At 62.7% G+C, this 56,181-nt stretch carries 51 protein-coding genes and 1 pseudogene (1 of these 52 only partly in view); 20 read left to right on the top strand and 32 right to left on the bottom strand.

Annotated features, from left to right (window positions below):
* Positions 1 to 241, top strand: partial view of a VOC family protein gene (locus ABI660_RS05835; protein ID WP_348065890.1) — the 3' portion only. The gene continues 125 nt to the left of window position 1, outside the view; the window shows 241 of its 366 coding nt (coding positions 126-366); its start codon lies beyond the left edge, outside the window; its stop codon occupies positions 239 to 241.
* A gap of 577 nt (positions 242 to 818) precedes the next feature.
* Positions 819 to 3,548 (top strand): PAS domain S-box protein, encoded by a 2,730-nt coding sequence (locus tag ABI660_RS05830; RefSeq protein WP_348065889.1) that lies wholly within the window; start codon positions 819 to 821, stop codon positions 3,546 to 3,548.
* Between the two features lie 60 nt (positions 3,549 to 3,608).
* Here the strand turns inward: ABI660_RS05830 and ligD are convergent, their stop codons facing one another.
* The gene (gene ligD / locus ABI660_RS05825) at positions 3,609 to 6,161 is read right to left on the bottom strand and encodes a DNA ligase D (protein ID WP_348065887.1); all 2,553 of its coding nucleotides are present in this window, start codon (positions 6,159 to 6,161) and stop codon (positions 3,609 to 3,611) included.
* A 17-nt stretch (positions 6,162 to 6,178) separates the two neighbouring features.
* Positions 6,179 to 6,361, bottom strand: a complete 183-nt coding sequence (locus tag ABI660_RS05820; RefSeq protein ID WP_348065886.1) for a DUF3606 domain-containing protein — start codon at positions 6,359 to 6,361, stop codon at positions 6,179 to 6,181.
* 486 nt (positions 6,362 to 6,847) lie between these two features.
* On the opposite strand from ABI660_RS05820, the gene ABI660_RS05815 reads away from it, so the two are divergent.
* Both ABI660_RS05815 and ABI660_RS05810 read left to right on the top strand, forming a co-directional pair.
* Positions 6,848 to 8,011, top strand: coding sequence for an ATP-binding protein (locus tag ABI660_RS05815; RefSeq protein WP_348065884.1), 1,164 nt, complete (start codon positions 6,848 to 6,850; stop codon positions 8,009 to 8,011).
* A 92-nt stretch (positions 8,012 to 8,103) separates the two neighbouring features.
* On the top strand, positions 8,104 to 9,297 hold the full coding sequence (locus ABI660_RS05810; protein ID WP_348065883.1) for an FAD-binding oxidoreductase: 1,194 nt from the start codon (positions 8,104 to 8,106) through the stop codon (positions 9,295 to 9,297).
* Positions 9,298 to 9,331: 34 nt separating this feature from the next.
* Here the strand turns inward: ABI660_RS05810 and ABI660_RS05805 are convergent, their stop codons facing one another.
* The 5 genes from ABI660_RS05805 to ABI660_RS05785 all read right to left on the bottom strand — a co-directional run bounded on the left by ABI660_RS05805 (position 9,332) and on the right by ABI660_RS05785 (position 19,790).
* On the bottom strand, positions 9,332 to 9,757 hold the full coding sequence (locus ABI660_RS05805; protein WP_348065881.1) for a DUF4440 domain-containing protein: 426 nt from the start codon (positions 9,755 to 9,757) through the stop codon (positions 9,332 to 9,334).
* Between the two features lie 250 nt (positions 9,758 to 10,007).
* Entirely contained in the window at positions 10,008 to 10,181 is a 174-nt protein-coding gene (locus tag ABI660_RS05800) for a hypothetical protein (protein WP_348065880.1), read from the bottom strand.
* A gap of 80 nt (positions 10,182 to 10,261) precedes the next feature.
* The gene (locus tag ABI660_RS05795; protein WP_348065878.1) at positions 10,262 to 10,978 is read right to left on the bottom strand and encodes a hypothetical protein; all 717 of its coding nucleotides are present in this window, start codon (positions 10,976 to 10,978) and stop codon (positions 10,262 to 10,264) included.
* A gap of 600 nt (positions 10,979 to 11,578) precedes the next feature.
* The gene (locus tag ABI660_RS05790) at positions 11,579 to 18,034 is read right to left on the bottom strand and encodes a filamentous hemagglutinin N-terminal domain-containing protein (protein WP_348065877.1); all 6,456 of its coding nucleotides are present in this window, start codon (positions 18,032 to 18,034) and stop codon (positions 11,579 to 11,581) included.
* Positions 18,035 to 18,089: 55 nt separating this feature from the next.
* Entirely contained in the window at positions 18,090 to 19,790 is a 1,701-nt protein-coding gene (locus ABI660_RS05785; RefSeq protein WP_348065875.1) for a ShlB/FhaC/HecB family hemolysin secretion/activation protein, read from the bottom strand.
* A 246-nt stretch (positions 19,791 to 20,036) separates the two neighbouring features.
* On the opposite strand from ABI660_RS05785, the gene ABI660_RS05780 reads away from it, so the two are divergent.
* Positions 20,037 to 20,777: a tRNA-uridine aminocarboxypropyltransferase gene (locus ABI660_RS05780; protein ID WP_348065874.1), complete on the top strand. Its 741-nt coding sequence runs from the start codon at positions 20,037 to 20,039 to the stop codon at positions 20,775 to 20,777.
* Between the two features lie 313 nt (positions 20,778 to 21,090).
* Positions 21,091 to 22,008: a hypothetical protein gene (locus ABI660_RS05775; RefSeq protein ID WP_348065872.1), complete on the top strand. Its 918-nt coding sequence runs from the start codon at positions 21,091 to 21,093 to the stop codon at positions 22,006 to 22,008.
* Positions 22,009 to 22,147: 139 nt separating this feature from the next.
* Here the strand turns inward: ABI660_RS05775 and ABI660_RS05770 are convergent, their stop codons facing one another.
* The 5 genes from ABI660_RS05770 to ABI660_RS05750 all read right to left on the bottom strand — a co-directional run bounded on the left by ABI660_RS05770 (position 22,148) and on the right by ABI660_RS05750 (position 26,597).
* A complete protein-coding gene (locus ABI660_RS05770; RefSeq protein ID WP_348065870.1) occupies positions 22,148 to 22,846 on the bottom strand; it encodes a phenylalanine--tRNA ligase beta subunit-related protein in 699 nt (232 codons plus the stop codon).
* Between the two features lie 68 nt (positions 22,847 to 22,914).
* Positions 22,915 to 23,841, bottom strand: coding sequence for an AraC family transcriptional regulator (locus tag ABI660_RS05765; protein ID WP_348065868.1), 927 nt, complete (start codon positions 23,839 to 23,841; stop codon positions 22,915 to 22,917).
* A 52-nt stretch (positions 23,842 to 23,893) separates the two neighbouring features.
* Positions 23,894 to 24,892, bottom strand: a complete 999-nt coding sequence (locus tag ABI660_RS05760) for an aldo/keto reductase (protein ID WP_348065866.1) — start codon at positions 24,890 to 24,892, stop codon at positions 23,894 to 23,896.
* A gap of 52 nt (positions 24,893 to 24,944) precedes the next feature.
* A complete protein-coding gene (locus ABI660_RS05755; RefSeq protein ID WP_348065864.1) occupies positions 24,945 to 25,352 on the bottom strand; it encodes a MerR family transcriptional regulator in 408 nt (135 codons plus the stop codon).
* Between the two features lie 114 nt (positions 25,353 to 25,466).
* Positions 25,467 to 26,597, bottom strand: coding sequence for a Fic family protein (locus ABI660_RS05750; protein WP_348065862.1), 1,131 nt, complete (start codon positions 26,595 to 26,597; stop codon positions 25,467 to 25,469).
* 160 nt (positions 26,598 to 26,757) lie between these two features.
* Between ABI660_RS05750 and ABI660_RS05745 the strand changes: the two genes are divergently transcribed.
* The gene (locus ABI660_RS05745) at positions 26,758 to 27,009 is read left to right on the top strand and encodes a hypothetical protein (protein WP_348065860.1); all 252 of its coding nucleotides are present in this window, start codon (positions 26,758 to 26,760) and stop codon (positions 27,007 to 27,009) included.
* 21 nt (positions 27,010 to 27,030) lie between these two features.
* Here ABI660_RS05745 and ABI660_RS05740 read toward each other — a convergent pair whose 3' ends face one another.
* Positions 27,031 to 27,465, bottom strand: a complete 435-nt coding sequence (locus tag ABI660_RS05740; RefSeq protein ID WP_348065858.1) for a hypothetical protein — start codon at positions 27,463 to 27,465, stop codon at positions 27,031 to 27,033.
* A gap of 163 nt (positions 27,466 to 27,628) precedes the next feature.
* Here ABI660_RS05740 and ABI660_RS05735 point away from each other — a divergent pair, with 163 nt between their 5' ends.
* Positions 27,629 to 28,198: a DUF1439 domain-containing protein gene (locus ABI660_RS05735; protein ID WP_348065856.1), complete on the top strand. Its 570-nt coding sequence runs from the start codon at positions 27,629 to 27,631 to the stop codon at positions 28,196 to 28,198.
* 20 nt (positions 28,199 to 28,218) lie between these two features.
* Here ABI660_RS05735 and ABI660_RS05730 read toward each other — a convergent pair whose 3' ends face one another.
* The 10 genes and pseudogenes from ABI660_RS05730 to ABI660_RS05685 all read right to left on the bottom strand — a co-directional run bounded on the left by ABI660_RS05730 (position 28,219) and on the right by ABI660_RS05685 (position 36,072).
* Positions 28,219 to 29,103 (bottom strand): NmrA family NAD(P)-binding protein, encoded by an 885-nt coding sequence (locus tag ABI660_RS05730; protein ID WP_348065854.1) that lies wholly within the window; start codon positions 29,101 to 29,103, stop codon positions 28,219 to 28,221.
* Between the two features lie 206 nt (positions 29,104 to 29,309).
* The gene (locus tag ABI660_RS05725) at positions 29,310 to 29,759 is read right to left on the bottom strand and encodes a hypothetical protein (RefSeq protein ID WP_348065852.1); all 450 of its coding nucleotides are present in this window, start codon (positions 29,757 to 29,759) and stop codon (positions 29,310 to 29,312) included.
* A gap of 252 nt (positions 29,760 to 30,011) precedes the next feature.
* Positions 30,012 to 30,995: a hypothetical protein gene (locus tag ABI660_RS05720; RefSeq protein ID WP_348065851.1), complete on the bottom strand. Its 984-nt coding sequence runs from the start codon at positions 30,993 to 30,995 to the stop codon at positions 30,012 to 30,014.
* Between the two features lie 129 nt (positions 30,996 to 31,124).
* Positions 31,125 to 31,829, bottom strand: coding sequence for a phenylalanine--tRNA ligase beta subunit-related protein (locus ABI660_RS05715; RefSeq protein WP_348065849.1), 705 nt, complete (start codon positions 31,827 to 31,829; stop codon positions 31,125 to 31,127).
* A 313-nt stretch (positions 31,830 to 32,142) separates the two neighbouring features.
* Positions 32,143 to 32,466: a hypothetical protein gene (locus ABI660_RS05710; protein WP_348065847.1), complete on the bottom strand. Its 324-nt coding sequence runs from the start codon at positions 32,464 to 32,466 to the stop codon at positions 32,143 to 32,145.
* Positions 32,467 to 32,911: 445 nt separating this feature from the next.
* A complete protein-coding gene (locus ABI660_RS05705) occupies positions 32,912 to 33,427 on the bottom strand; it encodes a GNAT family N-acetyltransferase (RefSeq protein ID WP_348065845.1) in 516 nt (171 codons plus the stop codon).
* A 188-nt stretch (positions 33,428 to 33,615) separates the two neighbouring features.
* Positions 33,616 to 34,035 carry a hypothetical protein gene (locus ABI660_RS05700; protein ID WP_348065843.1) on the bottom strand — a complete coding sequence of 140 codons (420 nt, stop codon included), beginning with the start codon at positions 34,033 to 34,035 and terminating at the stop codon, positions 33,616 to 33,618.
* An 8-nt stretch (positions 34,036 to 34,043) separates the two neighbouring features.
* Positions 34,044 to 34,403: a hypothetical protein gene (locus tag ABI660_RS05695; protein WP_348065841.1), complete on the bottom strand. Its 360-nt coding sequence runs from the start codon at positions 34,401 to 34,403 to the stop codon at positions 34,044 to 34,046.
* 84 nt (positions 34,404 to 34,487) lie between these two features.
* Positions 34,488 to 35,184, bottom strand: a pseudogene (locus ABI660_RS05690) (amino acid racemase).
* Positions 35,185 to 35,205: 21 nt separating this feature from the next.
* Entirely contained in the window at positions 35,206 to 36,072 is an 867-nt protein-coding gene (locus ABI660_RS05685; RefSeq protein ID WP_348065839.1) for a MipA/OmpV family protein, read from the bottom strand.
* Positions 36,073 to 36,213: 141 nt separating this feature from the next.
* Between ABI660_RS05685 and ABI660_RS05680 the strand changes: the two genes are divergently transcribed.
* Positions 36,214 to 36,537: a low molecular weight protein tyrosine phosphatase family protein gene (locus ABI660_RS05680; RefSeq protein WP_348065837.1), complete on the top strand. Its 324-nt coding sequence runs from the start codon at positions 36,214 to 36,216 to the stop codon at positions 36,535 to 36,537.
* A 91-nt stretch (positions 36,538 to 36,628) separates the two neighbouring features.
* On the opposite strand, the gene ABI660_RS05675 is transcribed toward ABI660_RS05680, so the two are convergent.
* Positions 36,629 to 39,112 (bottom strand): membrane-bound PQQ-dependent dehydrogenase, glucose/quinate/shikimate family, encoded by a 2,484-nt coding sequence (locus tag ABI660_RS05675; RefSeq protein ID WP_348065835.1) that lies wholly within the window; start codon positions 39,110 to 39,112, stop codon positions 36,629 to 36,631.
* A gap of 298 nt (positions 39,113 to 39,410) precedes the next feature.
* A complete protein-coding gene (locus ABI660_RS05670; protein ID WP_348065833.1) occupies positions 39,411 to 40,058 on the bottom strand; it encodes a TetR/AcrR family transcriptional regulator in 648 nt (215 codons plus the stop codon).
* Between the two features lie 119 nt (positions 40,059 to 40,177).
* Here ABI660_RS05670 and ABI660_RS05665 point away from each other — a divergent pair, with 119 nt between their 5' ends.
* From ABI660_RS05665 to ABI660_RS05645, 5 genes are all read left to right on the top strand, one after another.
* The gene (locus tag ABI660_RS05665; RefSeq protein ID WP_348065831.1) at positions 40,178 to 40,651 is read left to right on the top strand and encodes a VOC family protein; all 474 of its coding nucleotides are present in this window, start codon (positions 40,178 to 40,180) and stop codon (positions 40,649 to 40,651) included.
* A 3-nt stretch (positions 40,652 to 40,654) separates the two neighbouring features.
* The gene (locus ABI660_RS05660; RefSeq protein WP_348065829.1) at positions 40,655 to 41,002 is read left to right on the top strand and encodes a GFA family protein; all 348 of its coding nucleotides are present in this window, start codon (positions 40,655 to 40,657) and stop codon (positions 41,000 to 41,002) included.
* A gap of 57 nt (positions 41,003 to 41,059) precedes the next feature.
* Positions 41,060 to 41,479, top strand: a complete 420-nt coding sequence (locus tag ABI660_RS05655; protein WP_348065827.1) for a VOC family protein — start codon at positions 41,060 to 41,062, stop codon at positions 41,477 to 41,479.
* A 69-nt stretch (positions 41,480 to 41,548) separates the two neighbouring features.
* Entirely contained in the window at positions 41,549 to 42,055 is a 507-nt protein-coding gene (locus tag ABI660_RS05650) for a DUF1579 domain-containing protein (protein ID WP_348065825.1), read from the top strand.
* A 16-nt stretch (positions 42,056 to 42,071) separates the two neighbouring features.
* Positions 42,072 to 42,779: a DUF899 family protein gene (locus ABI660_RS05645; protein WP_348065823.1), complete on the top strand. Its 708-nt coding sequence runs from the start codon at positions 42,072 to 42,074 to the stop codon at positions 42,777 to 42,779.
* Positions 42,780 to 42,876: 97 nt separating this feature from the next.
* Here the strand turns inward: ABI660_RS05645 and ABI660_RS05640 are convergent, their stop codons facing one another.
* A complete protein-coding gene (locus ABI660_RS05640) occupies positions 42,877 to 43,176 on the bottom strand; it encodes a collagen-like protein (RefSeq protein WP_348065821.1) in 300 nt (99 codons plus the stop codon).
* Between the two features lie 295 nt (positions 43,177 to 43,471).
* Between ABI660_RS05640 and ABI660_RS05635 the strand changes: the two genes are divergently transcribed.
* From ABI660_RS05635 to ABI660_RS05620, 4 genes are all read left to right on the top strand, one after another.
* Complete coding sequence (locus ABI660_RS05635; RefSeq protein ID WP_348065819.1) at positions 43,472 to 44,422, top strand: ABC transporter ATP-binding protein; 951 nt, start codon at positions 43,472 to 43,474, stop codon at positions 44,420 to 44,422.
* Positions 44,419 to 45,180 carry an ABC transporter permease gene (locus ABI660_RS05630; RefSeq protein WP_348065817.1) on the top strand — a complete coding sequence of 254 codons (762 nt, stop codon included), beginning with the start codon at positions 44,419 to 44,421 and terminating at the stop codon, positions 45,178 to 45,180. The genes ABI660_RS05635 and ABI660_RS05630 overlap by 4 nt, the downstream gene beginning before the upstream one ends.
* A 208-nt stretch (positions 45,181 to 45,388) precedes the next feature.
* Positions 45,389 to 46,447: a pirin family protein gene (locus ABI660_RS05625; protein ID WP_348065815.1), complete on the top strand. Its 1,059-nt coding sequence runs from the start codon at positions 45,389 to 45,391 to the stop codon at positions 46,445 to 46,447.
* A 146-nt stretch (positions 46,448 to 46,593) separates the two neighbouring features.
* Entirely contained in the window at positions 46,594 to 46,998 is a 405-nt protein-coding gene (locus tag ABI660_RS05620) for a hypothetical protein (RefSeq protein WP_348065813.1), read from the top strand.
* On the opposite strand, the gene yjjJ is transcribed toward ABI660_RS05620, so the two are convergent.
* From yjjJ to tkt, 3 genes are all read right to left on the bottom strand, one after another.
* On the bottom strand, positions 46,995 to 48,311 hold the full coding sequence (gene yjjJ / locus ABI660_RS05615; RefSeq protein WP_348065811.1) for a type II toxin-antitoxin system HipA family toxin YjjJ: 1,317 nt from the start codon (positions 48,309 to 48,311) through the stop codon (positions 46,995 to 46,997). The two genes, ABI660_RS05620 and yjjJ, sit on opposite strands and share 4 nt — an antisense overlap.
* Positions 48,312 to 48,453: 142 nt before the next feature.
* On the bottom strand, positions 48,454 to 49,452 hold the full coding sequence (gap, locus tag ABI660_RS05610) for a type I glyceraldehyde-3-phosphate dehydrogenase (RefSeq protein ID WP_348065809.1): 999 nt from the start codon (positions 49,450 to 49,452) through the stop codon (positions 48,454 to 48,456).
* 61 nt (positions 49,453 to 49,513) lie between these two features.
* A complete protein-coding gene (gene tkt / locus ABI660_RS05605; protein ID WP_348065807.1) occupies positions 49,514 to 51,565 on the bottom strand; it encodes a transketolase in 2,052 nt (683 codons plus the stop codon).
* A 213-nt stretch (positions 51,566 to 51,778) separates the two neighbouring features.
* Here tkt and murU point away from each other — a divergent pair, with 213 nt between their 5' ends.
* Both murU and ABI660_RS05595 read left to right on the top strand, forming a co-directional pair.
* Positions 51,779 to 52,471, top strand: coding sequence for an N-acetylmuramate alpha-1-phosphate uridylyltransferase MurU (gene murU, locus ABI660_RS05600; RefSeq protein WP_348065805.1), 693 nt, complete (start codon positions 51,779 to 51,781; stop codon positions 52,469 to 52,471).
* Between the two features lie 16 nt (positions 52,472 to 52,487).
* On the top strand, positions 52,488 to 53,873 hold the full coding sequence (locus ABI660_RS05595; protein WP_348065803.1) for an aminopeptidase P N-terminal domain-containing protein: 1,386 nt from the start codon (positions 52,488 to 52,490) through the stop codon (positions 53,871 to 53,873).
* A gap of 36 nt (positions 53,874 to 53,909) precedes the next feature.
* Here ABI660_RS05595 and ABI660_RS05590 read toward each other — a convergent pair whose 3' ends face one another.
* The 3 genes from ABI660_RS05590 to ABI660_RS05580 form a co-directional block, all read right to left on the bottom strand.
* Entirely contained in the window at positions 53,910 to 54,521 is a 612-nt protein-coding gene (locus tag ABI660_RS05590) for an AAA family ATPase (protein WP_348065801.1), read from the bottom strand.
* Entirely contained in the window at positions 54,518 to 54,841 is a 324-nt protein-coding gene (locus tag ABI660_RS05585; RefSeq protein ID WP_348065799.1) for a hypothetical protein, read from the bottom strand. The genes ABI660_RS05590 and ABI660_RS05585 overlap by 4 nt, the downstream gene beginning before the upstream one ends.
* Before the next feature lie 111 nt (positions 54,842 to 54,952).
* On the bottom strand, positions 54,953 to 56,181 hold a 1,229-nt coding region (locus ABI660_RS05580; protein ID WP_348065797.1), incomplete at its 5' end, for a YDG domain-containing protein.

Raw genomic sequence — 56,181 nt, 5'->3', positions numbered from 1 at the left:
CGGCATCACCACGCCGATCAATGGCGAGTCTGCCTGCCATGGCAATGGCAGCACCATCGGGTTCAAGATGGAATCACCCGAACAAGTGGAAGCCTTTCATGCGGCGGGCATTGCCAACGGCGGCACCACCTGTGAAGAGCCGCCGGGCTTTCGTGATGGTTCCGTGGGCAAGCTCTACCTGGCCTACCTGCGCGACCCGGATGGCAACAAGCTTTGCGGGCTGCACCGGCCGGCGGCCTGAGCGGGCAGCGTCGCCGCACCTGCACGGCAGGCTACAGATACTCCTGATTTGATAGCTGTTGACCCGCGTCGAATAAGGGCTAGAGGCTGATTTTATCTAAACATGGCGCTACTCAGCTCCTTGCGCGGCGCTTGCCCTCACCCCTGCCCTCTCCCAAAGGGAGAGGGAGCAAAGACGAGAGCCTCTTCCTTCTTCCTTCTTCTTTCCTCTTTCTTTTCCCCTCTCCCCGTGGGAGAGGGTCAGGGTGAGGGCCTCCCGTATTTACGTGTGATGGCCAAAGGGAGTGTTGGGTAGTTACAAAAAATGGCGCTGCGCGACCCTGCGCGGGCCTGCCACGCAACGGGCGCGCGGCAGCGGGGCCGCCCGGAGCCAACAGCCTGCCGGGCTGCGTTACTTTCAAAGCGCAGCATGGCTAGGGATAACCCGCGCAAATGCCGGTGCCGGCCCGCGGTATCGGAAAGGGAAATAAACCATACTGCCTACGTTGCCGGGACAAACGGCCCGCGTCTGATGACGTTGGCCCCCGCCCGTGCACCCACCAACAGGCATGAGGCAGATGGAGCCAAAAACACCGACAGTGCAAGACCTTCAGGACCGCGTGCTTACGCTGGCGCAGTTGGCCGAAGAACTGCAGCAGCAACTGCGGCAGCAGGAGGCCCGGCTACAGGCCTACGAGCGCGCCGCCGGCGATGCGGTCAGCGAGCAGCACTTCACCAGCGCGTTCGAGAACGCGGCCATCGGCATGGCCGTGCTGAGCCTGGACTCGCGGCGGCTCAGGGTCAACCGCGCGTTTTGCGAATTGTTTGGTTATTCGAAGGAAGAGTTGCTGGCGCCAGGCTCCCCCGACCGCACCCACCCCGACGACTACGCCGACGACGTGGTCCAGCGCAAACGCGCGCTGGCCGGCGAGATCGATACCTACCGACGCGAAAAGCGCTACCTGCACAAGTCGGGCCGCTTGATCTGGGGCGACCTGACCTTCTCACTGGTCCGCGACGCCGCGGGTCAACCGTTGCATTTTGTGTCGCAGCTCCAGGACATCACCCAGCGCAAGGAAGCGGAGCAGACCCTGCAGCAAAGTGAGGAGCGCTTTCGCTCGCTGACCGAGCTGTCCTCCGACTGGTTTTTTGAGCAGGACGAACACTTCCGCTTCGTCATGGTTTCAGGGGAAGTGCCCAACGCGCCCCCGGGCACTGCCAAAAAACTGATCGGCAAGACGCCATGGGAGCTGCGCCACCCAGACATTGACAAGCAGGTCTGGGCCGAACACCGGGCGAGGCTCGAGCGCCACGAGACCTTTCGCGATTTTGAAATGCCGCGGCGGGCTGCTGACGGGCAAACCTTCTATGTGAGCATCAGCGGCGTGCCGGTTTTTGACGCCACCGGCCGCTTCACCGGCTACCGGGGCATCGGCCGAGACACGACCGCCATGCGGCGCATCGCCGAGGCGCTGCGCGGCAGCGAGTTGCGCCTGCGCGAGATCACGGACACCGTGCCAGCGCTGATTGCGTTTGTTGACAAAGAGCGGCGCTTTCGCTTTCACAACCAGGCGTATGAAGAAGCCTTTGGCATAACCCGCGAGCAAATCGAGGGCAAAACCATGCTCGAGGTGATGGGCGAAGAATTTTATGAACGGGTGCGCGCACAGGTCGACGAAGTCCTGCTGGGCTACCCCGTGGTGTATGAGCGCACGCAGATCACCGCCCGCGGCGACCATCGGGAATACGTGGTCAATTATTTTCCGTGTTACGGTGACGGCGAGGAGGAGGGCGAGGTCATCGGCTTTTATTCGCTAGGCACCGACGTCACCGAACTCAAGCGCATTGACCGCATGAAGAGCGAGTTTGTCTCCACCGTCAGCCACGAGCTGCGTACACCGCTGACGTCCATCCGCGGTTCGCTGGGCCTGATCTCCGGCGGTGTTGCCGGCCAGCTGCCCGACGCGGTGAAGAACCTGGTGGGCATTGCCAAGAACAACTGCGAGCGGCTGATCCGCCTGATCAACGACATCCTGGACATCGAGAAGATCGAGTCGGGCAAGATGCGCCTGGAGTTGCAGCCGGTGGAACTGGCCACGCTGATGGCGCAAGCCATCGCCGCCAATGAGGGTTATGGCCTGGCAAACAAGGTGCGCCTGGCGCTGCACTGCGAGGACAAGGACATACAGGTGAATGTTGAGCCGGACCGCCTGATCCAGGTGGTGACCAACCTGCTGTCGAACGCGCTGAAGTTTTCTCCGCCGGGCGACACCGTGGACGTTCATGTCAAGCGCTCGGGCATAGGCGTGCGGGTGGAGGTGCGCGACCATGGCCCGGGTATCCCGGAAGAGTTTCGCGGCCGGATCTTCCAGAAGTTCTCGCAGGCGGACTCGTCGGACACGCGGCAAAAAGGCGGCACCGGCCTGGGCCTGAACATTTCGCGCGCCATCGTTGAGCGGATGGGCGGAAACATTGGTTTTGAAACGCAGCTGGGCGAAGGCACCACCTTTTACTTCGAGCTGCCGGAGTGGCAAGCTGCCCGCCAGGCCGGCCCGCAGCTTGCGCCCCTGCCACGGGCACGCATTCTCATTTGCGAGGGCGACGCCGACGTTGCCAAGCTGATCAGCATCATGCTCGACAAGGCCGGCTTTGACTCTGACATGGCGCACAGCGACAAGCAGGCCTGGGCGCTGCTGGCCGCGGGCCAATACGACGCGGTGACGCTGGGCCTGCGCTTGCGGGGCCGGCTGGGCAGCGCTTTTCTGAACGCACTGCGCACTGACGAAAAGACGCGTTCCTTGCCTGTGGTGGTGATCTCCGCGCTGGTGGGCGAGGGGCAGCTACAGCTTGATCAAAAGCCATCGGCGGTGACCGAGTGGCTGTCCAAGCCGATTGACGAGAGCCGGCTTGTTTCGACCATGCAGCGCGCGGTCTCCACGCTGAAGGGGCGCAAGCCCCGCATCCTCCACGTGGAAGATGACGTGGACATTCAGCACATCGCCGCGGCGATTGCCGCGGACTTTGCAAGCTTCGAGTTTGCAGCCACGCTTTCGCAAGCGCGCGCCCGCCTACAGGAAAAACCTTTTGACCTGGTGTTGCTGGACCTGTCACTGGGCAAGGAGTCGGGCTGGGATCTGGTGGAGGTCATTGATGCGCTGGACCCCCGGCCGTCGCTGATCGTTTTCTCGGCCAGCGAGGTGCTGCCCGGGGCGCGCAACCGGCCCGACGCAGTGCTGGTCAAGGGCACCACGTCCAACGCCGATCTGCTCAACACCATTCAGCGCGTGCTCAAGATGCCGCCGACCGAGCCACCTGAAGCAGCCGGGTGAAAAGCCGGGCTGCTTACCGATGTTTTCATCCCAGCGTTCGGGCGGGCAGGGCAGGCAAAATCATTTAAGCACGTACCGGTAGCCCAATTTTTTCATCGCTGCGGTCAGGGTCTGGGCTGATTTGGCATAGGTCTTCCACGGCTCGTTGCCCTGGTCCAGCCGGGTCTGCACCGTTCGCAGGGTCCAGTGGCTGGCACTCTTGAGGCCGGCCAGCTCGCTCCATGCCAGGGGCACCGAAATGCCCATGCCCGGCCGCGCGCGCGCCGACCAGGCGCACACGGTGGTGGAGCCGATGCCGTTGCGCAGGTAGTCGATGAAAATTTTGCCGACGCGGTTTTTCGGCCCGCTCTTGGCCACAAACAGCTGCGGAATAGTCTGCGCCAGGTGTTGCACGATGGCTTCAGAAAAGCCGCGTACCACCTCCCAGTCGTGCACGCGCCGCAGCGGTACCACCACATGCAGGCCCTTGCCGCCGCTGGTTTTCAGGAAAGACGCCAGGCCCAGCTGCTCCAGGAAGCTGTGCATGAGTTCTGTGCCCTGCACAATCGCGGGCCAGCCCACGCCTTCGCCCGGGTCCAGGTCAAAAATCATGCGGTCTGCGCGCTGCAGCGAATCGGTGCCGGTGTTGAAGGTGTGCAGCTCCACCACATTCCACTGCGCCCCCGACAGCAGGCCCTGCTTGTTGGCCACCTCCAGCAAGGGCGGGTGGCCGGGATAGAGCGCAGGGTCCAGCTGCTCGATGCCGGGCAGCTTGTCGGTCTCGGCGTGTTTCTGGAAAAACAGCTGGCCGGTGATGCCGGCGGGCGCGCGCACCAGCGCCACAGGCCGCTTCCTCAGGTGCGGGATCATCACCTCGCCCACCAGGTCGTAGTAGCGCACCAACTCCATCTTGGTGATGCCGGTGCTGGGGTCAATCACGCGCTCGGGGTTGCTCACGCGCACCTTGCTGGAGAGCGCATGCGCCTGCGACTCAGTCACCTTGCCGGGCTTGGACACCTGTTTGACGCTGACGGGTTTTTCCCGAACGATCACCTTCGGGTCTTTGTCAGTGCGCAGGCCGTGAAACACCGAGTGGCGAATGCGCCCGCTGCGCGTCCATTCGCCAAACGTCACCTCTGCCACCAGCTTGGGCCGAACCCAGTGCGGCTTGCCCACAATACCGGTGGCCTCGGCAAAAGGGTTTTTAGTGGCAGACAGGGTGCTTAGCGTGGCCTTGAGCTCGCGCAGCCTGGCCTGGCTGAAACCCGTGCCCACGTTGCCGGCGTATTGCAGCTTGCCCTTGGCGTCATGCACACCCAGCAGCAGCGAGCCGATGCCGGTGCGGCCGCCTTGCGGGTCGGTGTAGCCGCCAATGACGAACTCCTGGCGCTGGCTGCACTTGAGCTTGATCCAGTCACCGGAGCGGCGCGACTGGTAGGACGCATCGCGCCGCTTGCCGATCACGCCCTCCAGGCCCAGCCTGCAGGCCGAGGTGACCACGCTTTCGGCGGACGCATCGAACACAGCGCTGAAGCGCACCTTGTCTGAAGTCTTGTCGGCCAGCACCATTTCCAGTAACGCGCGCCGCGCCTCCAGCGGCACCGCACGCAAATCGTGCCCGTCAAAAAACGGCACATCGAACAGGTAATAGACAACGTTGCCGGGTCGGGCGACATCAAAGGCCAATTGCAGCGCGCCGAAGTCCGGCACGCCGTCCGCGTTCAGCACCACAATCTCGCCGTCGTACCAGCCGTCGGGCAGCTTGGCCTGGGCCAGGGCCTTGTGCAGTGGCTGCAGCTTGTCTGTCCAGTCGTTGCCGTTGCGGGTGAAGAGCTGAATGTCTTTGCCGTGGATGCGGGCCAGCAAACGGTAGCCGTCAAACTTGATTTCATAAACCCAGTTCTCCGGGTCGGCCGGCGGGCCATCGACCAGGGTGGCCAGCTGCGGCGCCAGCTTGGCGGGCAGCGCTGCCCTGACGGCGCCTTCGGGCAGGCCGGATTTGGCGGCTTTGGAAACCTTGCCGTCCTTGGCGGAAGCGGGTTTGGGCGCGGCGGCTTTTTCGGCTTCCGGGCCGGGCAGCTTCTTCACGCTGTCGGGCAGTTCGTCCACCACGCTGAACTCGGCCGCGGGGCGTGCCAGCGCGTCTTTTTCCTTGATCAGCAGCCAGGGCGCCTGCTTTTCACCGCGGCCCTTCATGCGCACCAGCACCCATTTGCCCTGCAGCTTGTGGCCATGCAGCTGGAACTTGAGGTTGCCGCTGCGCAGGCCCTTGCGCGGGTCGCCTTCGGGCTGCCACTTGCCCTTGTCCCAGATGATGACCTTGCCCGCGCCGTACTGTTTGGGCGGAATCGTGCCTTCAAAGCTGGAATAGGAAATCGGGTGGTCTTCCACCTCCACGGCCATGCGCTTGTCGGCCGGGTCGTAGCTCGGGCCCTTGGGCACGGCCCAGCTTTTCATGGTGCCGTCCAGCTCCAGCCGGAAGTCGTAATGCAGGCGGCTGGCCCAGTGTTTTTGCACCACAAACGACAGCGCACCTTCGCTGGCCCGCCCGCCTTCACTGGGCTCGGAGGTGAGCGCGAAGTTGCGTTTGGCCTTGTAGAGCTGAAGCGCGTCTTTGGAAGCGCGGGAAGCCATGTGGACGGAGCAGGCGCTTAGTGGGCAGACCGCAGGCGTGCCCGCACCTCGGTGGCGCTGGGGCCGGCCGCCGCCACAGCGGCTTTCAGTTCCTCCGCCGAGCAAGCAAACTTTTCTGTCCAGTAGCGCACTTCGTAAGGCTCGTGAATGTTGATGCGCGAGCTGTCGGCAGGCCCGCGCTGGGTTTTGTCGTCAGACATGATGGCTTCTCCTGTTGCGTGGCGTGGCGCGGCTGCGCCTTGGTTTTCAAGATAGCCGGGTGGTCTGGACAAGCGCGTCAGACAGCGCCCTGCGCCTTTGTCGGCGGCACAGCTTCCAGGCCCGCCACGCTGGCGCGCCGGGCCGGACGGGCATCGCAGCAAGACAAGGCTTGCTACTTTATTGATAGCTGTTTGTGCCTATCATAGAAGGGCTGGGGGCCGATTTTGTTTGATCTTTCGGCTATGGCACCCTGCGCCCGCAGCTGTGTAAGCACGCGTTTCCAGCTTTGCGTGCAGCCGCCTGCGCCGGTATGCTTTTATGGAAAGGACATCAACCATGGTCAACAAACCGGTTCAACCCCTGCCCTCTACTAAAGGAGGGCAGGGGCGTAGGCTCGTCGGAAGGCCCCTGGCCGAGCGGGCCCTCATGCCTTACACAAGGGAACCCGCGTGCTGTAAAGTGGGCCTTCGATCAAGGAAGCGCACATGACCGACCACGGCGACAAGCTGAAGACTGCGGACGTAGACGAGCCTTCAGAGCGTGTGCTGCTGCACCGAGCGATTGCCGCCAGCCGGAACGGGATCACCATAGGACGGATTGAAACAGGGAAGATTCCCCTGATCTACGCCAACGCCGCGTTTTACCGCCTGACCGGTTACACCCCCGACGACATCATTGGCAATGACTGCCGCCTGCTGCAGGGCGGCATGACCGACCAGCCGGGCCTGCCGCCGCTTCGGGCCGCGCTGGCGAAGGGCGTCGAAGCCACCGTACTGCTGCGCAACTTCCGCAAGGATGGCACCGAGTTCTGGAACGAGTTGACCATGTCTCCGGTGCTGAACGATAGCGGGACGCCGACGCACTATGTGGGCATTCAGCAAGACGTGACCAAACGCGAGAACGACGCGCGAGCCATTGATGCCTTGAATCAGAGCCTGACCCAACGCGGCGAAGATCTTGAGTTGGCGAATGAGAGTCTGCGTTCTTTCTCTTTTTCGGCATCGCATGACCTGCGCGCGCCGCTGGCTTCCATCAAAGGGTTTTGCGCGACCTTGAGAAAATCAATCGATGTGCCGGACGGCAGCCAGCCTGCGCACTACATGGCGCGCATTGAAGCCAACGCCGAACGAATGGAGCAACTTATTGAGGCGCTGTTGGAACTGGCCCGTTCCACTGCGGGCGAACTCACCGTGCGTGCCTGTGACCTTTCCCGCATGGCGCAAGAGGTCGTGGATTCGTCACGCGCCACTGCGCCCGGGCAGGACGCACAGGTGCACATTGAGCCCGGCCTTTGTGCCGAAGGCGACCCGGCGCTTTTGCATTCGGTGTTGCAAAACCTGATTGGCAACGCGCTGAAGTATTCCTCCAAAACACCGGGCGCCACGGTCTGGTTCGGCCGCGAGGAAGACGCCGGCGGCAAGCCGCGCTTTTTTGTGCGCGACAACGGCGCTGGTTTTGATATGGCCAACGCCGCCACATTGTTTGGCACCTTCCAGCGCTTTCATTCAGAACAGGAGTTTCCCGGCACAGGTGTTGGCTTGGCCACTGTGCGCCGCATCGTCACCCGCCACGGCGGCGTGATTTCTGCTGAATCAGCGCCGGGCAAGGGCGCGGTTTTTTACTTCACGCTTGGCGTGCCCCGCAGCTGAACGCTCACGGGAGACGAACCCGTCAACTACCAGCGCCAACCGGACACCAAAAGTAGCGCGCGCCCACAGTGGCAAGCGTTAGATTGATTCCCATGCATGGAACACGCACAAAATTAAGCCGAGCCAGGCAGAAGATCGTCATCGTGGGCGGCGGGGTGATAGGCAGCGCGATAGCGTACTTTCTGGCGTCACACGCGCGCTTTCGCGGCGACATCACGGTGGTGGAGCGCGATCCAACGTATGCGCAGGCCTCTTCAGCGCTATCGGCCAGTTCCATACGCCAGCAGTTTTCGCAGCCGGTGAATATTGCGATGTCGCAGTTCGGCATCGGCTTCCTGCGCAACATCAGACAGCACCTGGCGGTGGATGGTGATGTGCCCGACATTGCCCTCACGGAAAAAGGCTACCTCTACCTGGCCACCGAGGCCGGCGCAGCCACCCTGCGGGAGAACCATGCCACCCAGCGCGCGCACGGCGTGCAGGTGGCGCTGCTGGAGCCTGCCGCCTTGCAACAGCGCTTTCCGTGGCTGCGGGTGGACGACCTGGCGCTGGCTTCGCTGGGGCTGGAGGGCGAAGGCTGGTTCGACGGCTACGGCCTGCTGATGGCTTTCAAAAACAAGGCGCGCAGCCTGGGCGTGCAGTACCTCCAGGCGCAGGCCACCGGCTTTGCGCACAGCCAGGGCCGCGTGAACGCGGTGGCGCTGGAGGGCGGCTCAACATTGCCCTGCGACTGGGCGGTGAACGCGGCCGGCGCCTGGGCCAGGCCGCTGCTGGCCGGCACCGGACTGGACTTGCCGGTGTATGGGCGCACGCGCTGTGTGTACGGCTTCTCCAGCCCCGCCCAAACACCCGAGTGCCCGCTGGTGATTGATCCAAGCGGCCTGTGGTTCCGGCCCGAAGGCAACATGTGGATCTGCGGCCTGCCGCCCGCGCAAGACGACAACGACGCGCCGCTGGAAGTGGACCACGCGCTGTTCGACGAAGCCTGGCTCACGCTGGCCAACCGGGTACCGGGCTTTGAGGCCCTGCGCCAGCAACGCGCCTGGGCCGGCTACTACGAGTACAACACGCATGACCACAACGCGCTGCTGGGGCCGCACCCCGCATTAGCCAACCTGCTGCTGGCCAACGGCTTCAGCGGGCACGGCCTGCAGCAGTCACCCGCCGTGGGGCGCGGCCTGGCGGAGTGGATCTGCGAAGGCGCCTACACCAGCCTGGACTTGTCGCCGCTGTCGGTACAGCGGCTGGTGGAGGGGCGAACCTTGCTGGAGAAAAATGTGATTTGAAGCGCCGCGCGGTGCGGGCAAAAGGTGGCCCGCGCTAACCGGTGCGCTTGGCCGCCTCGACCATCGGATCCGCATGCCGGTGCACCAGCTTCCACGCATCGCCTTCACGGCGAAACACTTCCGTCACACGCAGCTTGTTCGCCACGGGCTCAGGCTGGCCTTTCATGCGGGCCTGGGCTTTTTGAATCCCCGTCCAGTAAGCAACGGTGTCGCCCGCCGCCATGTCAAGAATCTCCAGCTCGGTAGTGCTGCCCGCCTCAAACCTGCCGGCATCCTGCTGGTAGCGCGACCACACTTCCTGCGTGCCCCGCACCACCCCGCCGCCCGGGCTCATGAAAGTGGCCGGTGATTCCTGCGCCACGACACGCCCCAAAGGCGCCGCGTCGCCACTGACATACGCGGCTGCGACTTGCTGCCGCTCCTTCATGAAGGTTTTGAAATCCTGCTGCTGTTTGCCCATCTTGCTTCTCCTTAAAAGGGCAAGGTAAGCCCGGCGTATTGCGAGCGATGTAGGACAGGGGATGAACGCGAAGACGGAAAGGGTTGGTTACGGAGGTGTTGGGCAACAGCACTGCTCAGGAGAGCAGCATCACGCGCTGCTCTCGCAAAGACAGGATGTGGCGAGCGATGTGGTTGTAGTGAGCGATTTGATGTCTGAGCCGTACTCATGCAGCGCTCCCAATTACGCTAAAAATTCTTCTTGATACTGCTCAGACCGCGGCAATTGCCCGATCAAGCCGCCCCTGAAAATCGCGGTCCGGGTACAGCGCCGTCATCGCCTGGAAGCCTTCTTTCAAGCGCCGCCGCCAGCCGGGTCCTCGAGTCATCACGTCCAGCCACATGGCGGCAACTTCGGTGGCGTCGTGAACCAGTAAATAGTCCACCAGCGCGGCAGCCTGCGCGACGTCTTTGCGCGCCTTGGTTCTCTGGATTTGCGGCCGCTTACCTTCTACCGTGTCGCCCGTCAGGGCGTGGCACCGCCACCAATCAACCGTAGCCCTCTGTCGATCAAAAGCGGCGTGAGCTGCGTGGCGTTGTATTCCCGGTTGACGTACACCGTGCGCGGCTGGGCCAGCCACTTGAACATGAGGATGTCGCGCACGGGCACTTCGCCAAGGCCAGTCACTTCGGCCTGGTGGTGGCCATGCAGGTGGGGGGCAATGACGATGCCTCCCTCGACGTGAAACAGGTATACAAAACCGAACTGGCCCTGCGTGGCATCCAGCCCACTTCTGGCGAACTTGTGTGCCACGGCGAGTGAGCGTGTGCCGGAAACATAGGCCGTTTGATATTGGGCACTGCTGTGTACGTGCTGGCCGATGTTCGTGTTCATGCCGGTCGACCTCAGACCGCCGGATGTGTAAATGGTGTCCCAAGTGTGCTTGCTGCCGTGGAAGACAAATTCAGCCCCGCTGATCGTGTCAAAGGTCTGGTTCGGATTGCCCAGGTCATAGTCAAGATCGAACTCACTGATTTCCCTGACCACTTTGACCGTGGCCTGGAGCTGGCGCAGCGGAATGTGGCGATGCCGGGCGCTGCGCTGCCTGGGCGGCGCAGCATGTGCGGCTGGCTGCGCGCCCTGCAACTGAAAAACGGGATCGATGGTGACGACTCCACTGTTCAGGTAGCGTATCTGCAGGTCACCCAAAGTCACGCTGCGCTTTCCAACCGGGTAGGGCATGGCTCGCTCCTCTTTCTTTCCTTTTCACAAGTGGGATGAGTTGAGAATACGCAGCTGACTGTTGAGCAGCAAGCCGGCAGCGTGGGCGCAGTAGGTGAAAAGTTGTCAATGTCGCGGCGGGAGTTGCGGGCTTGCCACGGGTGCCGGGGCTGAAGCTTGTATTCCCTGGTGGGCACCCGAGCCATCACTCATGAACAAACCCACTTATTTCCGCAGACAGCCGCTGTCACCCGATGCGCTGCATCGGTTGCCGTCTGCTTTAGCCCTGGGCAAAGTCGTAGTGAGGAATCCCCCGCTGGCCACACGAAAGAGTTTGAAGCCAGGTGTGACAGCAAAGCGAAGCAATGGGACTCAAACCCCACCCGTGCAAGCCTGGCTCCCCTTGCACAGTGGCGCATTGGGTGGCTGCAACGCCCGTATGGGTGAAGATCCTTGATAGGAAATTTGCCCGGATTCGAGCGCCTCGCCTCGCGGTCAGACAAGCTCTGCAGCTGGACTGGGCACGGTCAGCCGGCATCCCGATGCACCGGTCGATGCCTTGGTAAGCAGCCAACTGCTGACCTCTTCCGAGAAGAGGCATCTTCCCTGCGTTAACCCCGGCTACTGACAGGCGCCCGCTGCACTTTGCTCCCCGGAGCAGGTCGCACGACGAATGGTGCCGGGGCCGAAATTCAGTGGGCTCATCATCTTCCGCAAGTCAGCCAGCGACCACCGAAGCAGCGCGTTGCTGCCTGGCAAAACCTTCTCGTCGAGGCTGTTGGGCATGCCATCGCTCACATCACCTCCCGCGAGAGCGATATTGGCGGCGAGGCGTAAATCAGGGCCGGCGAGATTTGCCGATACAGGGACGACAGGCGTCGGGGTGGGAACCACTGGCCGGATGATGGTGCCAGTGGTGGTGATGGTGACGCCTGCACCGAGGGTACCCAGAAAGCTGATGTTGCCGCCGCCGGTGCTGGCAACGGTGACAGGGCCTGTCGCAGTGACGTTGTCGCCAAAACTTTGCAGGCCGGTGGTGGTGACACTACCGCCCAGGCTGGTTGTGCCGCCGGCGTTGGTGGTCAGCGAAGTCAGTGCGGTTGTGCCTCCGACCACGCCGCCCAGCGTCGTGGCGCCTGTCGTGTTGAGTGTCAATGCCTGAGCACCATTGACGGTGCTGCCAAGGTTAAGGGCGCCACCGCCAGAGCTTGCCAGCACAACGTCGGCCGTCAGCGTGACGGCATCGCCAAGATTCTGTGCGCCACTGGTCGTGATGTTGGCTCCAATGGAGGTGGAGCCCGCGGCATCAGTCATCAACGACGCCACGTTGACGGCGCCGCCCAGAGTGGTTACGCCGCTGCTGTTGATGGTCAGGGCCTGGGTTGCGCCGCTTACCGTGCCATTGAGGTTGACGCTGGCTGCGGCAAGTGTGGTGTTCGCACCCAAGGTGACAGCACCGTTGTAGGTTTGCGCGCCGCCACTGGTGAGGGCTCCCGAGAGGGTGGTGCCCGCGCCGCCGTCCGTGATGGTGCCCGTGACGCTGCCGCCATTGCCGGCGATGGTGCCGGCAACGGCGGCGCCTTGCAGATTGGCCACGGCGCTGTAGGCAATGCCTGCGTCTGCCACGCCGCTGTTGGCACCGGTAAGGCTGAACGCTGCACTGGTCAGCGTGGTGTTGACGCCGTTGCCTATGAAGGCCTCAATGCCGCTGGTACCCGCCGAGCCTGTGACCACGCCGGTTTGCGTGTTGATAGCCACAAGCCCGGTTTTGGCGCTCAGGTTAACCGTATCTATCGAAGCTGTTCCGCCGCCGGCAACGGTTCCAACAACGGATCCTGCATCGGCAAAAGTAAAGGTGTCGGCGCCTGCGCCGCCCGCCAGATTGGCGATGGCGCTGAGGCCGGTGCTTGTATTCAGGGTGCCACTGTTGGCGCCAGTGATGGCCCAGGCGTTGGCGCCGTCTGTAGTGGCCAACGTATCCGTGCCGCCGCCGCCGGCAATCGCGCCGTTGAAGGTGGGCGTTGCCGCTGCAAGGGTGAAGGTGTCGTTGAGGGTGCCACCAACCAACGCTTCGATGCTGGTGGCATTCAGGCCCTCAACGGTGGCAGCGTTGATGCCGGTCACGCTCCAGGCTGTGGCGTTGTTGCGCCCGGTCAGTGTGTCTGTACCGCTGCCGCCGGTCAGATTGGTGATGGCACTGAAGGTGGTGGTGGTATTCAGTGTGCCGGCGTTGGCGCCGGTGATGCTCCATGCATTGGTGCCGTTGGTCGCGACCAATGTGTCGGTGCCGCCACCGCCAGCAACGGAGCCGTTGAAGCTGGGCAGGCCACTCGGCAGTGTGAATGTGTCGTTGGCTGTGCCGCCGACCAAGGCATTCATGCTGGTGGCACTCATGCCCTCGACCGTGACTGTGTTAGCGCCCGTGATGTTCCACGCCGTTGCCGCGTTGCGCCCCTGCAGCGTATCTGCGCCCGTGCCCCCGGTCAGGGCAGTGATGCCGCTGAAGACGGTGTTGGTGTTGAAGGTACCGGCGTTGGGACCGGTGATGGTCCATGCATTGGTACCGCTGGGCGTTGACAGGGTGCCCGCGCCGCCGCCGCCGGCAATGGACCCGTTGAAGGTAACGCCTGCGTTGAGCGCAAAGATGTCAGTGTTCGTACCCCCCACCAAGGCGTTCATGCTGGTGCCGTTCACGCCGTAAACAGCAACATCATTGGCGCCGGTAACCGTCCAAACAGTGCCGGTATTTTGTCCAGTCAGGGTGTCGGTGCCGGTGCCGCCGGCCAGAGTGGTGATGGTGTTGAATGAGGTGCTGGCGTTGAGCGTGCCAGAGTTTGTGCCGCTCATAACCCAGGCGTTGGTACCGTCCACCGCCGCCAAGGTATTGGTACCACCGCTGCCGGCAACAGAGCCGTTGAAGCTTGTCACTCCGGCTGCCAGCGTGAAGGTGTCATTGGCAGAGCCACCAAGCAGTGCTTCCATACTGGTGCCATTCATGCCTTCAGCAGTTACGGCGTTGGGGCCAGTCATGTTGAAGGTCGTGTCAACGTTGCGCGCCGCTAGCGTGTCGACGCCTGTGCCCCCCGCCAGGTTGGTGATGGCGCTGAAAGCCGTGCCAGCATTGAGCGTGCCGGAATTGGCACCGGTGATGGCCCAGGTGTTGGCACCGTCGGTTGCACCCATGGTGTTGGTGCCGCCACCACCGGCGATGGTGCCACCGAAAGCTGCGCCCGAGGCCAGGGTGAACGTGTCGTTGGCCGAGCCACCGACCAGCGCGCCTATGTTGGTAAACGTGAGTCCGTCACCATTACCCGCACCGACGGCGGTGAGGGTATAGGTAGCGGCCGCGTTGCGGCCGGTCAGCGTATTGGTACCTGCCGCGCCGTCGACGGTGGCGTTGAAAGCTGGCGCATTGCTGAAGTCAAAACTGTCGTTGCTGCCAGCCCCCCTGATGGTGGTGCCCCCGGTGGACGAAATAGCGGCGGTTGTTGAGAATGCGCCATCGGTCGAGACCCCCACACGGAGCTCCACAGGGTTGGCCGCACCATTGGCGGACACGGCCGCTCCCAAGGCGATGTTTCTGCCTGCGCTCATGTCGATGAAACCACCGGTGGCAGTAACTGTGCCACCGGCGGCGCTTGTGATATCGCCGGTTACTCCCAGAGCAGTCAAGGAAGTGTTACCGCCGCTTTGCAACGCATTGCCGCCAATGGCCAGCGCACCACCGCTGGTTTCAATACTGATGGAGCCCGTAGTGGCAGTGATGGGGCCGGTCAGGGCAAGCCCACCGCTGGCATCTTTCACCGAAACGCCAGAGGCCGAAATGGTTCCCAGTGAACCTATCGAATTTCCAGCATTGTTCAAATTGAACTGGGCGGTCGTGGTTCCCCGCACCAAAGCGGCGCTGACCGCACCAGTTTGCCCGATGGTGCCGGCAGATGTCACATCAAGTGTCCCGGTTAATGTGGTTGTGGGCAGCGCCACAGCAGTCGGGCCGCCAGCAATCGTCAGGTTGTTCAGGTTACTGATGGCGCCGCCAAACGTGAGCGCGCCGGTGTTGCTTGTGGTCAGGGACTCGGCGCCGACGGTTCCGGCCAGGGTCGAGCCGAAGGAGATTGCGCCTGTACCGGCACTGACCGTGGACGAGCCAGCCAAAGTTGTCGTTCCTCCAACGCTGAAGGCGTTGTTGGTGGTTGCGTAGCTGCCATCCAGGGTGACGTTGCCAGAATACTGCTGACTACCCGACGTGGTGACGTTCTTTAAACTCAGCGTTCCGGAGCCTGTGATGTGCTGCAGCGAAGCAATGTTGACTGCACCATTAAAGACCGTCGTCCCCACCCCGCCCGCATTGACGATCAGGGCGTGGGGGCCGCTAACCGCACCGTTGAAGGTGATATTGTTTCCGGACATTCCCACGCCGGTGGTCAACGTAACTGCACCATAGGTCTGAGGGCCGCCCATGCTGACGTTGCCCCCCAGGCTCGCCGTACCTGTGCCCGCTATGGTTGCCGCGGTGATGGCGGCACCGGTGATCAGTGCCCCGTTGTTCACAATTGTTGCTGAGCCAGCGCCCAGAGCCTGGGTAGCACTCCCCGTGTCCAGCGTAGCCCCGGAGGCAATGGTGATGGCGGCATTTCCTCCGGTAAGTCTGTTGGACGTGGCGCCCAGAGCCAGTGTTCCTGCATTCACATTCACTGTGGTGAATGCGGCCGTTCCATTGAGCGTGGTGGTGCCGGACGCCTGTGTGAGGGGAACCGTGCCGGCCAGGTTGGCGTTGAGGGTGCCGCCGTTGAGCGTGGCGGCGCTGGCTACGGTAAGCGTGCCGGTACCGCCCAGCGTTCCGCCGTTCAGGGTAAGGGCATTGACGGTATCGGTAAACGCACCCATGCCCAATGTTGCCCCGCTGGCAATGGTGACTGCGGCGCCATTGGACAGCCTGTCGTTGGCACCCAGGGTCAGCGTGCCGCCGGTGATGTTGACGGTGGTTGATGCCGAGGCGCCGTTGAGCGCGACAGTTCCTGTAGACGTCAGCGTGCCCGTGCCGAGATTTGCATTGATGGTGCCGAAGTTCGCCGTGTAAGTTGGCGCAGACAGGGTGCCCGTGCCATTGATGGTGCCGCTCTGGAGCCGGACGTCGGCCACCGTATCGCTGAACCCGCCCATCGCAAGGGTGGTGCCGTTAGATATCACAACGCTGGTTGTATTGCTGATGGCGTTGGAAGCGCCGAGTGTCACGGTTTTGGTTGAGCCGGCGTTGATATTCAGGTTGGTGGCATTCAGGGTAGCCGCAGCGCCAAGGGTGGCGCTGCTGAACAGGTTGACGTCGCCGGTGGCGGTGAGGGCGCCGTTGACAACGTTGGCCGTTGAGCTGAAGTCGTTCGCCAGGCTGACATTTGCGCCAGACAGTGTCACTCCGGCGCCCACGGTCACCTTGCCAGTACCGGTGGCGCCCCCCCCGGGTGTGGAGACATAGTTGGCATTCAGGAAGATGGCGGTACTGGCAGTAATGTTCGCGTTGACATTGATGTCATTGCCCGCCATGACCGTCAGGCCGCCATTGCCCTTGTTGATGGCGCCGTTGACGGTGACGTCGTTTGATGCCTGCAGGACGACCTGTCCAGCTACGTTTTGGATGGCCGTTGTGCCGATCTGGAAGTTGCCGGCCCCGCCGTCCGCAAACGCAACAGCGGCGTCGCTAACCTCCGCATCATTCGTGCCAGCACCGGCGACGATGGTGATGTTGGTCGGATCGAGCAGCACGGTGCCAAGCGCACCGTTGGCCGCGCTGGTATCCACGGCTCCGGTGAACACCAGATTGTTCTTGCCGGATACCTCGACGAAGCCGCCATTGCCGCTGTTAGCGCCACCTTTGGCACTGATCGCACCGTGATAGCGGGTTGTGTCGTCTGCCCAGACGATGACCTTGCCGCCGTCGCCGGTGGTGGTTGCACTGGCGTCGATCTGGGCGCCTTCGTTGACCAGAGTCACTTTCGCGTTGCGCTCAGCCCCACTGCCCTGGAAGTTGCCGCCCACCAGCACCGTGCCACCGCCTGCATCGCCACTGGCGTCGATGTTTGCGCCGGCCATCAGGCCCACACGCTCGCCCAGCACCTTGACCGTGCCACCCGTCTCGCCTGCCTGCGCGCCCCTGGCCTCCAGCGTGCCACTGACCTGCACGATGCCTGATGCTCCACCGTCCAGCACGATGGTGCCGTTCTGGCTGGAGATGGAGTTGGCTCGGATCACACCGCTCTGGTTAAGCACGGTGGAGAAAGTGTCGCCCAAGGACGAAACCAGAATCGCGGCGTGGCCGCCGTCCACGGTGATGGTGCCGGTGTTGGAGGCCACCGCATTGACGGCCGCCGCGTCTACTGAAAATTTGACAAGGCCGCCGCCTGTGGGGTCCACCGAGACACGTGACCCGGCCAGCAACCCGACCGCGCCGCCTGGCGCCGAAATGGTGCCGTGGTTGGCTACGTTGGGCGCGGCCAGCACCACATATCCGCCCTGGATATTTCCGTAATTCACCACACTGCCGCCCGCTCCGCTGAACTGGTACTTGCCAGCCATGAAGTCTGCGTTGCTCAGATTCAAGCTTGAAGCCACGAGCCCACCCACGTTCACCTGCGCACCGGGCGCAAACATCACGCCTGCGGGATTCACCAGAAACACTTGCCCGTTCGCAGACAGGGTGCCGAAGATGGAGGAAACGTCACCGCCCATCACCCGGTTCAGCGCCACCGAAGCGGCGTTGGGCTGGATGAACTGAACCGACTGGCCCTGGCCAATACTGAATGACTGCCACCCCAACACCGCTTTGTCCGTTGTCTGATTGATCACCATCGACGATGCTGTGGGTGAGCTGACAGTGGCCGCGCCTGCCTCGACCACCGCGCCCTGAGGCAGTGCCCTGGCCAGCGAAGGCAAAGTCAATGACAGCACCGCCAGCAGAAGGTGCGACAGATAAGGCCCCGTGCGAATGCGATAAGTCGCCTTGAGCTTTCGCGAGAGGCGCACGACCACCGTACGAACAGAAAAACGGTGGCGGCGAACACGTGGGGCTGGGTAGAAGGTCATGGGCATCTCAACAACGTAGGGAAGGGCACGTATCAGAAAGAGAAAGGAACCGCGGCTAGAGCCACTTCTGAAAGGACAGCCAGAGTCTTGGTTTTTTGTCGGGCTCGATGGTCGGCACGCTGCGGTCGGTGCGCCACGCCATCTGGGCAGTCAGCAGGTAGTCACCCACCGTGCCTGCCGAGAGGCCAATGCCAGCGGAGCTGAGTGTTTCTGACGCAGGCGTCACGAAGGGTGAACCTGAACGATTGAACCGGACCTTGCCCCAGTCGTAGAACACGGAGCCAAAGAGGGGAATTTTTGTACCCAGATCTGGCAGCTGATGGCGGTATTCGGCACTGACAATCGCACCGCTGTCTCCGAGCGCTTCGCCAATGGGGTAGCCGCGCACACCGGTTGGGCCGCCAAGCGAAAGCTTTTCTGCAGAGGTGAGATTTTTTGAAGCGTATTGCCCCTGTACCGAAACACTGACACGCCCGGCGGCTGAAATAAACATGGTCCGCTGCAGCTCCACGTTGACCTTGTTGAAAGAGCCGGCCGTGTGCAGGCCAAAAATGCTCTGGTCGAGCGCCAGGCTGGCCGCATCCAGATGCAGCGTCCCATGGGTGAGGCTCAAGGCGTAGCTTGTGAACGAGTCAGTGCCAAGCTTGTCAATGAAGTTGCCCACGACACCCAGCCGCACGGCATTGATGCTCCTGTCGGTGGCAGACGCGGGTGTTGTGGTTTTGTCGGCAAAGTCCTTGCGCTCTGCGGTGAGATCGGCATACAGGTTGGCCATGCGCGAGCGGATGAGGGGCTGGGTGGCAGACACCGCCAGAACATCCACCTTGCCGCTGGCGCCCAGGGCGGCAAACTCCTTGCCCAGCACGTAGTCGGCGCGGGCCACATTGATGCCGAGTCTGGTGGCGTAGCCGCCGACAGTGGCGCTGTAGCCGACGCGGTACAGCTCGGAGGCAGAACTTTCGGAGATTTGCGCCCGTGCCGACAACACGTCGCCGCGGCCGGTGAGGTTGCTCAGGCTGGCATCCACATACGAGCGCACGCGCCCTGCGCTGCGCGGCCCCATGTTGTCGAGCCCAAGCACTGCCGCAAACTTCGAGCCTGTGGGCTTGACGGTGACGATCACGTCGGCCTCGCCCTCCGCAGCTCCCGGCTCAACCGTGGCGCTTGCCTCCATGCCGGCGAGGTCGCGCAGCAGCAGGACGGGCCTTTCGAGCTGGTCGGCGGTGATCAGGCTGCCCGGTACAAGTTGCTTTTGTACGATTTGTGTGGCCAGAGCTTCCGAAACACCCGCGCCTTCCATGACGACGCGCGCCTTGCCCAGGCGGGCTTCCAGCACCTGGATCAGCACCGTGCCGCCGGACTCTGAAAATCTTTGCGCTGGCAGGTAGGCCTCTGTCAGGAGGTAGCCATGGTCGCGGTAGTGGCGTCGAACTGCCGCTGCCGCCTCGAAAAGGCCATCCATGCCGGTCAGCTTCCCCACAAACGGTGCAACAACCGCCGCCAGGGTTGACTCGTCAAACACGGTATTGCCCTGAAAGCGGAACGCTGCCGGGGTGAGCCGCACGCTTTTATCAAACGCTGTGGCGGCCGGTGGCGCGGGGACAGCTACCGGAGGGGTTCCCCCGGTGGCGGGCAAGGTGGGGATCTGCCTGTTGGGTTCCAGCAAGGTCCCGGCGTCGGGCCGGACCTGTTGTGCAACTGCGGGCAATGCACTGATGGAAGCGACAAGGATGAACAGTGTTTTCGTGCTGCGCAACAACATTTCCTCTTTCGTGTAGACGGACGGCGTCTGGTGGACCTGGAAGAAGTGCCAGCGGGATGCCGTTTTCTGGGCCGGCCTAATCGAAAGTATTATGTGTTTCAATATGTTTCTGTTCCATCCCATGTTTGTGGGGGCACCCCCCTCGACAAGCTTGCCGAAGCGCCAGAAGTGAGGAGTTGCACTCCCGTTAAGCTGCACCTGTTAGCGCCGTGTTTTCAAGTCGCCATCAAAGACTTTTTTATGTCCCAAGCTCCTCACACAGTTTCACGACTGCGCAGCGCGCGCCTGGCGCGCAGCGCCAAGCCGTTTCTGGCCCGCGGCGGCCCGCGCGGGGAGCGCTGCGCCGGCTGCCGGTTGATTCCCAGCCACTGCATTTGCGCCCTGCGCCCGGCCGTGCCTGTACGTGCGGGTTTTTGTTTGCTCATGGCCGACATCGAGCCGCTCAAGCCCAGCAACACGGGCTGGCTGATTGCCGATGTGGTGACCGACACTTTCGCTTTTGGCTGGGCGCGCACCGAGGTTGACCCTGCGCTGCTGGCCCTGCTGGCCGACCCGCAGTGGCAGCCTTACTTGGTGTTTCCTGGGGAGTTTGTCGACAGCGCACGCGTGGTGACGGATGTGCACGCTGCCGATGGCAGCCAAGGCAAACGCCCGCTGTTCGTGCTGCTGGACGCAACCTGGCCCGAGGCGCGCAAAATGTTTCGCAAAAGCCCCTACCTGGATAAATTGCCGGTACTCAGTTTGCAAAGCGAGCAACTCTCGCGCTACAAGCTGCGCCGCTCGCAACGCGACGAACACTTTTGCACTTCGGAGGTGGGCGCGCTCTGCCTGGAACTGGCCGGTGAAGCGCATGCGGCGCAAACGCTGGAGGCTTACCTCGACGTGTTTACCAACCGCTATTTAAAAGCGAAGCAGCAGCAACCGGTGGACCCGGACGACGCGGCGCACCAGCGCTTGAAAAATTTGACTCACCCCTGTTGAGGCTCACTGCGTGTAGCCCCCTCTCCCCTTGCAGGGGACGGCGCCTGGGGCCGGCAAAGCCGGACCCGCGGCCCCTGCTGGCTGAAGAGACGCTATTAAATGCATAGCGATTGATGCCCACTGCTATTGGACTGTCGGCACTTTTGATAGTAAAAATCGCCAAAGCAACTTCAAATCCGCCACAAAACGCGGCATAGCACCAGCCGTGTGACTCGTATAACCCAGGCGCGCAAGATGAACCCGGGTCAAGGCCCGGATCACGGGTGGCACTTACATTAGTGCCACTGTTTCTTTTTGCCTGGGAGGGCCTGCTTTGTCACAACACCATTCTTCACGCTATGCCCCATGGGTCGCGACCCTTGCCGCCGCCTGCATCACCAGCGCTTTCGCCGTGACCCCGGCTGAAAAGCCTTATGTGGGTGGCTACACCCAGGGCTCGGTGGATACACGCTCGCAGTTGATGCTGCTGGACGACAACACCTTCTGCTTTACCTTCATGGGCGGCTCGCTCGACATGCTGGCAGGCGGGCGCTGGAAGGCCGAAAGCAACGGGGTGCGTCTGCAAGAGGTGCGGCAAAACGGCGCGATCTTCCCTGCTTTCGGCAAACAGCTGGCTGAGCAGAAGGGAAGCGTGGCGTTTGACTTTCATGGCTATTCGCTTTCCAACGCAACGTCGGCCGTGTTTGCCACTTCCAGCGACGATGCGCTGCCCACCACGATGCGCCCGCTGTTCAAGGCCGGCCAGAACAACTGGTCTGAGAGCTACAAGCTGCCGCCGCTGCCTGCGGCGCAGGTGCGCTACTTTTATATCGGCGACGTGGAAGTGGATGCCAACCGCCAGCCCAAGCACCTGCGCGTGATGCAGTACCGGCGCGGCGACGCGAACACGCTGGCCGTGGGCTATGACCAGGCGTTTGGCAACCCGCCGCTGGACTTGAAGGCCACGCTGAAAGACAACGTACTGCACGTAGAGGGCAGCCGTTTTGGCAAACGCGACGAGCTGCCGGAAAAAGTCCTGGAAAGCATACGCGCGGCCTGCATACGGCCGGCACTGGTGCCCGGCGCCAAGCGCCCGGCCGAGGAAGGCAGCGAAGAAGAAGCCCAGGACAAGGCCGCCGCGGCCCTGGGCAAGGTGGTGGTGAGAAATGCGCCGCTGGTTCCGGTGAAGACTTTTTACCTGCCACTGGCCGCGATGCAGGGCACGCCGTACTTCCCCGGTACGGACAAGTAGGCGAAGCTGGGTACTAGAAAAGCGAAAAGCGGTCGCCCTTTGCTACCAAATAAATAGCTGCTCGTGCAGGTCTTGATTGGGCTGCGGCCATTTTTATGCCTGAAAAGGTTTAAAAAAGGCAAATACAGCCCCAGACCTCTTAAAAATCAAACTGCGGCGCGCTGCTGCTCAGCACCGCGGTGACGGGCGCGGCTGGCCAAGCGACGGTCAGCTCGGCAGCGAGTGTGCTGACGAGGCGGCGCACATCGTCTGCGGCGGTGGCGTGCTGGGCCTCGGCCACGATGAGCACGCTGTGTGTGGTGGCGCTGACCGCTGAGAGGCCGCTTTGCCGGTTGGTCCAGCGGCGCGCATGGGCGGCCGGCGGCTGGGTGGCGTCGGCAAAGATGACTTCGTGCGGCTCGGGGTGTTCTGTTTCGCCGCTGAAGGTCAGGTAGCTTTCGGCGCCGGTGGCGTAGCGCACCTCCAGCTGTTGCGCCAGATGGGCCACGTCAAACACGGCGATGGGAATGGCGAAGGCGATGGACACGGCGTTGCACAGGTCTACCAACGGATGCAGTGGCGGCAGCGCGCCTTCCTTGCGAAAGCGGCGCAGCAGTGACTCTGACGCGCAGCGGTATTGCGTGGGCTTGAGGCCCATTTTGGAGAAGGTGCGGCGCCAGGCCTGCACTTCTGGCAGCTCGCCTTCGGCGCTGGTGGCCAGCCGGCTGGCGGCGATGGCGTTAAAGCGGGCAACCTGCGCCGAAACATCTGCATTGGCGGTGATGCCGCTGGCAACCAGCACGCCGGGCACCAGCTCGGGGTAGTCGGCCCAGATGGCCGGGGAATGGCGAAAGAACATGGGCGGTGGCTTTGCTTCAAGTAAAACAGCGGCCAGCATGCCGGCCCGTGCGCACGCCGTCTTGAACGTTATTGCAGCGTTGTTTTGCCGACGGCCTGTTGCCAGGCGCCGGGCGTAAAGCCAAACTGCCGCGCAAACAACCGCGTCATGTGGCTCTGGTCGGCAAAGCCGCAGGCCGCCGCGGCTTGCGCCAACCCGGCGCCCTGGCGAATCAGGCCGCGTGCCCGTTCGGTGCGCTGCTGCAACAACCAGGCATGGGGCGTGAGGCCAAAAGATTTTTGAAAATGGCGCAGCAGCTGAAACTTGCTGAGGCCGGCCGTACGCGCCAGCTCGGTCAGCGTGGGCGGGGCCAGCAGGTCGGCGGCCAAGTGGTCGCGGGCGCGGTGCAACTCCGGTGAAAGGGCCGAAGAAGACGAAGAAGATTGCGATTGCGTGACAGATGAGACAGGTGACACGGCATGGCGGTGCATCAGCAAGGCACAGGCTTGGACCAGCGACTCTTCACACGCAAGCGCATCCGCGCTGTTGCGGCTCGCATTGGCGGGATGGTCATGGTCCCACTGCTGCAGGCGGCCGAGCAGGCGTTGCAGCGCGCTTCGCAGGCGGGCATCGTGCGCGACAGGGCGAGTGAGTTCGATGTCAGCCGCCAACGCGCTGTCCGGCGCATCGGCCACCAGGGCCGCGATGACCGCAGGCTCAAGGTAGAGCATGCGCCAGCGACGGGAGGGGCCGCCCAGCGGCCGGCCGTCATGCACTTCGCCGGGGTTGCACATGATGACGTCGCCCGCATAAGCCTCCACATTGCCGCGCCCGCTGGCCGAGCTTTGGGCGCCGCCCTCCATCAGCCCCACGCCATACACGGCGTGCGAGTGGCGACCGAAGTGGCGCGCGCTTTCCATGTGGGTGGCGTAGACCCCCGGCCACGGCGAACCAAAGACGCGGCCCTGGTGGTGCGGGGCGGCGTGCGGTGCGCGTGAAGGGGTCAATACAGCCATGGCGCCATGATGGCCTGAAAAGGCCCGCCGGGTCCAGCGGGCCGAATTTTCTTCAGGCGTTGACGGTGCCAAGAAATGACTCGGGGTAGCGCAGGCCGGCGGCCGCGTCGGGCGGGAAGGCCTTGTCGAGTTCGGCCAGTTCTGCAGCGCTCAGCGTTACGTCAAGCGCGGCGATGTTTTGGTCAAGGTAGCTGCGGCGCTTGGTGCCGGGAATGGGAATGATGTCGTCGCCCTGGGCCAACACCCAGCCCAGCGCAATTTGCGACGCGGTAACGCCTTTGGCCTCCGCCATTTGCTTGACGGCATCGACCAGTGCGAGGTTGCGGCGGAAGTTGTCGTCGGCAAAGCGCGGTGAGAACTTGCGGCGGTAGTCGTCGGCGGGCAGGTCCTCGGGTTTGCTGAACGCACCGGTGAGAAAGCCGCGGCCCAATGGCGAATAGGGCACCAAACTCACGCCGTGCTCACGGCAGGCGGCCAGGGTGCCGGTGGCTTCGAGGTCACGCGTCCACAGCGAGTATTCGCTTTGCAATGCGGCGATGGGGTGCACCTTGCAGGCGCGGGCCAGGGTGGCGGCGGATGCTTCAGACAAGCCGAGGTAGCGCACCTTGCCGGCGCGCACCAGTTCTGCCATGGCGCCCACGGTGTCTTCAATGGGCACGGTCTTGTCGACGCGGTGCTGGTAATACAGGTCAATTTGCTCGATGCCCAGGCGCTGGAGGCTGGCGTCGCAGCTGGCCTTGACGTACTCGGGCCGGCCATTGACGCCGCGTACTGTTTCGTCGGCCGGGTCGCGCATGATCCCGAACTTGGTGGCGATGAACACCTCTTTGCGGCGGCCGACGATGGCCTTGCCGATCAGCAGCTCATTGGTGTGCGGGCCGTAGATGTCGGAGGTGTCCAGAAAGTTAAGGCCCTGGTCCAACGCGTGGTGGATGGTGGCGATGGATTCGGCGTCGTCGCGGTTGCCGTAGAAGTCGCTCATGCCCATGCAGCCGAGGCCGATGGCGGAGATGGAAGGGCCGTTGCGGCCGAGGGTGCGGGTTTTGATCATGGTGTTCTTTGTCCTTTGAGTGGTGTGTGAAATTGAAGTGGGCTTGGGTGGTTCAGGCGCGCTTGGGCTCGCGGCGCTGTTCTTCGTACATGCCGATCTTTTTGCGGATGTATTGCAGGGTTTCGCTCTGGGCGCGCAGGCCGGCCTCCAGGCGCGCGGCGTGCTCCTCCAGCAGGGCCTGGCGTTCAGCCAGGCTGCCCGCGGTGTTGCCTTTGCGCAGCAACTGGGCGTAGCGCTGCATGTCACGCATCGACATGCCTGTGGCGCGCAGGCGCACCAGAAAGTCAAGCCAGCGCATGTCGGTGTCGCTGTAGCGGCGTGCGCCGCTGCGCCTGTCTATCGGCGCAATCAGGCCAATCTTTTCGTAGTAACGCAGGGTGTAGGCGCTCAGCCCTGATGCTTCCGCGGCGTCGGCGATGCTTAAAGAAACGGTAGGTGAAACAGGGATTGCGGTGGTCATGCGTGGACTGTAAAACTTCGAGCGCACTCTAAGTCAAGCCCTTGTTTCGCGCGGGGTGTTTACTCCCAGCAAGGCTTGCCGCTCAAGTTTGACGCTGAGGCCTGACAGGCAGCGCTACTTGACAGACAGCTCGTATCCCGTGCTGCGCCCCCCGCCTTCCAGCCTGCGCAACACGCCGCGCGCCAGCAGGGTGTTGATATCGCGCAGCGCTGTGTCAGCGGAGCATTTGCCAATGGCAGCCCACTTGGCATTGGTGAGCTTGCCTTCAAAGTCGTCCAACACGCGGTTCAGTACTTTGGTCTGGCGCTCGTTCATGGGCGTGCCCGCCCAGCGCTGCCAGAACTGGGCCTTGTCCAGCACACCGGCCAATGTGATGTCTGCACCCTGCACAGCGCGCAGCAGGCAACCCAGAAACCAGCTGAGCCAGGGCGTAACGTCCAGTGGGCCTTTTTGCGTGGCTTCCAGCTGGTTGTAGTAGTTTTTGCGCTCTCGCTGTATCTGGGCGCTAAAGCTGTAGAAGCGCCGGCCGGTGCCTTCTGCGCGGGCCAGCGCCATATCGCCCACGGCACGGCTGATACGGCCATTGCCATCGTCAAACGGGTGCAGCGTCACCAGCCACAGATGGGCCAAGCCAGCCTTGATGAGTGCGTCGCCCGCCGGGGCTGTGTTGAACCACTGCAGGAAGGTTTCGGTTTGCGCTGGCAAGGTGTTGGCCGGCGGCGCCTGGAAGTGCACGCGCTCGCGGCCCACCGGGCCCGATACCACTTGCATGGGGCCACTGGCGTCGTTGCGCCACGCGGCCACGGTAATGCGTACCCTGCCGCTATAGCCAGTGGGAAACAAGGCAGCATGCCAGCCAAACAGGCGCTCGCGGGTGAGCGCTTGATCAAAGTTGCGCGTGGCGTCCAGCACCACATCCACCACACCATCCACATGCCGGTCGCTCGGGGCCAGAGCGCCAATGTCCAGACCCAGCCTGCGGGCGATGGACGAGCGCACAGCGTCGAGGCTGAGCCGCTCGCCTTCAATCTCGCTGGTTTTGATGACCTCTTGGGTCAGCACCTGCAGGGTGGCCTGCTCTCGCTCCGCCAGGCCCAGTTCGGCCATGCGCCCCATGAGCTGGCCTTGCGCCCGGTGCACCTGGGCCAGCTGCACTGCCAGAGATGCAAGGTCAAAGTGCAGCTGCGGCCAGTCAGGCAGCTGCCAGATGTAGCGAGGCTTGTGAGAGGTGCGGGGCCTGACCATGCGGGGATTATGAAGCATATTCGCCGCATTTAGTACGGCGAATATACCCGCAATACGGCTCAATTGGCTCACCCGATCCGCCGAACCGTCCAAGTTACCCCATGGAGCGACAATTACGCCCACACACCCAGCAGCAAGCTCCCTCAACAAAAAGCAGCCCATGACCGAAGACCTGAATCGACAAAATGAATTGAAGAAGATGGAGCTTTGCGACTCCTGCGCCGGCATTCAGCGCAACTGGCGCAAAGCCCCCGGCCACCCGGAGCTAGTGCAGGGCGCCAACCGCCAGGAAAAGCGCGGCGGCCACCTGGCCACGGTCACCAAATACCGCTGCGACCGATGCGGCACGGCCTGGGAATACGAGAACGACAAGAGCAACCTGCATGCAGGCTGGTCGGTGGTGGGGCGCTAAACCGAGACGGCTTGCCTGCGCCTACCGGCCAGCACTGCCCGGCTTCTCGCGCTTGATGACGGCATCGCATTCAGCACGAAATTGCTGCAACTTGTTTTTCTCGACACTGAACACTTTGTCGTCGAGCTTGCTGACGGCCTTCATGCCGGAAAGCGCGGCCACATAAGACGCTTTTTCGAGCGCGTTTTTGCAGGGACGAAACCGATCCCAGGGGTCGGGGCCGCTTGTCACCATGGGCCACTGCTTGTATTGAGTGTCCAGCGCGGCCTGGGTTAATTTCAGTCGCTGGGCGTACTTCATGGCTTCCGGCTCCATGGCCCCAACCACGTATTCGTTGAGGACCCGTTGCGACTGGACGGCCAGGGCCAGCGCATCGCGCTCGCCTTGTGCCGTCGGCGCGGCAGGTTGCGCGCAGAGCAGCATGGAGGCCGACAGCAACAAGAGGGTGGTGAGCATTCGCATGACACCAACCATACAGGAATCAGGGCCTTACGCTGCTACTGGCAACAGCCCACCTCATCCGTGGAATGCTGACTTCGATCCGGGCCTTTGCATGACACGTGCTGCGCAAGGCCAAGCGCACTATCGAAGTAGCGCCCGAAGGCCTGAAAGGACAAGAATGAAACGACGACTGCTGCTTGCCACCTCTACACGTTTTGCCCTGGGCGGGGTCGCGTACCTGGCGCTGTTTGGCGCGCACGCCCAGCCCAGCTACACCGTGACCACAGCGCAATTGCAAGAGGCGATTGCCAAGCGCTTTCCCTTGCGCAAGCGCGCCAATGGCCTGGTTGATCTGCAGGTCGAAGTGCCGCAACTGCGCATGCTGTCTGAGAAAAATCGCCTGGGTGCCACGATGGCAGTGGAAGCCGCAGGCCCCGCACTGGGGCGCGCTTACCCCGGCACCTTTGACCTGGACTTTGCGCTGCGCTACGAACCCAGCGACATGACCGTGCGCGCGCACGCACTGCGCGTGAACACTCTGCAGTTCGACGGCTTGGCGCCGCAAGCGTCGATGCTGCTGTCAGGCTACGGCCCGCAGCTGGCAGAGCAGGCACTGCAGGGCGCGGTGCTGCACACCTTCAAGCCGCAAGAGCTGGCGCTGCCCGACAGCATGGGCGTGCAGCCGGGCAGCATCACCGTGACGGAACGCGGGCTGGTGATCGGGTTTATCAACAAGCCCGTGAGCTGACGCAATTACCGCCGGAGCAGCTACGCGTCCTTTCGGCTCACCAGCGCTTGCACATACGCCCGCAGCGTGGTGCGGCCGCGCACTGGTGCGTCGGGCACGGTGTAGTGCTTGTCGAGCGTGATGGCGGTCATCGCGGCATAGGACCTGGCGGCCGCCGGCGAAAAGCCGATGGCTTGGTAGCCTTCTTCCCATTTATCGCGCGGAGTAACGCGCACCGCCACCGGTTTGCCCAAGGCATCTGAGAAGGCCGCAGCCACATCTGCGGCGCTGTAGAGTTCAGGGCCCTCCACGTAATAAACACCTGTTTTGCCTGCAGGCTGGGTCATCAGTCGTGCTGCGAATTCGCCCAGGTCTTGCGGCGCCACCATGGGCAGCTTGAAGTCCGCGGGGTACATGGAGTCGACTACGCCTTCTTTTTGCGCCGTGCCCAAGGCCGCGTCCCAGTTGCTCATGTAGTAGGCGGCGCGTATGACACTGAAGGGCACGGGCTGTGTCTCCAGGGCTTTTTCGAGGTCGTACAGAATGCCCAGGTCACCGGCGCGGTTGACGGGCTGCGCGCCATAGGTGGACTCGGCCACGATCTTCTGCAGCCGCGTGCCTTCCAGAGCTTCGACGATGGACTTTGCGGTGTGGCTCTCTTCGGCGTCCGTGTCGGTCGCGGGTGCGGCCGGCGGATTGAGCAGAAAGAGGCGCGTGCCCTGCTGAAGCACTTTGCGCAAGGCCGCTACATCGCGAACATCGGCCAGAGCCACCTTCGCGCCTTGCGGCACGCTACTGCGCGCGGTGCCGGTTTGACGCGCTTTTTGCGGGTCGTGGGTCACGATGGTGACCGGTTCGCCCGCATCGATGAAGCGCCTGGCCAGCGCCGACCCCACGTGTCCCGTTCCGCCAAGAATGATGTGCATGTGAATCTCCTGATGCAAAACTTCATACTCGGGATGAATGGCCGTCCACGGTGTCGGGCACGGTAAGCCAGGAAAGTAGGAGTCCGCTGACATGCGCCGGCCCACCCAGACAACGTGGGCCGGGCAGACCCGGAAACGAAAAAAAGACAGGCCAAGCCTGTCTTTTTGTTTTGGCTTGCAGCTGTTAGACAGCCGCTGCGCTGCAATTACTTGCTGCCGGCCGCTTTCACATCGGCCTTGCCTTCTGCCTTGACAGCATTGGTTTCAATATTGGCCGCGGCCTTGGTGGCTGCAGCATCGGTCTTGACGGTGTCCAGTTTGGCATCAGCCTTGATGGTGGCTTTTTCGGCTTTTGCATCGGCCTTGCTGGTTTTGACAGCAGCCTTGGCATCCACCTTGTCAGCTTTGGCGGCAGCCTTGGCTTTCTTTGCATCAGCTTTCATTTCTGCCTTTTCAACCTTGGCGTCGGCCTTGGCATCCACCTTGGCTTCGCTTTTTACCGCAGCGCCCACCGCCTTGTCGGCCTTGACTTCTGCTTTCACGGTGGCTGCGGTAGCCGGAACGGCAGGTGTGGCAGGCACAGCAGGTGCGGTGACTTGCGCAAACGCGGCGCCGGTAACCAGGGTGGCGATCAGGGTGGCGAGTAATTTGTTCATGAGAGTCCTTCGAATAAGCGTGTTGTGACCACTGAAAATCATGATGATCCAATGTTCAACGTCTCACGAAGGCCTGCCGGGGACACAACACACATGCTGTTTCAAGACAGTGTGCGCGCTTTACATGTGTGTCTTTCAGCTGGTGCTGTGGAAGACACGTCAGCGCGCCTGCGCGGCCACAAACAGATGTCCAAAAGAATGCAGACGGATGGCCCGGATGGCAACGGCTTGTGAAGCCTTCAGCGCTCAGGCCTACACATTGATCCAATTAACGGCAGCGGGCGCGCAATACTGCCACTGGCTCAAATTATTCATGGTTGGACTCGTCACTGCCGGTCGCACCGCGTTGAAAGCCGGTACGGTAACGACGATGTCCCTGGCGGACGAGGTCGTCCTCACTGCATTGCCGACGGTCACATCTACAAGTATCCGGTAAGTGACCTGCTTGAGATGCCGCTCCGCGTTGCCTTTCCGGCGCGTGAGCCAAAGTGTGAAGGCCTGATCGCGGTGAATGCTGGTGAGGCTGCTGGCTGCGTTGACATTGTTCGCCAGCGCCGGCTTCGGATGAAAAAAATGGAAGTTGTTATTGAAGTAGTCCCCGACTTCAAGATCAAGGGTGGACTCCCCGGCTACCAGCTGCAGGTAAGCCGCGGCGACGCACCCGTGGCTTATGCCCTGAAAATAAAAAGGCGCATGCTGCGGTCCGGCACTGTCACCAACGGGCATTGCCGCAGTGCAGTGATCCCGCATCCTGGCTCCGTTGGTGTATTGAGCGACGTCAGATTTGCTTGTGCAATGCTGGATGAAACCGAGTTCAAAAGGTGCTGGAGCGGCGTGGCCCACGATGCAGTACACCCTGGCCCTGGCTTTGAACTCCGCGCTGGTGTAATGGATCCTCCGGTTGATGGGAACCGGAGCCGCCTGTGTTGATGCAGGTTGCGGCTTCTGGGTGGACGAAGTCGTGAAAGTTTCTATACCGATGTAGCAAACGGTGGGATAGTCGTCGAGCAGCATCTGCAGTGCGGTCTTGTATTTTCTCGCTTTGATGACTGGAAGATTGTCCAGCGCCTCTTGAAGGCTGGCTTCAAGTCCTGGCCCTCCTTGAGCCAAGGCGTCGACGACTGTGCGCAGTGACGAAGCGGCCAACTTGAAACCTGCATTGACCTGGAAGATTTCTTTCCAGAATTCAGCCATCCGGCTCCACCCAACCAATCCCTGAACGGTCAGTGCTGGCATGTTTTATCTTTCATGAAATAACAATATCTGTTCGGCGGTCATGGGGCCCGCGCGAACGCAACGAGATTTGCATGGACCGCAGACAGCCGCCCGTCACGATGAACGAACGCTCAACTTTCAGCGCCCCACTTATGCAGCCGGAAACTCGAAGCGCGCTTTTGACCGGGTCAGCACGCGTGCCTTGGACAGGGCTTCGGGCCAGGCGGCGGCTACTTCGTGCATGAGCGCCGCCATCAACGTGCGCATGTCTTGCGATGCCATGTCATGCAGGGCTTCGGCGACGATCAGGGCCGACGTGGTGCTTGCGCTGACGGCCGAGCGGCTGCTTTGCCGGTTGGTCCAGCGCCGTGCATGGGCCTTGCCGCTCTGGTCGGCAAAAATGACTTCGCCCACCTCGGGGTGCTCGACCTCGCCGGAAAAGGTTTCGTAGGTTTCGGTGCCGGTGGCAAAGCGCACTTCCAGGTCACCGCTGATTTTGGCCACGTCGAACACGGCCACCGGAATAGCAAAGGCGGCCGAGACGGCGTTGCACAGATCCACCAGGGGGTGGAGCCGCGGCAGCTCGTTTTCCTTGCGCAGGCGGCGCAGCAGTGCCTCGGACGCGCAGCGGTACTTGGTGGGTTTGAGCCCCATCTTGGCGAACACCGCACGCCAGGCCTGAATTTCCGGCAGCTCGCTTTCGGTGTGGTTGGCCAGCCGGGCGGTGGCCATGGCGCTGAGCCGTTCGACCTGCGCGCCCACCGACGCTTTCTTGTGGATGCCCTGGACAAAAAGTGCACCCGGTACCAGCTCGGGGTGGCGCTCCCAGATGTCGATGGAATGGCTGAAAAACATGCGCTGAATGGCCTTTTTGCTGCAATGAAGAACCAGGCTGGAGTGTCCTCCTTTTTCTGGACCGGCCTCATTGGCAAAAAAACCGCTCGATTCGCTTGCTCAATCCATGTGCAGACGCGCACCGGGGAAGCAGGGAGTATTGGCGACTTCCCGATGCATGGTGGTGACTAGGCCTGCCCGATGATGACAGCGCTTTTGCGGCGCAGCGAACCGTGGCATAAGCCATACGCTTCTGTTTTGATAGCTGCTTGCACCCGTTAGATAAGGGCTAGTGGCCGATTTTGCTTACAAAAAGGTCAGAGGCAGCGGAAATCTACCAGCGGTGATGCGGCAGGCGCGGCCCCTCGCGCAGGCGCTCGTGGAGGTGTTCGCGCGCGCCATGGTCCCGGTGCGGCACATCCGCATCGGGCGAAGGGGCGTAGTGCGGGGCGGCGTGGGGCGCTGGCCGGTGATAGCCCCGCGGATAAGCGCGGTAGCCGCCGTAGGAGTACACGGCGCCACCATAAATATAGGTGGGCTGCACCACCCCATAAGGCACCGCGGAATAGGTTTCGTAGATGGGCGCTGACGGGTAGACCGCGCAGCCGGACAGGGCTGCGGCAGCCAGAAGCAGCAACGTGGTTTTCATCGTGTTCATCAATGCCTCCTGACACTCGCCGGCATGGCGGCGAGACCACTCCATTCAACGCGCGCCCGGTATCGCGGGTGTGTCGTACTTGTGGCAAGGACGTGTCCCAGGTTACAAGGTGTGCCCGCGCGGCCGTGGTCACAATGCGTGCGCACCAACTGCGCTTCGGCACACTGCGCCTGGCCGGTCTGCCGCAAAGCCTACGGTCCAACGCTCGCCAGCCAGACGCTGCAGGAAGTGGTGCTGCGCAGCCTGGAACCCAAAGACCTGATGCTGGCCGACGGTCTGAGGTTGGAGCCGGGCAGCATCACCGTGACAGTCAAGGGTCTGGTGATTGGGTTTGTGGCGAAGCCGCTGCGATGGCGGCCCAAGGCTGGCAAGTTAAACGCCTCGACTTCTCACCTTCCGAGCAGTTCTCCGAGACTCCGCGCGAAAAGTTCTTTCATGGTCGCCGTTAGACGCCATTTGTTTTATTTCCCAAATCGACAAGCTTGCTGATACCCGGTTCGGTGATCCTGTAGCTGAGCCGCTCTACAACGCGCTCACCACCAAGACCTTCGTAAAACGCGATGCCCCGCAGGTTGGAGGCTTTGACCGGCCAGTCGATGCGATGGCAACCATTTTCCAGCGCGAACTGGGCGACCCCCGACATGAGTGCTGCCCCGACCCCCTTACTTCTCTCCGACGACAGCACATAAAGTTCTTTCAACTGGCAATGCTTGCGCTTTTCTGGCGCAGGCTCGACGAGTGAATAGGCCAGTGTGATGGCTGCCAAACCCGCCACCGTGCCGCTGCTCGAGACAGCCACTACCAAACGGTGAGGCGACCGAGCGCCCAAGAGGTTCTCGAGCAGATGTTCACGAACGATTTCCCGCGAGGCCACGGAACCCTCGTTGTAATAGGCGTGTAGTTCGCACAGCAAGTCTATGAGCGACTCATGGTGTGCTTTGGAGGCTGGTTCAATTCGCATGGAGTGCCTGTGGTGGGCATCGGTGCGCCCGTATCAGAAAGTCAGCCAGCAGCATAAATGGCCAGCCGAGCAAGGTAACCAAGAAAGTAGAGCGCAACAAAGCCAACCAGCATGAGGAGGCCATACGCGCGCCGTGTCCGCCAGAGGTAGTAAGGCAGGTACGGCAAGAGGGTCGGATCCGCCATTGCCTACAACGAAACATACGCCGCATACACCAGCGCAGCAGCGGCCAGCCCCGATGTCCACGCACCGAGCACATTGCCTGCAAACACCAGCCGCGCTGACAGCGGCCCACCTGATGACAGGCCGCGATGGCCGGTGATGGCAGCCAGGGGCAGTGCGAAGCAGAAAGCATAGGATGAAACGATCAGGGAAACGGCAATAAACCATTGCAGGGCCGCGCCACCCGCCAGGTGCGACAGCAGCGCGCCGACGGCGAGCATCACGGTTGCGCCCATGGGCAGACTGGCATGGGCCACCCTCCAGGAGTGAACGATGTTCGCAGCAGCCTGGCGCTTGATGGCGCCTGCATACGGGCCGCCGCAGAGCAGGCCGAACAGGAGCACGATGGCGCCGTGGAAGATGAGATGGCGGGCGGGAGTGTCCATGTGTGGTCTCAGATGTCAAAGAAGTCGAAGGCCGACAAGTCGATATCGGGAAATTGCAGCCACGAGAGGTCCAGGTCAAACCAGGAGGTATCGCCACCAGCGCTGACAGAGGACAACATGTCGCCCTTCATGCTCAGGTAGTCGCAGCTTTCGCCGATGGACTCGTGGTAACTGTCAAAGTCTTCATGCGTATTGAATGTGGCATGCGACCAGCAACCGAAGTCGGCCTTGATGCCTTGCCGGCGGTTGGCGTTTTTTACCTCCTCGACGGAGTAGTAAGGCTTCTTGCCGTAGTGCCTGAGCAAGTCGTTGCCTACAAGGCTGACTTGTTTTCGGCGCTCAGGCGGGCTGATGGTGCAGGCTCTCATGGGTCGGTTCCTCCCTTTTTTGTTTCCCGTAATGTATCCGGCCCAAGCTGCGTTGGCCTGAACGACAGCTTTCAATGCATCTGCTCAGGCGCTCACCGCTCGCTGCAACGCCGCGCGCGCCAGCAGCCGCGTGGAGTCCAGCGTGGGCAACGGGGAGTTGGCGTCGTTGATGATGAGCGGGATCTCGGTGCAGCCGAGGACCACCGCGTCGCAGCCTTCGCTTTTCATTTGTTCAATCACGCGCTGGAAAGTGGCCACGGCCTCGGGCGTGGTGATGCCGCAGACCAGCTCGTCCATGATGATGCGGCCCAGTTCGTCGCGCTCTGCGTCACTGGGGCGCAGGTACTGGAGGCCGCGCGCGCTGAATTTTTCGGGATAGACCTCACTGCCGACCAGCCAGCCAGCGGGTGCCGGTGATGCCCATGCGGCGAAAGCCGCGCCGCACGGCTTCGTCGGCCACCACGTCGGCAATATGCAGCCAGGGCAGCGGTGAACGCGGCGCGACATAGTCAAACGCCTGATGGATGGTGTTGTCGGGGCAGATCAGGAAGTCAGCCCCGATGGCAGTGAGCTTGTAGGCAGAGGCGAGCATCAGCTCGCCGACGCCTTTCATGTCGCCGCGGTCCAGGCAGTCCACGTACTCGGCAAGCGATGGCGTGTGCATGGAGATTTCGGGGTGCGCGTGCGGGCCGAGAAGCTGCGCGCCTTCGGCACAGATGGTGCGGTAACAAAGCGCTGCGCCTTCTGCGGAGCAGCCGACAATTCCGATGTGTTGAGGCATGGCGATGGCTACCCTTTGAATCTAATCAAGCACCAGCGTGGATGATCGGGCAAAGGTGTAAGTCAGGCCAAGGCCCACACTGCCGCCCAGGGTCTGCTGCACCAGCGGGCTGGCCCGGTTGGCGGCGCCGGCCACGGTGTCGAGGTGAAAAAAACCGAAGATGCGCAGATGGGGTGTGAGCTCGCGCGACACCCCGGCGCCCAGGCGCCAGGCAATCAGGCCGCTTTCGGCCGTGTAGGCCGGTCGGTCGGCCGTGGCATACGCGGGGGCCACGCCGTAAAAAGTGTCGGCCAGGCGCCGGTTGCCCAGCACCGCACCCACGCTGGCGTTGTAGCGCCAGCCGCCGCTGCCGCGCCACTCGTGGATCAGCCGCGGCTCGAAGGAGATGCCCTTGTGGCTGAGCCTGTCATCAAGGTCAAACACGCCGCGCAGCGCAAACTCGGCGCGCGTGCTGCTGCCGGCCGGCCCCTGGCCCAGGTGCCACTTGAGGCGCGGGCCGAACTCAACCAGCGTGCCCAGATCCGGCATGCCGCGGCGCGCATCGACCTCATCCGAAGGCGCACCAAAAGCAGCGGCAAGGCCGATATCGAACTCGAAGCGTGGCGTATTGAGAGTGCGTATGCCCAGCCCCTCCCGGTCGGCGCGCAAAAACTTGCCGCGGTAGATCAGATAAGGCAAGGCCAGCCCGCGGCCGACCTGCTGCGAAGCGCCCGGGTAAGCCTGCTGCGACATGCCCAGGCCGACCAGGCCGATTTCCCACAGCGGCAGCTGCGTGGTGCCTGCGGTGGACTCGTCAGCCACGCCCTGGATCTGTGCCAGAACGGTGGGCGACATGGCCAGCAGCAGCATGGCGGTCAGGCCGCAACAGGCAAGGTGTTGAACTTTCAAAATGAACTCCCTACGGGACAGAACACTGGAACGAACAGCCGCAGGATAAACCCTGGCGCGCACTAACAGCGTAAAAAAATGCCACTGAAGGCGCAGACTGGCGCGGCAGCCCGTCAGACCTGAGGCCTATGATTGCGGGCGATGCGCCGTTTACTCTTCATATGCAGCCGCAACCGGCTGCGCAGCCCCACGGCCGAGCAGCTGTTTGCGGACTGGCCAGATGTGGAAACAGACTCCGCCGGCCTCGCGCCCGATGCCGAGACGCCGCTGGAAGCTGAGCAAGTCTACTGGGCCGATGTGATCTTCGTGATGGAGCGCTCGCATCGCAGCAAGCTTGGCCAGAAATTCAAACAGCAGCTCAAGGGGAAAAAGCTGGTCTGCCTGGATATCCCGGACAACTACGCCTTCATGCAGCCCGAGCTGGTGGCCCTGCTGGGAAAACGGGTCGCGCCGCACCTGACCTGAATCGGCAAACGCTCTATTTTTCATAGCTGAAAATGCCCGACAAATAAGGGCAATTGAGCGATTTGCCTACCAAGCTATCCAGCCCCGCCGCTCACTGCGGCAGCGCATACGCCAGCACATGGTCGCCGGCTTTGGTGCCCAGCGAACCGTGGCCGCCGGCCACCACCAGCACATACTGCCGGCCGTCAGCACCGGTGTAAGTCATGGGCGTGGCCTGGCCACCGGCGGGCAGGCGGCTGCGCCACAGCTCTTTGCCGTTGCTGACGTCGTAGGCGCGCACGTAGTCGTCCAGCGTGCCGGAAAGAAAAGCCACACCGCCCGCCGTCATGAGCGGCCCGCCAAGATTAGGCACGCCCATCGTGAAAGGCAGGGGCACCGGGGCGAGGTCACGCACAGTGCCGTTTTTATGCTGCCAGACAACGCTACCGCTGCGCAGGTCTGCGCCCGCCACATACCCCCAGGGCGGCGCCTGGCAGGGAATGCCCAGCGGCGAGGTGAAGGCGCTGAGCTTGACGGCAAACGGTGCGCCGAAGTTTTCATTGAGGGAAGGCAGGACGTCGTTCGGGCGCGGCTTGCCCTGCACCAGCAGCGAGGTGTCGTCCGGGCGGGGAATCAGCGTGGAGACAAACGCGAGCTTGGTCGGCGTGGCAAACACCATTTGGCGCTGCGGGTCCACCGCCACGCCGCCCCAGTTGAAGACGCCGAAGTTGCCGGGGTAGATCAAACTGCCCTGCGTTGAAGGCGGTGTGTAGCGGCCTTCGTAGCGCAGGCGCTTGAAGGCAATGCGGCAATACAGCTGGTCGAACATCGTCGCGCCCCACATGTCGCGGTCGGTCAGCGGCTTGGGGTCAAAGCTCAGGGCAGAGCGCGGCTGGGTAGGGGCCGTTCGGTCGCCCGCGGCAGCGCCCTGCGGCACCGGATATTCGGTTACGGGCAGCAGGGGCGTGCCGCTGCGCCGGTCCAGCACAAACAGCTCGCCCTGCTTGGTGGGCTGCACCAGCGCCGGCACCACGGCGCCGCCCAGGCGCAGATCTATCAGGGTAGGTTGGGCCGGCACGTCGTAGTCCCACAGGTCGTGGTGCACGGTCTGGAAGTGCCAGCGCACGCGGCCGGTGGCGAGCTCGAGCGCCACCACGGAGGAGGAATATTTTTCGACGGCCGCGCTGCGCCGGCCGCCCCACTGGTCGGGCGGCTGGTTGCCAAGCGGCACATAGAGCAGGCCCAGGGCTTCGTCCACGCTGGAGATGGACCAGCTGTTCGGCGAGTTGGGCGTGTAGGTCTGGCCGGGTGCGAGCGGTGCGGTGGCCTCGGGGTTGGCGGAATCCCAGTTCCACACCAGCGCGCCGGTGTTCACGTCGAAGGCGCGAATCACGCCCGACTGCTCCTGGGTCGAGACGTTGTCGAGCACGGTGCCGCCGACGATGATGAGCCCGCGCGCCACCACCGGCGGTGAGGTGGAGTAATACGCGCCGGGCTTGACGTTGGGCATATGGGCCCACAGGTCAATCTGGCCGCTGCCGCCGCCAAAGCTGCTGCACACCGCGCCGCTGTCGGGGTTGAGCGCAATGAGGCGGCCGTCGGCAGTGGGCATGAACAATTTGCCCGGGCAGCTGGCCGTGGTGGGGACTGCCGCGGTAGCGGCCACAGGCAGGCCAGGGCGATGGGACAGCGCCTGTGCTGCGGCAACCGGTGGCTGCCTCGCGGCCGGTGCCGCGAGTGGGGGAGACGCCGCCTGGTAGGACAGGCCGCGGCAGGTCAGGTGCTGCAGCGCCAGCTTGTCCTGGATCTGCGGGTTGTAGCGCCAGACTTCGGCGCCGGTGGTGGCGTCCAGCGCAATCACCGACTGGTGCGGTGTGCACAGGAACAAGCGGTTGCCGACTTTGAGCGGCGTGACCTGGAAGGTGGTTTCCGCCGGGTCCCCGGGCTGGCCGCGCATATCGCCCGTGCGGTATTGCCAGGCCGGCTGCAGCCCGGCGACATTGGCCGGGGTGATGTTCCCGAGCGGGGAATACCGTTGCCCGTGGCCGGTGCGACCATAAGCGTGCCATTCGCCAGGCGGCGTACCGTCGGCAGCGGCACCCGGCTCTGCCATGCTGGCGGGCGCCGCCACCGTGCGCTCGATCCGGTGTGCATCATGAAACCATGAAGCCACCCCCACCAGGGCGAACAAGGCGAGCGCCACCGCCAGGGCATGGCCGCCGCCGTGGAGCGCGGGCGCGGGAGGGTGGCCGTCCCAGCGGTCCAGGTCGTAGTAAGGCGAGCCCGCATCCAGGCTGCGCTTTACCTGCGGCAAAAGCAGCAGCAGGCCCAGAAGAAACAGCACGTCGCCGCGCGCGGCCAGCGGCCACCAGTCCAGCCCGGCCTCCCACAGCGACCAGCCCACCGTGGCGAGCACCAGTGCGGCGTAGATCCAAAGCGCTGCCGGCTGGCGCCGCAACAGCAGCACGCCGGTCAGCAGGAAACCAATGCCGGCCGGCACGTAATACCCCGAGCCATCAAGCAGAGCGAGCCAGAGACCCGCCAGGCCCACGGCCAGGCCAATGAGCACCAGCAACAGGCCCAACACCAGAACCATGACAGAACGAGAGCGACGTTGCCGGGGGGGTTGCGCGCCTGGGGTTTGCACAATGTCTCCTCAAGAGGTGGAGCCCCGCGGGCTCCGGTGAACGGGCACACGGGTGCCAGCCGCTGAACAGGCAACCCTAAAGGCGCCCGCTTGGCCGGCGAGTCAGTGTTTGGCTGGCGCCGGTGTAGGACGCTGCATGAGGCAGGGTTTTGGCGCGGTTCGCTATTTTTTTGGTAGCTGATAGTGCCCGTGTTCAAAGGGCTGCAACCTCTTTTTGTTCGAAACCAGACGGTGCGGCAATGGACCGCTACAGCCCCTTTTCAACCATGTCGATCAGCCGCTGGCCAATCTGCTGCATGTGCGGGCCGATGACAGAGCCCAGCGGGCCATCAACGACCAGGACGGCCAGGCCGTGCACCGCGGACCACGCCAGGAACTCGGCGCCAGGCCGCTGCTCGGGCGGCATCACGCCGGTCTCTACCAGCTTGTCGAGCGCAGCCCCCAACAGTTCGAAAGGATTGAGACCGCCGGGGCCGGCGGTCGGGGTTTCGGGGGTAGCCTGCATCAGTACGTCTGAGCGCGCAAAGGCGGTGCGGAACAGGCCGGGCTCCGCCTGGGCAAAACGCAGGTAGCCGGTGCCCACGGCGCGCACGCCGGCGCAGGCAAAGTCCGCTGGCGGCAGATCAGCGGGGACGGCGGCGAGTTCGGTCTCCATGGCCGCGGCCACGGCGGACAGCGCCGCCGCGCGCACCGCCTGCAGCAGGGCCTCGCGGCTGGCAAAGTGGCGGTAGGCGGCATTGGGCGCCACACCGGCGCGCCGCGTGGCTTCGCGCAGCACCACCGCATCAGGTCCACCCGTGCGCGCCAGCTCAACTCCGGCTTCCAGCAACGCGCGCCGCAGGTCACCGTGGCGGTAGGTGCTGCGGGCGGGCGGGGTAACCGGAGGGAAGGGCATTTTGTTACGTTTAATGTGGACAGCGTCCATTATCTTTGCTATTCTCTTGTGGACGCCGTACACAATACATCCAATTTTGATGTACCGCAACCATTTCAAATATTTCGAGGAGCTGTGCCATGCAGAAGATCACCCCTTTCCTCTGGTTCAACAACCAGGCCGAAGAAGCCATGAATTTCTACACATCCGTCTTCAGGAATTCGAAGGCGGGCGAGGTCAGGCGCTATGGGGAAGGCGGGCCCGCGCCGAAAGGTGCGGTGATGTCGGCCAGCTTCCAGATTGAAGGGCAGGAGCTGATTGCGTTCAACGGCGGCCCGCACTTCAGCTTCACGCCGGCGATTTCGCTGTTTGTGGATTGCAAGACGCAAGAGGAAGTAGACGAGCTGTCGGCAAAGCTTTCAGAAGGCGGACAACAGCAGCAATGCGGATGGGTAACCGACAAATTCGGCCTGTCCTGGCAAGTCATTCCCGCGGCCCTGGGCGAAATGCTGCAGGACAAGAACCCGGCCAAGGCCAAAGCCACCATGCAGGCCATGATGCAGATGCACAAGATTGACGTGAAACGCCTGCAACAGGCTTACGCGGAGGCCTGAGCCGTGAAGTACCGGGGAAGCTGCCATTGCGGCAAGGTGGCCTTTGAAGTGGAAGGCGAACTCACCGGGGCCATGGCCTGCAACTGCTCGATCTGTTCGCGCAAGGGCTCGCTGCTGTGGTTTGTGCCGCACGACAAGCTGCGCCTGCTCACTCAGGAAAAAGACATCAGCACCTACACCTTCAACAAACACGTCATCCAGCATCGGTTTTGTCCGACATGCGGCATGCATCCTTTCGGCGAAGGTGTGGATCCACAGGGCAACAAGATGGCGGCCATCAACATCCGCTGCCTGGAAAACATCGATCTGGCCTCTGTGCCGATACAGCACTTCGACGGGCGGTCGAAGTGATGGCGTAAAGCGCAACAAGCACCCGCTCACTCATTCACTGCAACAAAGGAGATCACCATGCTGATTCAACCCTATCTGTTTTTCGACGGCCGCTGCGAAGAGGCCCTCAACTTCTACAAAAAAGCGCTGGGCGCCAAAGTGACGGCGATGATGCGCTTCAAGGAGAACCCCGAGCCACAGCCGGGCATGAGCGGGCCGGGTTTCGACGAAAAGATCATGCACGCCAACTTCGAGGTCGGCGACACGCAGATCATGGCGTCGGACGGCATGGCGCAAGGCAAAGCGGAGTTCAAGGGCGTCAGCCTCTCGATCACCGCAACCAGCGACACCGAGGCGCAGCGCGTGTTCAAGGCGCTGGGCGAAGGCGGCCAGGTGCAGATGCCCATGTCGCAAACGTTCTTCGCCCATTCCTTCGGCATGGTGGCCGACCGCTTCGGCGTTTCCTGGATGGTGATCAACCCCAAACCTGAGAAATGATGTACCCCACGGGCGGCGTTCGTGCACAACCGGCGTCAACCCGCAACCAAACCCCGAGGAGAAATGAACATGGGAACAGAAACAGACAACTGCATGGAAACCAAACCACAAAAAGAGCATGACTGGCTGCAGCAGCTGGCAGGCGACTGGACGATGGAGGGCGACTGCGACATGGGCCCCGACCAGCCGGTCATGAAAAGCTCGGGCACTGAACATGTACGTAGCCTCGGCGGGTTGTGGGTGGTCTGCGAAGGTACCAGCGACATGCCCGGCGGCGGCACCGGAGAAATGCTGATGACACTGGGCTACGACGTGCAGAAAAAGACCTACCTCGGCAGTTGGGCAGGCTCCATGATGAGCAACATGTTTACGTACAAGGGCTCGCTTGATGCTGCCGGCAAGGTGCTGACGCTGGACACCGAAGGCCCAAGTTTTGCCGGCGACGGCAAGACGGCGCGTTACCAGGACGTGATCACCATCAAGAGCAAGGACGAGCGCACGCTGCACTCGCAAACGCTGCAGCCGGACGGCAGCTGGAAACGTTTCATGACGGCGACCTATCGGCGGGTGAAGTAAGGAACGGAGGCATGCCATGAGCACAACACAAGCACTGCCATCTGCCAAAGAGCTGGCCCTGAAAAATGGGGTCCGCTTCCCCAACGAAAACGAAGCCTACCGGCGCGCGCGTGACGCGCTGCTGGCCGAGGAGATCGAGCTGCGGCGCCATATCGAGCGGGTGGCGCAGCAGCGCCGCGAATTGCCGCCGGGCGGCGTGTTGCCGAAGGATTACGAACTGGTGGGCGAACATGGCCCGGTGAAATTTTCCGAGCTGTTTGCGGGCAAGCAGACGCTGGTGGTCTACAGCTACATGTTCGGCCCCCAGCGCAAGCAGCCCTGCCCGATGTGCACCTCGCTGCTGTCGGCCTGGGACGGCGAGGCCGAGGATGTGATGCAGCGCGTCGGGCTGGCAGTGGTGGCGCGCTCACCAATAGAACGTCTGCTGGCCTTCAAAAAGGAACGCGGCTGGAAGCACCTGAAACTGTACTCGGACGTGAGCGGCAATTACACGCGCGACTATGTCAGCGCGGAAGACGCTGACGAGCCGGCCTTCAATGTCTTCACGCGGCGCGACGGCAGCCTGCGGCATTTCTGGAGCGGCGAGATGGGTATGGCCACGGCCGACCCGGGCCAGGACCCGCGCGGCGCGCCCGACCCGATGCCGCTGTGGACCATCCTCGACAGCACGCCGGAGGGCCGCGGCAGCGACTGGTATCCGGAGCTCAGTTATCCCCCGAGCTAAAACCCGCGTCAAGGCAAACGCACACAAAAAAGGCCCCTGGCCTGTGAGGGCGGGGCCTTTTTAATGACAGTGCAGGGCACCGTCACATGCGCAAAACTTACTTTTGCGGAACCACAATCACGGTGTCGCCTGTGGTGCCCTTGTCGCCCGTGGCACCGGTAGCGCCGGTAGCACCTGTGGCGCCAGTCGCGCCGGTGGCACCGCCGCTAGCGCCTGTTGCACCGGTGGCACCGGTGTAGCCAGTGGAACCCGTGCTTCCGGTGGAACCGGTAGCACCCGCGGGGCCCGCAGGGCCGGGCACGGTCACAACGGCCGGGGTTGGCGTCACAACGGTACGTTCACAAGCGGTCAGGCCAAGGGTAGCGACCAGTGCGGCCAGCAAGATGGAATATTTCATGGGGAGTCCTTAGGAGTTGAGCGAACATGCGCGTGAAATGCGCAGAGCAGTAATGTCTGCCTCGGCCATGAGCTTCCAAAATTATTTCTGGCAGATGCAAAGGACGAACACTGAACTTAACCGTGCCCCGCCATGCACGCTGTAGGACGGCCGCACCACTGTGCGTCCCGAATTGGCGGGTCTGCATCTTGAATACACGCTCACCAGGCCTGAAAGCCCCGACTCAGCCAGTTTCGCCATCACTCGATAGAATCAGCCGGGCCTATCCGGCACCACCTTCACACCAGGACGCCGCGTGCAACCTATTATTTCCATCCAGCAACTCAGCAAGGTTTATGCGTCCGGCTTTGAGGCGCTCAAGTCGGTCAACCTCGACATCCGGCGTGGCGAAATTTTCGCGCTGCTGGGGCCCAACGGCGCCGGCAAGACCACCTTGATCAGCATCGTCTGCGGCATTGTCAAGCCGAGCTCGGGCAGCGTGACGGCTGATGGCCACGACATCGTGCACGACTACCGCGCGGCGCGCGCCAAGATCGGGCTGGTGCCGCAGGAACTCTCGACCGACGCTTTTGAAACCGTCTGGTCCACCGTGAGCTTCAGCCGCGGCTTGTTCGGCAAACCTCCCAACCCCGCCTACATCGAAAAAGTGCTGCGCGACCTCTCGCTGTGGGACAAGAAGGACAGCAAGATCATGGCGCTGTCGGGCGGCATGAAACGCCGGGTGCTGATTGCCAAGGCCCTGTCGCATGAGCCGGCCATCCTCTTCCTCGATGAACCCACCGCCGGTGTCGACGTGGAGCTGCGCCGCGACATGTGGCAAATGGTGCGGGAGCTGCGCAGCAACGGCGTCACCATCATCCTGACCACGCACTACATCGAGGAAGCCGAGGAAATGGCCGACCGCATCGGCGTGATCAGCAAGGGCGAACTGATTGTGGTGGAAGACAAGGACGTGTTGATGCGCAAGTTAGGCAAGAAGCAGCTGAGCCTGCAGTTGCAGGTGCCGCTGCAGCGCATTCCGGACGGGCTGGCAGGGTTGCCGCTGGAGCTTGCCGCTGAAGGCCACACCCTGGTCTACACCTTCGACACACAAACCGAGGAGACCGGCATTGCGGCACTGCTCAAGCGACTGGCCGAGCTTCACATCGACTTCAAGGACCTGCATTCGAGCGAGAGTTCGCTGGAGGACATTTTCGTAAGCCTGGTGCATGCCGACAAGCCGGCCACCCTGAAGGAGGCCGCATGAACTGGCACGCCATCCGCGCGATTTACCGCTTTGAAATGGCGCGCACCTTCCGCACGCTGATGCAGTCCATTGCCTCGCCGGTGATCTCGACCTCGCTGTATTTTGTGGTCTTCGGCGCGGCCATCGGTTCACGCATGGGCGACATCGACGGCATCGGCTACGGCGCCTTCATCATCCCCGGCCTGGTCATGCTCTCGCTGCTCAACGAAAGCATTTCCAACGCCGCGTTCGGCATCTACATGCCGAAATGGTCGGGCACGATTTACGAGTTGCTGTCGGCTCCCGTGTCGTCCATGGAGGTGGTCATGGGTTATGTGGGTGCGGCGGCGAGCAAGTCCGTTTTGCTGGGACTGCTGATCCTGGCGACGGCGCGCCTGTTCGTGCCCTACAGCATTGCGCACCCGTTCTGGATGCTGTGCTTTTTGCTGCTGACCGCAGTGACCTTCAGCCTGTTCGGTTTCATCATCGGGCTGTGGGCGGACAACTTCCAGAAACTGCAGGTCGTGCCGCTGATGGTGGTGACGCCGCTGACTTTTCTGGGCGGCGCGTTTTACTCCATCAACATGCTGCCGCCGCTGTGGCAAAAGATCGCCCTGTTCAATCCGGTGGTCTACCTGATCAGCGGCTTCCGCTGGAGCTTTTACGGCGTGGCCGATGTCAATGTGGGCATCAGCGTGGTGGCCATCCTGGGCTTTCTGGGGCTGTGCCTGGGTACGGTGTGGTGGATCTTCCGCACCGGGTGGAAGCTGAAGGCCTGAGCGGGCTGGAACGCCCAGCGGCGGCGGCTTCTTCGAAGTGCTATTGATTTTATAGCTGTTAGCGCCTGTCCTATAAGGGCTGGAGGCCTGTTTGTCTTGCAGTTTGCCTGGCGCCGGGTAGGCGACGCGGGCCAGCCCTGCGGCTTGAAAGAACACCGGGTAACCTTATATGTGTTCTTTGAGAAACTCGCGCCAGAAAGGCCTCGCCATGCCCGTCAGCACCATCGCATCCCCGGTTCTTCAGGTCAAGCCCCTCGGCTTTCCGTGGGAGACCCTCGACCCCTTCCTGTTCTGCGCCTACCACGACGACGCTTATCCCAAGGGCAACGCCGACATGGGGCCCGCCGCCTCGCTGGCAGGTCGTGCCATCGGCCAGGACTTCAGCCGCAAGGACGGCTGGAGCATGTACCACGGTGAAAAAGTACCGGGCTTCCCGCCGCACCCCCATCGCGGGTTTGAAACCGTCACGATTGTGCGCAAGGGCCTGATCGACCATTCGGACTCGCTGGGCGCAACCGCGCGTTTCGGCCGGGGTGACGTTCAGTGGCTGACGGCGGGCAAGGGCATCGTGCACGCCGAGATGTTTCCCCTGCTGGATGAAAAAAATGATAACCCACTGGAGCTGTTCCAGATCTGGCTGAACCTGCCCGCACGCAGCAAGATGAGCAAGCCGCACTTCACGATGTTCTGGTCGCAGGACATTCCGCGCGTGACCGCCAAAGACGCCGAAGGCCGCAGCACCGAAATCGCGGTGATCGCCGGGCGCCTGCAGGACGCCGGCGCGCCGCTGGCGCCACCGCCGGACTCCTGGGCCGCGCGGGCTGATGCCGACGTGGCGATCTGGACCTTGCGCATGGAACCCGGCGCGCGCTGGGCCTTACCCGCAGCTGGCGAGGGTACGCGGCGCAATCTGTACTTCTTCAAGGGCCAGTCCGTCAGCATCGGCGGCCAGGACGTCCGCAGCCCGGCCGCTATCGAGCTGCGCGCCGACATGCCGGTGGAACTGGTCAATGGCAGCGAGGTGGCTGAATTTTTGCTGCTGCAAGGCAGGCCCATCGCCGAGCCAGTGGCGCAGTACGGCCCCTTCGTGATGAACACCCAGGCCGAGATTGCGCAGACCATGGCCGACTACCAGCGCACGCAGTTCGGCGGCTGGTCTTTCGACAGTGATACGCCGGTGCATGGGCGCGACCCGGCGCGGTTTGCCGTGCACCCGGGTGGGCGCGAAGAGCGGCCGGCCGAGGTGCCGGACGCCGCCAACGCCTGACACCTGGCCGGGCTGGCTGACCGGCCCTGCACGTACCCCCGCACAGCATGCGGTTATGCGGCCAGGGCCATGCGGGCAAGTAAACTGACCAGGCCCATTCGGCTGGCGCGGATGGACTCATCAGCGCATTCACAAGAGGTTATTTCATGGCGATTGGCTGGCTGGCGGTATTGCAGATGGTTCCCTGGTCGGACGTGATCAAGAACGCGCCCAAGATCGCCGATGGCGCCAAAAAGCTCTGGAATGCCGTAGGCAAGAAGACTCCGGCACCCGGCACGATGTCTGATGCCGGCACGGACGTGCAGCTGTCGCCGGAAGGCCAGGCCGCCGCCCTGCAGGCGCGAACTCTGGCGTTGGAAACCGCTGTCCAAGAGCTGCACGAGCAGATGCTCGCCTCGTCAGAGCTGATCAAGGCACTGGCCGATCAGAACACCCAGCTGATCCAGCGCGCCGAGACCAACCGCGTGCGCCTCCTGCTGCTGGCCGGTGTGACGGCGGTGATCGCCATCGTGGCGGTCATCGGACTGACACTGGTGCTGGCGAGGCTCTAGATCGCCTGCAGGCTTTTCAGGTTTTCTTTGGCAACCAAACGGAAACTACTGGAAATTCTTTTGTCCGTGGATGCTGTGTGCCAGAAGTCGGACGCGAGTTCTCTGGCGCGCGGCCACTCTGTCAACGTGGCTGAAATCGGGTAAAGCGGGCGATCAGTGAATGCCCTTTCGACCAGTTCGCCATTCACCGGCGCGTAGAGCATGGGCAACATGTCGTAAGTGGGGGACAGGCGCCAGTCATCGTTTTCCAGCAGCAGCGAGATGTTGCCGTAGTGGCGGTCGGTATTGGCAATCAACAAACCATAAGCCTCGAGCAGGCGCAGGTGCGCGGCATCTGCGGCCGTCAGCAGCCGGGTTTCGGCCATGCGGTTGGCGGTAGCCGCCCAGTTGTCTATCTTGCCGATGTATTCAGCGTCATAAACCTGCAGCGACACCATGCCTATGCGGCCTTTGGCAGTACGGTCGAACCGCTCCGACTCCAAAAAAGTGCGCTGTCCAGCGACAAAGATTTGCGTGGTGGCCGCCGGAAGCCCGGCGAGCTTCAGCGTCTGCAGCGCAAGATGCTCGCACACCAGCAGGTCACGCATGCGCTGGTCCACTGGAGAATCCCCCGCTGGAGAAAACTTGACCAGTACATGCCGGCCTGCCGTGATGGTGCAGAACTTGGGCTGTTCACCGCCGGCCGAAGACCCCCCCAACGTGCCCTGCATGGCCCGCTCGGCCAGCGCAGGGTAGCTTTCCCATGAATCAACACGTGAAGCCCTGTCAGCAAGCCCGTGAAACCGCTGGAAGGCCTGCTCGCCAACGATCAGGTTACCCGGCAGATCGTCGCCAAACAGTGCCAGCGCTTTCAGCGCGTCGTCATCACTCCAGTTACGGGGGTCGGCCGCGAGCTGGAGTTCGGGATGCGCGTGGGCGAAGGTACGGCCCATAAACCCCTGAGGCCGCATGTCATCGAGAAACCACGGCAAACCATCATGCGGCTTGCTGACACCGTCGGCCTCGTCCACCCAGAAACGTCCACCGGAAAGCGGGATCAAACGCCCGAATGGCGTGACCTGTCCTTGGGCATCCACCCGCATGATGGGGATTTCAATACCAACGTCTTCCACGTTGCGCGGCAGAAGATAACGGCGAGCACGCGCTGCACCCAGCGTGCGCACCTCGCCGGACTGAATCAACGGCGCCAAGGCCCGGGACAGGGTGGGCTGGCTGACCCCAAGCGCAAGCTGCAACTCGGCGCTGGTGGCCACACCGCCCTGTTTGCGCAGGGCAGCCAATAGCAGGACAGCAACAGAAGACAAGGTCGTCATTGAATGAATTATTGAATAGCTAAATTTTGGTGATTTTACGCTTTTTTGAGTGTTGTCTCTCTATTCTTGAATAGATACTAAAGATTGTTTTAAGGCAAAAAAAAGCGCCTCCAGGAGGCGCTTTGTAGTCCGCAGGCAAGGCTTACTTCGACACAACCCGCACCATCTCCAGGCACTTGTGCGAGTAGCCCCATTCGTTGTCGTACCAGGCAACGACCTTGATGAAGGTGCCGTCGAGCGCGATGCTGGCGTCGGCGTCAAACACGCTGGTGCAGGTCTCGCCGCGGAAGTCGGTGGCAACCACCTTGTCTTCGGTGTAGCCGAGGATGCCCTTGAGCGCCCCTTCGCTCTGCGCCTTCATTTCCGCGCAGATTTCCTTCAGCGTAGCTTCCTTGTTCAGCTCGCAGGTCAGGTCCACCACCGACACGTCGGAAGTCGGCACGCGGAAGGACATGCCGGTGAGCTTTTTGTTCAGCTCGGGGATCACCACGCCGACAGCCTTGGCGGCGCCGGTGCTCGACGGAATGATGTTTTCCAGGATGCCGCGGCCACCGCGCCAATCCTTGTTGCTCGGGCCGTCCACGGTTTTCTGGGTGGCGGTGGCTGCGTGCACGGTGGTCATCAGGCCGCGCTTGATGCCCCATTTGTCATGCAGCACCTTGGCGAGGGGTGCCAGGCAGTTGGTGGTGCAGCTGGCATTGCTGATGATGGCCTGGCCGGCGTAGGTCTTGTGGTTGACGCCGTAGACGAACATCGGCGTGTCGTCTTTCGACGGGGCCGAGAAGATGACTTTTTTGGCGCCGGCGGCCAGGTGTTTTTCACCGGAGGCTTTGTCCAGGAAAAGGCCGGTGGCCTCGAGCACGATGTCGGCGCCGATTTCGTTCCATTTCAGCGCAGCCGGGTCGCGCTCCTGCGTCAGGCGGATTTTCTTGCCGTTGACGATCAGGGTGTTGCCCTCTACCGATACGTCACCCTTGAAACGGCCGTGCACCGAGTCGTACTGCAGCATGTACTTCAGGTAGTCCGGCTCGAGCAGGTCGTTGATGCCGACGATTTCAATGTCGCTGAAGTTCTGCACGGCGGCGCGCAACACGTTGCGGCCGATGCGGCCGAAGCCGTTGATACCTAGTTTGATCGCCATCTGCTTTGCTCCTGAAAGTTAAAAACGGGGGGTTCACCATGCGCCTGCCGGCCCACGGTGTTTATTTTTTCGACAGCACCTTGCGCACAGTGTCAGCCACGTTCTCGGGCGTGAAGCCGAAATGCTTGAACAGCACCGGCGCCGGGGCCGACTCGCCATAGGTGTCGATGCCGACAACCGCGGCGCAGCCGTATTTCCACCAGCCGTCACTCACACCCATCTCGACTGCAATACGCGGAATGCCTTCGGGCAGCACTTCGGATTTGTAGGCGATTTTCTGTTTGTCGAAAGTGGTGGTGCTGGGCATGGAAATCACACGCACGGCGATCTTCCGGGCCGCCAGCAGCTCTTGCGCCTTCAGCGCGAGTTGCACTTCCGAGCCGGTGGCAATGATCACGGCCTGGGCTTTTTTGTTCAGCCCCACTTCAGCGGGCTCGGCCAGCACGTAAGCGCCTTTGCTGATTTCGCTGAGGTCGTTCTTGGGGGCGTAAGGCAGGTTCTGGCGGCTGAGCAGCAGGGCTGTCGGCTTGTTTTTGTTCTGCAGGGCGACAGCCCAGGCCACGGCGGTTTCGGCGGTGTCGCCCGGACGCCAGACGTCGAGGTTGGGAATCAGGCGCAGGCTGGCGGCGTGTTCGATCGACTGGTGGGTCGGGCCGTCTTCGCCCAAGCCGATGGAGTCGTGCGTGAACACATGCACCACGCGGATTTTCATCAACGCCGCCATACGAATGGCGTTGCGGCTGTAGTCGCTGAAGGTCAGGAAGGTGCCGCCGTAGGGAATGTAGCCGCCATGCAGCGCGATGCCGTTCATGATGGCGGCCATGCCGAACTCACGCACGCCGTAATTGATGTGGCGGCCGATGACCTTGCTGCCCACGGGCGTCTCGTTCATCACGACGTCGCCGGCCAGGTCGAAGCGCAGTGCGGGCGTGCTCTTGGTGTTGGTCAGGTTGGAGCCCGTCAAATCGGCCGAGCCGCCCAGCATTTCGGGCAGACCGGCGGTGAAGGCTTCGAGTGCCAGCTGGGAGGCCTTGCGTGAGGCAACGGTTTCGTATTTGGTGTGGGCACCAACGACGGCGTCCACGGCGATTTGCGAGAAGGCTTTGGGCAACTCGCCCTTCATGCGGCGCGTGAACTCAGCTGCCAGCTCGGGGTGCGCCACCTTGTAGGCGGTGAATTTGGCGTCCCACGCTGCTTCGAGCGCCAGGCCTTTGGCCTTGGCATCCCAGGCGTCGTAAGCTTCTTTGGGCAGTTCGAAAGGCGTGTGCGGCCAGTTCAGTGCCGTGCGGGTCAGTGCGATTTCGTCAGCGCCCAGCGGCTCGCCATGGGCCTTGGCAGTATTCGCGCGGTTCGGTGAACCTTTGCCGATGTGGGTTTTGCAGATGATCAGCGTCGGTTTGTCGGCGCTGTTTTTGGCGTCGGCCAAAGCACGCGACACAGCGGCAACGTCGTGGCCGTCGATGGGGCCGATCACATTCCAGCCATACGCGGCAAAACGCAGCGCGGTGTTGTCGATGAACCAGGGCGCGACCTGGCCGTCAATGGAAATGCCGTTGTCGTCGTACAGCGCGACCAGCTTGTTGAGCTTCCAGGCGCCGGCCAATGCGCAAGCCTCATGGCTGATGCCTTCCATCAGGCAGCCGTCGCCCATGAATACATAGGTGTGGTGGTCAACAATGGCGTGGTCGGCCTGGTTGAACTCGGCAGCGAGCAGCTTTTCAGCGAGTGCCATGCCGACCGCATTGCTGATGCCTTGGCCCAGTGGACCGGTGGTGGTTTCAATGCCGGGGGTGTAGCCAAACTCGGGGTGGCCCGGGGTTTTGCTGTGCAGCTGACGGAAGTTTTTCAACTCGCTGATAGGCAGCGGGTAGCCCGTGAGGTGCAGCAGCGCGTAAATCAGCATGGAGCCGTGGCCGTTGGACAGCACAAAGCGGTCGCGGTTAAACCACTGCGGGTTGTGCGGGCTGTGCTTGAGGTGCTGGCCCCAGAGTGCCACAGCCATGTCGGCCATGCCCATGGGCGCGCCGGGGTGGCCGGAGTTGGCTTGCTGCACGGCATCCATGGCCAGAGCGCGGATGGAATTGGCCATGAGGGATGGGGAGGTGTCAGCCATTGCTTGAAGTCCAGGGTGAAAGAGGGGTCGCGGCGCCCGAGGGGCCGGCAAACCGGGCACTCGGGAAAACCCCTGATTTTACGGGATGCCACTGAGCGCGATTTGCAGCCAGGCCGCCCTGCCAAAACGCTACGAATTTAGTAGCTGGTGGCGCCCATTCCATATGGGCTAATGGCCAATTTGGCTTCATAAACCGTCATAATTCAGGCCACCATGAGCACCCAAGCCCTGATTCTTGCCGCCGGACGGGGCGAACGCATGCGCCCGCTGACCGATCAGATGCCCAAACCGCTGTTGCCTGTGCAGGGCAAGCCGCTGATCGCCTGGCACCTGGACAGCTTGGCGCGCGCAGGTGTGAAGGAGGTAGTGATCAACACCGCCTGGCTGGAGGATCAGTTTCCGGCCGCGCTCGGCGATGGCAGTGCCTGGGGATTGCGCATCCGCTATTCGCATGAAGGCGCGCTTTTTGGCGGCGCACTGGAAACCGCAGGCGGTATTGCCACTGCGCTGCCGATGTTGCAGGACGCGCCCTTCTGGCTGGTCGCCGGTGACGTGTTCATGCCGGGCTTTGATTTTCCGGCGGCCGATGCGCAGCGGTTTGCCGCATCCGCTGCGCTCGCGCACATTTACCTGGTGCCCAACCCGCCGCACAACCCGGCAGGCGACTTCGGCATCAGCAGTGCGGGCCTGGCGCTGTCGCAGGCCGATGAAAAATTTACCTACAGCACCGTGGGCCTGTACCGCCCGGCCCTGTTCAAACATACGCCGGCCGGAAAAAAAGCCGCACTGGCACCGCTGCTGCGCGAGGCCATGCAAAGCGGCCAGGTCAGTGCAACGCTATATTCAGGACCATGGACCGACGTGGGCACGCCCGAGCGTCTGGCCGAGCTGAACATCCCACCTTAGGAAAACGCTTTTACCCATGACCACCATTTACGAAAAACGCCGCGCCGCCGTGGCGCGCGCACTCAAAGCGGCCGGCGGCGGCATCGCCCTGCTACCCACGGCTCCTGAAGTGGCGCGCAACCGCGACAGCGACTTCGCTTACCGCCACGACAGCTACTTTTATTACCTGACCGGCTTCAGCGAGCCCGGTGCCTGGCTGGCCATAGAGGCCAGCGGTAAAAGCACGCTGTTTTGCCGGCCCAAGGACCTGGAACGCGAGATCTGGGACGGCATCCGGCTCGGCCCGAAGGCCGCGCCGGCTGCGCTGGGCGTTGATGCCGCTTTCAGCGCCGAAGCTCTCGAAGAAAAAATGCCGGCCCTGCTGACCAACCAGAACGCCGTGTGGTTTCCTTTTGCAACGCACGCAGGCCTGGAAACGCAGGTGGACAGCTGGCTGGCCAAGGTGCGCGCACGTATCCGCTTCGGCGCGGAATGCCCGCAGAGCCAGCACGACCTGTGCAAGCTGCTGGACGAAATGCGCCTGGTCAAGGACACGCATGAAATCGCGATCCTGCGGCGTGCCGGCAAGATTTCAGCCGGTGCCCATGTGCGTGCCATGCAAACCTCGGCCGCCATGTTGCGTAGCGGCACCAGGGGCGGGCTGCGTGAATACCACCTGGAAGCCGAGCTGCTGCACGAGTTCCGCCGCCATGGCTCACAGTATCCGGCCTACACCAGCATCGTCGCGGCGGGGGCCAACGCCTGCGTGCTGCATTACCGCGCCGGCGACGCCGAACTCAAACCCGGTGAGCTGTGCCTGATTGATGCCGGCTGTGAGCTTGATGGTTACGCCAGCGACATCACACGCACCTTTCCGGCGGATGGCAAGTTCACGCCGGCCCAGCGCACCCTCTACGACATCGTGCTGGCTGCGCAGGACGCCGCGGTGAAAGTCACCAAACCCGGCAAGCGTTTCATGGACCCGCATGACGCCGCCACCCGTGTGCTGGCCCAAGGCATGCTGGACACCGGTCTGCTCGACAAAAAGAAACACGGCAAGGTCGATGACGTGCTGGGGTCGGGCGCTTACCGCCAGTTCTACATGCACCGTACAGGCCACTGGATGGGCATGGACGTGCACGACTGCGGTGACTACACCGAACCCGGCAGCAAACCACGCGAGGAGAAAGACGCGCTGGGCCAAACCGTGATGCGCAAGCCCTCGCGCATCCTGCGGCCGGGCATGGTCACCACCATCGAGCCCGGCATCTATGTGCGGCCGGGCAAAGGTGTGCCCAAGGAGTTCTGGAACATCGGCATCCGCATCGAGGACGACGCCCTGGTAACGGCCAAGGGTTGTGAGCTCATGACACGCGGCGTGCCGGTGGATGCGGATGAGATTGAAGCTTTGATGCGGGGATGATGCTTTGCGCCCGATCCCCGGCGCACTGCAAAGATGTCACCCAGGGTCGTCATCACCCAACACCGTGCGCGCCCATTGCGGCAACTGATCCACGAAGATCGTCACTTTCGAGCCCTGGCACATGGCCACCATGAAAGGCCCGCCTTCGTCCAGCTCACGCCCTTCGTACAGGTATGCAACGGAGGCCAAGCCAATGGCCTTGGACAGGTTTTCCAAGGTGCGGGGGTAGCGCGCCAGGATTTTGTCCGACGGCACGTCATGCCCACCTTCCTGAACGCGGCGTTGCACACGGTCAAGCAATCGCTGGGGGTCGTCAAGGGCGACGATATAAAGCGCAACCACGTAGTCCTGCGCTATCGCTTCGTCGATCAAAGCCAGCTTGGATTCGTGGGAAAAAACCGTTTCACTGACAAATGATTCTTCGCGGGCGAGCTTGGCCGCGCGTTGGTCGTCGGCCCATTGCCGGGCCGCCTCCGAGCGTTGTGCAGGGTCGGTGATGTGCTGCAGATGGTCGCGCTCGAAAAGGTCGGCATTCACAAAAGCCAGATCGGCGGGGATGATTTCCGCGCGAACAAGGGCGTTGTAGAGCGTGGATTTCCCGGCGCCGTTGGGGCCCGCCAGCAGATGAAAGACCGGGGGCGCGGTCAATTGGCGAGTTTGCGGTTTTCTTCCACCACTTCGCGCACGCGCCCGGCGAGAGAGCCGCTGACTTCAGCCGCCAACAAACGGCTGGTGAGGTCAGCGACGGTTTTGGCTTGCTGTGACTTGCGCGCAGCAGCTTCATACCCTTCAATGGCCGTTTGGGCTTCCTGCGCGGTCAAACCAGAATGTTCGACCACCCGGCCGAGCGTGGCCCAGTACTCGATTTGCCCGGCCGCCGAGCGGCGCAAGGGCTGAGCAGCTTCTCGCGCTTGTTCTACAAGATCGAGCGGAAGTTTGACAGAGGCAAAGTTGCTGGGTGCGGCCATGACAATCTCCTGTTTGGACTATTTTGCGCCAAATTGCCACTTTTTGCAATTCCTGCAAAAACGAACTCAGGTCTGCTTCGTCTTCGGAAGAACTGCTGGAGCGAATAGCGCTCAGCCGCCGCCCTGAGGTGAAAGCTTTGCAGCTGCATTGCGCATCGCTGGCGCGGCTACTGGCGCTTCGGATACCGTCAACACCACTGAACGCGCCCCCAAGCCGACACGCAGCTGCTGCGGCAACGCGCGAGCCGGCAGGCCAGCCACGGTGAAACCACCCGAGGCCGCATCAAACCGCAACCAGGCCGGAAGCGGTTTGCCGGAAAGCGTGGTGGCCTCCACCGGTGCATCACCGGCCAGGGCCATCAGGCCCTTGGGCAAAACAAACCGGAAACCCGTGCCGGCAGTCACAAGTTCGCTCGCAACACTCACGGCGACGATGCCCGGGCGCTGGTCAGCCGGTTCGCGCAAGGTTTGCACCTGCACGGCCGAGTCGCTAGCTTCACAGGCAACTTCAGGGTCGGTACAAGGCCCGGCGGCGGTCGGGAAGGATTCCACCAGGGCGTTCACGTCGGCTAACGAGAAACCACCCGGGGCCGGCGTCAACCCAGCGCTTGGCAAGCTTGTGGCAGAAGCCAGCGGCGGCCGGAATGCGCCGCCCTGGCCCGCTGCATCCACAATCGTCGCCACCGTACTGGCCGTGTTGCTCGCCAGGACGTAATTGCCCGCATCAACGCCGCCGAGCGCAATACCGGTGATGGCCACGGGCTTGCCAACACCAGGCGCGGCCGTGTCAAAGTTCCCGGTGGCCGCTGCGACATTGAGTACATCGCCTCCGAACATCCCGGTAAAGCCCGCAGCACCGGTGTTCAGCGTTGCTGCCGTGTTTCCGTCGGCAATCTTGGTATTGGCAGTGATGCCGGTCACGCTGGCAATGGTTGCGGGCGTGATATTGGCAGTGGTTGTTGCTGCGGTGTTGAAGCTGTAATTGCCGGCATCGGTGCCGGTCACATTGATACCGGTCACGTTGATCGTCTTGCCAACGCCCACGTTCTTGTCGGCGAAGCTCGCCGCCGCGTTGCTGGCCGTCAGCACATCCCCTGCGATCCGGTTGTCGGCGAGGCTGACCGCGGTGTTGGTCGTGGCGTCGTAGACCTTGTTCGTCCCTGTGGCCGCCACCGTCAGTGCGCGTTGCGTGATGTCGACGGTGGTTGCTGCCGTGGTGTTGAAGCTGTAGTTGCCTGCGTCGGTACCGGTGACGTTGATGCCGGTCACGTTAACCGCCTTGCCGACGCCCACGTTCTTGTCGGCGAAGCTCGCCGCCGCGTTGCTGGCCGTCAGCACAT

Origin of the sequence: Polaromonas sp., assembly GCF_039930745.1 — a bacterium.
Taxonomy (GTDB): domain Bacteria; phylum Pseudomonadota; class Gammaproteobacteria; order Burkholderiales; family Burkholderiaceae_C; genus Polaromonas.
This window is presented reverse-complemented; position numbering and strand designations above follow the sequence as displayed.

What these genes read in the sequence shown, in the direction of transcription:
- ABI660_RS05645 (WP_348065823.1), top strand. Translation starts at nt 42,072, where the DNA reads ATGAGCACAACACAAGCACTGCCATCTGCCAAAGAGCTGGCCCTGAAA.
- ABI660_RS05760 (WP_348065866.1), bottom strand. Translation starts at nt 24,892, where the DNA reads ATGATCAAAACCCGCACCCTCGGCCGCAACGGCCCTTCCATCTCCGCC.
- ABI660_RS05755 (WP_348065864.1), bottom strand. Translation starts at nt 25,352, where the DNA reads ATGACCACCGCAATCCCTGTTTCACCTACCGTTTCTTTAAGCATCGCC.
- ABI660_RS05750 (WP_348065862.1), bottom strand. Translation starts at nt 26,597, where the DNA reads ATGGTCAGGCCCCGCACCTCTCACAAGCCTCGCTACATCTGGCAGCTG.
- ABI660_RS05620 (WP_348065813.1), top strand. Translation starts at nt 46,594, where the DNA reads ATGGCGATTGGCTGGCTGGCGGTATTGCAGATGGTTCCCTGGTCGGAC.
- ABI660_RS05765 (WP_348065868.1), bottom strand. Translation starts at nt 23,841, where the DNA reads ATGGCTGTATTGACCCCTTCACGCGCACCGCACGCCGCCCCGCACCAC.
- ABI660_RS05695 (WP_348065841.1), bottom strand. Translation starts at nt 34,403, where the DNA reads ATGAGAGCCTGCACCATCAGCCCGCCTGAGCGCCGAAAACAAGTCAGC.
- ABI660_RS05740 (WP_348065858.1), bottom strand. Translation starts at nt 27,465, where the DNA reads ATGCTCACCACCCTCTTGTTGCTGTCGGCCTCCATGCTGCTCTGCGCG.
- ABI660_RS05625 (WP_348065815.1), top strand. Translation starts at nt 45,389, where the DNA reads ATGCCCGTCAGCACCATCGCATCCCCGGTTCTTCAGGTCAAGCCCCTC.
- ABI660_RS05700 (WP_348065843.1), bottom strand. Translation starts at nt 34,035, where the DNA reads ATGGACACTCCCGCCCGCCATCTCATCTTCCACGGCGCCATCGTGCTC.
- ABI660_RS05725 (WP_348065852.1), bottom strand. Translation starts at nt 29,759, where the DNA reads ATGAACAAATTACTCGCCACCCTGATCGCCACCCTGGTTACCGGCGCC.
- ABI660_RS05710 (WP_348065847.1), bottom strand. Translation starts at nt 32,466, where the DNA reads ATGAACACGATGAAAACCACGTTGCTGCTTCTGGCTGCCGCAGCCCTG.
- ABI660_RS05705 (WP_348065845.1), bottom strand. Translation starts at nt 33,427, where the DNA reads ATGCGAATTGAACCAGCCTCCAAAGCACACCATGAGTCGCTCATAGAC.
- gap (WP_348065809.1), bottom strand. Translation starts at nt 49,452, where the DNA reads ATGGCGATCAAACTAGGTATCAACGGCTTCGGCCGCATCGGCCGCAAC.
- ABI660_RS05795 (WP_348065878.1), bottom strand. Translation starts at nt 10,978, where the DNA reads ATGCCCTACCCGGTTGGAAAGCGCAGCGTGACTTTGGGTGACCTGCAG.
- ABI660_RS05655 (WP_348065827.1), top strand. Translation starts at nt 41,060, where the DNA reads ATGCTGATTCAACCCTATCTGTTTTTCGACGGCCGCTGCGAAGAGGCC.
- murU (WP_348065805.1), top strand. Translation starts at nt 51,779, where the DNA reads ATGAGCACCCAAGCCCTGATTCTTGCCGCCGGACGGGGCGAACGCATG.
- ABI660_RS05790 (WP_348065877.1), bottom strand. Translation starts at nt 18,034, where the DNA reads ATGACCTTCTACCCAGCCCCACGTGTTCGCCGCCACCGTTTTTCTGTT.
- ABI660_RS05675 (WP_348065835.1), bottom strand. Translation starts at nt 39,112, where the DNA reads ATGGTTCTGGTGTTGGGCCTGTTGCTGGTGCTCATTGGCCTGGCCGTG.
- ABI660_RS05770 (WP_348065870.1), bottom strand. Translation starts at nt 22,846, where the DNA reads ATGTTCTTTCGCCATTCCCCGGCCATCTGGGCCGACTACCCCGAGCTG.
- ABI660_RS05815 (WP_348065884.1), top strand. Translation starts at nt 6,848, where the DNA reads ATGACCGACCACGGCGACAAGCTGAAGACTGCGGACGTAGACGAGCCT.
- ABI660_RS05720 (WP_348065851.1), bottom strand. Translation starts at nt 30,995, where the DNA reads ATGCCAGCACTGACCGTTCAGGGATTGGTTGGGTGGAGCCGGATGGCT.
- ABI660_RS05640 (WP_348065821.1), bottom strand. Translation starts at nt 43,176, where the DNA reads ATGAAATATTCCATCTTGCTGGCCGCACTGGTCGCTACCCTTGGCCTG.
- ABI660_RS05780 (WP_348065874.1), top strand. Translation starts at nt 20,037, where the DNA reads ATGTCCCAAGCTCCTCACACAGTTTCACGACTGCGCAGCGCGCGCCTG.
- ABI660_RS05735 (WP_348065856.1), top strand. Translation starts at nt 27,629, where the DNA reads ATGAAACGACGACTGCTGCTTGCCACCTCTACACGTTTTGCCCTGGGC.
- tkt (WP_348065807.1), bottom strand. Translation starts at nt 51,565, where the DNA reads ATGGCTGACACCTCCCCATCCCTCATGGCCAATTCCATCCGCGCTCTG.
- ligD (WP_348065887.1), bottom strand. Translation starts at nt 6,161, where the DNA reads ATGGCTTCCCGCGCTTCCAAAGACGCGCTTCAGCTCTACAAGGCCAAA.
- yjjJ (WP_348065811.1), bottom strand. Translation starts at nt 48,311, where the DNA reads ATGACGACCTTGTCTTCTGTTGCTGTCCTGCTATTGGCTGCCCTGCGC.
- ABI660_RS05730 (WP_348065854.1), bottom strand. Translation starts at nt 29,103, where the DNA reads ATGCACATCATTCTTGGCGGAACGGGACACGTGGGGTCGGCGCTGGCC.
- ABI660_RS05820 (WP_348065886.1), bottom strand. Translation starts at nt 6,361, where the DNA reads ATGTCTGACGACAAAACCCAGCGCGGGCCTGCCGACAGCTCGCGCATC.
- ABI660_RS05745 (WP_348065860.1), top strand. Translation starts at nt 26,758, where the DNA reads ATGACCGAAGACCTGAATCGACAAAATGAATTGAAGAAGATGGAGCTT.
- ABI660_RS05665 (WP_348065831.1), top strand. Translation starts at nt 40,178, where the DNA reads ATGCAGAAGATCACCCCTTTCCTCTGGTTCAACAACCAGGCCGAAGAA.
- ABI660_RS05805 (WP_348065881.1), bottom strand. Translation starts at nt 9,757, where the DNA reads ATGGGCAAACAGCAGCAGGATTTCAAAACCTTCATGAAGGAGCGGCAG.
- ABI660_RS05715 (WP_348065849.1), bottom strand. Translation starts at nt 31,829, where the DNA reads ATGTTTTTCAGCCATTCCATCGACATCTGGGAGCGCCACCCCGAGCTG.
- ABI660_RS05650 (WP_348065825.1), top strand. Translation starts at nt 41,549, where the DNA reads ATGGGAACAGAAACAGACAACTGCATGGAAACCAAACCACAAAAAGAG.
- ABI660_RS05585 (WP_348065799.1), bottom strand. Translation starts at nt 54,841, where the DNA reads ATGGCCGCACCCAGCAACTTTGCCTCTGTCAAACTTCCGCTCGATCTT.
- ABI660_RS05670 (WP_348065833.1), bottom strand. Translation starts at nt 40,058, where the DNA reads ATGCCCTTCCCTCCGGTTACCCCGCCCGCCCGCAGCACCTACCGCCAC.
- ABI660_RS05680 (WP_348065837.1), top strand. Translation starts at nt 36,214, where the DNA reads ATGCGCCGTTTACTCTTCATATGCAGCCGCAACCGGCTGCGCAGCCCC.
- ABI660_RS05810 (WP_348065883.1), top strand. Translation starts at nt 8,104, where the DNA reads ATGCATGGAACACGCACAAAATTAAGCCGAGCCAGGCAGAAGATCGTC.
- ABI660_RS05630 (WP_348065817.1), top strand. Translation starts at nt 44,419, where the DNA reads ATGAACTGGCACGCCATCCGCGCGATTTACCGCTTTGAAATGGCGCGC.
- ABI660_RS05595 (WP_348065803.1), top strand. Translation starts at nt 52,488, where the DNA reads ATGACCACCATTTACGAAAAACGCCGCGCCGCCGTGGCGCGCGCACTC.